Annotated in this window: 46 protein-coding genes and 5 tRNA genes (2 of these 51 running past the window's edge); 24 read left to right on the top strand and 27 right to left on the bottom strand. The window is 73.8% G+C overall.

All coding sequences use genetic code 11. From position 1 onward, the window contains the following. On the bottom strand, positions 1–358 hold the 5' end (the start) of the coding sequence (locus SM573_RS01350) for a DNA-3-methyladenine glycosylase family protein (protein ID WP_474612478.1). 560 nt of this gene lie to the left of the window's left edge; only the first 358 of its 918 coding nucleotides appear in the window; the start codon lies at positions 356–358; its stop codon lies off the left edge, out of view. Positions 359–509: 151 nt separating this feature from the next. Then, positions 510–4,022, bottom strand: a complete 3,513-nt coding sequence (locus tag SM573_RS01345) for a bifunctional glycosyltransferase/CDP-glycerol:glycerophosphate glycerophosphotransferase (RefSeq protein ID WP_474615238.1) — start codon at positions 4,020–4,022, stop codon at positions 510–512. 436 nt (positions 4,023–4,458) lie between these two features. On the opposite strand from SM573_RS01345, the gene SM573_RS01340 reads away from it, so the two are divergent. Continuing rightward, the gene (locus tag SM573_RS01340; protein ID WP_474612305.1) at positions 4,459–5,409 is read left to right on the top strand and encodes a CDP-alcohol phosphatidyltransferase family protein; all 951 of its coding nucleotides are present in this window, start codon (positions 4,459–4,461) and stop codon (positions 5,407–5,409) included. Between the two features lie 28 nt (positions 5,410–5,437). Here SM573_RS01340 and SM573_RS01335 read toward each other — a convergent pair whose 3' ends face one another. The 10 genes from SM573_RS01335 to SM573_RS01290 form a co-directional block, all read right to left on the bottom strand. Then, positions 5,438–6,403 (bottom strand): endonuclease/exonuclease/phosphatase family protein, encoded by a 966-nt coding sequence (locus SM573_RS01335; RefSeq protein ID WP_474612304.1) that lies wholly within the window; start codon positions 6,401–6,403, stop codon positions 5,438–5,440. Positions 6,404–6,680: 277 nt separating this feature from the next. Next, on the bottom strand, positions 6,681–7,286 hold the full coding sequence (locus tag SM573_RS01330) for a hypothetical protein (RefSeq protein WP_474612477.1): 606 nt from the start codon (positions 7,284–7,286) through the stop codon (positions 6,681–6,683). A 244-nt stretch (positions 7,287–7,530) separates the two neighbouring features. Beyond that, the gene (locus tag SM573_RS01325) at positions 7,531–8,313 is read right to left on the bottom strand and encodes an anti-sigma factor family protein (protein ID WP_474612303.1); all 783 of its coding nucleotides are present in this window, start codon (positions 8,311–8,313) and stop codon (positions 7,531–7,533) included. Beyond that, positions 8,310–8,996, bottom strand: coding sequence for a sigma-70 family RNA polymerase sigma factor (locus SM573_RS01320; RefSeq protein ID WP_474612302.1), 687 nt, complete (start codon positions 8,994–8,996; stop codon positions 8,310–8,312). The genes SM573_RS01325 and SM573_RS01320 overlap by 4 nt, the downstream gene beginning before the upstream one ends. 224 nt (positions 8,997–9,220) lie before the next feature. Next, positions 9,221–10,078, bottom strand: coding sequence for a spermidine synthase (locus SM573_RS01315; RefSeq protein ID WP_474615237.1), 858 nt, complete (start codon positions 10,076–10,078; stop codon positions 9,221–9,223). 78 nt (positions 10,079–10,156) lie between these two features. Further along, positions 10,157–11,134 (bottom strand): hypothetical protein, encoded by a 978-nt coding sequence (locus SM573_RS01310; RefSeq protein ID WP_474612300.1) that lies wholly within the window; start codon positions 11,132–11,134, stop codon positions 10,157–10,159. Then, complete coding sequence (locus SM573_RS01305; RefSeq protein WP_474615236.1) at positions 11,131–13,605, bottom strand: AAA family ATPase; 2,475 nt, start codon at positions 13,603–13,605, stop codon at positions 11,131–11,133. Before SM573_RS01305 ends, SM573_RS01310 begins: the two co-directional genes overlap by 4 nt. Then, complete coding sequence (locus tag SM573_RS01300) at positions 13,605–14,753, bottom strand: exonuclease SbcCD subunit D (protein WP_474612298.1); 1,149 nt, start codon at positions 14,751–14,753, stop codon at positions 13,605–13,607. The genes SM573_RS01305 and SM573_RS01300 overlap by 1 nt, the downstream gene beginning before the upstream one ends. A 139-nt stretch (positions 14,754–14,892) precedes the next feature. After that, on the bottom strand, positions 14,893–16,644 hold the full coding sequence (locus SM573_RS01295) for an ATP-binding protein (protein WP_474615235.1): 1,752 nt from the start codon (positions 16,642–16,644) through the stop codon (positions 14,893–14,895). A gap of 191 nt (positions 16,645–16,835) precedes the next feature. Further along, the gene (locus tag SM573_RS01290) at positions 16,836–17,582 is read right to left on the bottom strand and encodes a pyrimidine reductase family protein (protein WP_474615234.1); all 747 of its coding nucleotides are present in this window, start codon (positions 17,580–17,582) and stop codon (positions 16,836–16,838) included. A 149-nt stretch (positions 17,583–17,731) separates the two neighbouring features. On the opposite strand from SM573_RS01290, the gene SM573_RS01285 reads away from it, so the two are divergent. The 6 genes from SM573_RS01285 to SM573_RS01260 all read left to right on the top strand — a co-directional run bounded on the left by SM573_RS01285 (position 17,732) and on the right by SM573_RS01260 (position 24,446). Further along, entirely contained in the window at positions 17,732–18,277 is a 546-nt protein-coding gene (locus tag SM573_RS01285) for a plasmid pRiA4b ORF-3 family protein (protein ID WP_474612295.1), read from the top strand. 289 nt (positions 18,278–18,566) lie between these two features. Continuing rightward, positions 18,567–19,877, top strand: a complete 1,311-nt coding sequence (locus SM573_RS01280; RefSeq protein ID WP_474612294.1) for an extracellular solute-binding protein — start codon at positions 18,567–18,569, stop codon at positions 19,875–19,877. A 123-nt stretch (positions 19,878–20,000) separates the two neighbouring features. Beyond that, positions 20,001–20,984 (top strand): carbohydrate ABC transporter permease, encoded by a 984-nt coding sequence (locus SM573_RS01275; protein ID WP_474612293.1) that lies wholly within the window; start codon positions 20,001–20,003, stop codon positions 20,982–20,984. Positions 20,985–21,103: 119 nt separating this feature from the next. Beyond that, complete coding sequence (locus SM573_RS01270) at positions 21,104–21,889, top strand: carbohydrate ABC transporter permease (RefSeq protein WP_474612476.1); 786 nt, start codon at positions 21,104–21,106, stop codon at positions 21,887–21,889. Further along, positions 21,886–23,319 carry a GH1 family beta-glucosidase gene (locus SM573_RS01265; RefSeq protein ID WP_474612292.1) on the top strand — a complete coding sequence of 478 codons (1,434 nt, stop codon included), beginning with the start codon at positions 21,886–21,888 and terminating at the stop codon, positions 23,317–23,319. Before SM573_RS01270 ends, SM573_RS01265 begins: the two co-directional genes overlap by 4 nt. 80 nt (positions 23,320–23,399) lie before the next feature. Further along, positions 23,400–24,446, top strand: coding sequence for a LacI family DNA-binding transcriptional regulator (locus SM573_RS01260; protein ID WP_474612291.1), 1,047 nt, complete (start codon positions 23,400–23,402; stop codon positions 24,444–24,446). A gap of 90 nt (positions 24,447–24,536) precedes the next feature. Here the strand turns inward: SM573_RS01260 and SM573_RS01255 are convergent, their stop codons facing one another. Both SM573_RS01255 and SM573_RS01250 read right to left on the bottom strand, forming a co-directional pair. Then, on the bottom strand, positions 24,537–25,763 hold the full coding sequence (locus SM573_RS01255) for an acyl-CoA dehydrogenase family protein (protein WP_474612290.1): 1,227 nt from the start codon (positions 25,761–25,763) through the stop codon (positions 24,537–24,539). After that, entirely contained in the window at positions 25,763–26,914 is a 1,152-nt protein-coding gene (locus SM573_RS01250; protein WP_474615233.1) for a phosphotransferase family protein, read from the bottom strand. The genes SM573_RS01255 and SM573_RS01250 overlap by 1 nt, the downstream gene beginning before the upstream one ends. 151 nt (positions 26,915–27,065) lie before the next feature. Here SM573_RS01250 and SM573_RS01245 point away from each other — a divergent pair, with 151 nt between their 5' ends. Both SM573_RS01245 and SM573_RS01240 read left to right on the top strand, forming a co-directional pair. Beyond that, positions 27,066–27,761 (top strand): ACT domain-containing protein, encoded by a 696-nt coding sequence (locus tag SM573_RS01245; protein ID WP_474615232.1) that lies wholly within the window; start codon positions 27,066–27,068, stop codon positions 27,759–27,761. A gap of 182 nt (positions 27,762–27,943) precedes the next feature. Further along, positions 27,944–28,996 (top strand): GNAT family N-acetyltransferase, encoded by a 1,053-nt coding sequence (locus SM573_RS01240; RefSeq protein ID WP_474615231.1) that lies wholly within the window; start codon positions 27,944–27,946, stop codon positions 28,994–28,996. A 2-nt stretch (positions 28,997–28,998) separates the two neighbouring features. Here the strand turns inward: SM573_RS01240 and SM573_RS01235 are convergent, their stop codons facing one another. Together SM573_RS01235 and SM573_RS01230 are read right to left on the bottom strand one after the other, a co-directional pair. Then, positions 28,999–30,564, bottom strand: a complete 1,566-nt coding sequence (locus tag SM573_RS01235; RefSeq protein WP_474615230.1) for an aldehyde dehydrogenase family protein — start codon at positions 30,562–30,564, stop codon at positions 28,999–29,001. A 287-nt stretch (positions 30,565–30,851) separates the two neighbouring features. Next, entirely contained in the window at positions 30,852–31,388 is a 537-nt protein-coding gene (locus SM573_RS01230) for a GNAT family N-acetyltransferase (RefSeq protein WP_474612285.1), read from the bottom strand. A gap of 197 nt (positions 31,389–31,585) precedes the next feature. Between SM573_RS01230 and bioD the strand changes: the two genes are divergently transcribed. The 3 genes from bioD to SM573_RS01215 are packed head-to-tail and all read left to right on the top strand — an operon-like array spanning position 31,586 to position 34,605. Then, complete coding sequence (bioD, locus tag SM573_RS01225) at positions 31,586–32,314, top strand: dethiobiotin synthase (protein WP_474612284.1); 729 nt, start codon at positions 31,586–31,588, stop codon at positions 32,312–32,314. Between the two features lie 54 nt (positions 32,315–32,368). Next, positions 32,369–33,934, top strand: a complete 1,566-nt coding sequence (locus tag SM573_RS01220) for a sensor histidine kinase (RefSeq protein ID WP_474615229.1) — start codon at positions 32,369–32,371, stop codon at positions 33,932–33,934. After that, entirely contained in the window at positions 33,931–34,605 is a 675-nt protein-coding gene (locus SM573_RS01215; RefSeq protein WP_474615228.1) for a response regulator, read from the top strand. The genes SM573_RS01220 and SM573_RS01215 overlap by 4 nt, the downstream gene beginning before the upstream one ends. A gap of 48 nt (positions 34,606–34,653) precedes the next feature. Here the strand turns inward: SM573_RS01215 and SM573_RS01210 are convergent, their stop codons facing one another. From SM573_RS01210 to SM573_RS01190, 5 genes are all read right to left on the bottom strand, one after another. Further along, complete coding sequence (locus SM573_RS01210; protein WP_474615227.1) at positions 34,654–35,457, bottom strand: ABC transporter permease; 804 nt, start codon at positions 35,455–35,457, stop codon at positions 34,654–34,656. After that, a complete protein-coding gene (locus SM573_RS01205) occupies positions 35,454–36,383 on the bottom strand; it encodes an ABC transporter ATP-binding protein (protein WP_474615226.1) in 930 nt (309 codons plus the stop codon). Before SM573_RS01205 ends, SM573_RS01210 begins: the two co-directional genes overlap by 4 nt. Positions 36,384–36,895: 512 nt before the next feature. Continuing rightward, positions 36,896–37,564: a class I SAM-dependent methyltransferase gene (locus tag SM573_RS01200; protein WP_474612279.1), complete on the bottom strand. Its 669-nt coding sequence runs from the start codon at positions 37,562–37,564 to the stop codon at positions 36,896–36,898. 129 nt (positions 37,565–37,693) lie between these two features. Then, the gene (locus SM573_RS01195; protein ID WP_474615225.1) at positions 37,694–40,624 is read right to left on the bottom strand and encodes a M36 family metallopeptidase; all 2,931 of its coding nucleotides are present in this window, start codon (positions 40,622–40,624) and stop codon (positions 37,694–37,696) included. 247 nt (positions 40,625–40,871) lie between these two features. After that, positions 40,872–41,474: a TetR/AcrR family transcriptional regulator gene (locus tag SM573_RS01190; RefSeq protein ID WP_474615224.1), complete on the bottom strand. Its 603-nt coding sequence runs from the start codon at positions 41,472–41,474 to the stop codon at positions 40,872–40,874. A gap of 367 nt (positions 41,475–41,841) precedes the next feature. Here SM573_RS01190 and SM573_RS01185 point away from each other — a divergent pair. From SM573_RS01185 to SM573_RS01155, 7 genes are all read left to right on the top strand, one after another. Next, positions 41,842–41,914, top strand: a tRNA-Gly gene (locus SM573_RS01185). A 34-nt stretch (positions 41,915–41,948) separates the two neighbouring features. Continuing rightward, positions 41,949–42,019, top strand: a tRNA-Cys gene (locus SM573_RS01180). A 20-nt stretch (positions 42,020–42,039) separates the two neighbouring features. Further along, positions 42,040–42,114, top strand: a tRNA-Val gene (locus SM573_RS01175). Between the two features lie 104 nt (positions 42,115–42,218). Then, complete coding sequence (locus SM573_RS01170) at positions 42,219–43,160, top strand: hypothetical protein (RefSeq protein WP_474615223.1); 942 nt, start codon at positions 42,219–42,221, stop codon at positions 43,158–43,160. Between the two features lie 499 nt (positions 43,161–43,659). After that, positions 43,660–44,295, top strand: coding sequence for a YceI family protein (locus SM573_RS01165; RefSeq protein WP_474615222.1), 636 nt, complete (start codon positions 43,660–43,662; stop codon positions 44,293–44,295). Positions 44,296–44,534: 239 nt separating this feature from the next. Then, a complete protein-coding gene (locus SM573_RS01160; RefSeq protein ID WP_474615221.1) occupies positions 44,535–46,793 on the top strand; it encodes an esterase-like activity of phytase family protein in 2,259 nt (752 codons plus the stop codon). A gap of 142 nt (positions 46,794–46,935) precedes the next feature. Next, positions 46,936–48,252 (top strand): TIGR04013 family B12-binding domain/radical SAM domain-containing protein, encoded by a 1,317-nt coding sequence (locus SM573_RS01155; RefSeq protein ID WP_474615220.1) that lies wholly within the window; start codon positions 46,936–46,938, stop codon positions 48,250–48,252. A gap of 13 nt (positions 48,253–48,265) precedes the next feature. Here SM573_RS01155 and SM573_RS01150 read toward each other — a convergent pair whose 3' ends face one another. Then, positions 48,266–49,237, bottom strand: a complete 972-nt coding sequence (locus SM573_RS01150) for an ArsR/SmtB family transcription factor (protein WP_474615219.1) — start codon at positions 49,235–49,237, stop codon at positions 48,266–48,268. Positions 49,238–49,309: 72 nt separating this feature from the next. Between SM573_RS01150 and SM573_RS01145 the strand changes: the two genes are divergently transcribed. Continuing rightward, positions 49,310–50,125 carry an isocitrate lyase/PEP mutase family protein gene (locus SM573_RS01145; protein WP_474615218.1) on the top strand — a complete coding sequence of 272 codons (816 nt, stop codon included), beginning with the start codon at positions 49,310–49,312 and terminating at the stop codon, positions 50,123–50,125. A 123-nt stretch (positions 50,126–50,248) separates the two neighbouring features. On the opposite strand, the gene SM573_RS01140 is transcribed toward SM573_RS01145, so the two are convergent. Then, positions 50,249–50,518, bottom strand: a complete 270-nt coding sequence (locus SM573_RS01140) for a DUF6458 family protein (RefSeq protein ID WP_474612270.1) — start codon at positions 50,516–50,518, stop codon at positions 50,249–50,251. A 149-nt stretch (positions 50,519–50,667) separates the two neighbouring features. On the opposite strand from SM573_RS01140, the gene SM573_RS01135 reads away from it, so the two are divergent. Together SM573_RS01135 and SM573_RS01130 are read left to right on the top strand one after the other, a co-directional pair. Further along, positions 50,668–50,740: transfer RNA gene (locus SM573_RS01135), tRNA-Gly, on the top strand. A 54-nt stretch (positions 50,741–50,794) separates the two neighbouring features. Continuing rightward, a tRNA-Val gene (locus SM573_RS01130) sits at positions 50,795–50,869 on the top strand. Between the two features lie 133 nt (positions 50,870–51,002). On the opposite strand, the gene SM573_RS01125 is transcribed toward SM573_RS01130, so the two are convergent. Both SM573_RS01125 and SM573_RS01120 read right to left on the bottom strand, forming a co-directional pair. Then, the gene (locus SM573_RS01125) at positions 51,003–52,331 is read right to left on the bottom strand and encodes a hypothetical protein (protein WP_474615217.1); all 1,329 of its coding nucleotides are present in this window, start codon (positions 52,329–52,331) and stop codon (positions 51,003–51,005) included. A gap of 14 nt (positions 52,332–52,345) precedes the next feature. Continuing rightward, positions 52,346–53,914: a hypothetical protein gene (locus tag SM573_RS01120; protein WP_474612268.1), complete on the bottom strand. Its 1,569-nt coding sequence runs from the start codon at positions 53,912–53,914 to the stop codon at positions 52,346–52,348. 245 nt (positions 53,915–54,159) lie between these two features. Between SM573_RS01120 and SM573_RS01115 the strand changes: the two genes are divergently transcribed. After that, positions 54,160–55,164: an NAD-dependent epimerase/dehydratase family protein gene (locus tag SM573_RS01115; protein ID WP_474615216.1), complete on the top strand. Its 1,005-nt coding sequence runs from the start codon at positions 54,160–54,162 to the stop codon at positions 55,162–55,164. 70 nt (positions 55,165–55,234) lie between these two features. Here SM573_RS01115 and SM573_RS01110 read toward each other — a convergent pair whose 3' ends face one another. Continuing rightward, on the bottom strand, positions 55,235–56,203 hold the full coding sequence (locus SM573_RS01110) for an Acg family FMN-binding oxidoreductase (protein WP_474615215.1): 969 nt from the start codon (positions 56,201–56,203) through the stop codon (positions 55,235–55,237). Between the two features lie 322 nt (positions 56,204–56,525). Between SM573_RS01110 and SM573_RS01105 the strand changes: the two genes are divergently transcribed. Further along, positions 56,526–57,164, top strand: a complete 639-nt coding sequence (locus SM573_RS01105; RefSeq protein WP_474615214.1) for a response regulator — start codon at positions 56,526–56,528, stop codon at positions 57,162–57,164. A gap of 85 nt (positions 57,165–57,249) precedes the next feature. Here the strand turns inward: SM573_RS01105 and SM573_RS01100 are convergent, their stop codons facing one another. Next, positions 57,250–57,671, bottom strand: the final stretch of a protein-coding gene (locus SM573_RS01100) for a sensor histidine kinase (RefSeq protein WP_474612475.1). 1,255 nt of this gene lie beyond the right edge of the window; only the last 422 of its 1,677 coding nucleotides appear in the window; the start codon falls outside the window, past its right edge; its stop codon occupies positions 57,250–57,252.

The raw sequence follows: 57,671 nt of genomic DNA, 5'->3' as shown, positions 1-57,671 counted from the left end.
CGGTGGCCGGCAGCCGCAGGCCGTAATGCTCGCGGGCCAGCCGGGCGACCACGGGGTGCGCGGCGGCGAGTTCCGCGAAGCCGTCGAGGTCGTCGCGGAGCCCGGCGATCGCGTCGGCCCGCTCCACCACCCAGTCGGCTCCCGGGCCGTGCCCCTCGGCCAGCAGTTCGCCGGCTTCGGGACGCAGGGCGAGGGTGGCCGGCCCCTCGGGGGTGCGGGTGGCCCACCAGAACGTGCCCGCCGCGATCCGGGCGCACGGGTCGTACGGGCTGAAGGTCAGTGCCCGGACGGACGCCGCGAGCCGGTAGCCGGCCGGCGGGCGCAGCAGCCGACGTGCCCTCGGCTCGTTGCTGGTCACGGTCACCCGCCCACCCTGGCACAGCGCGAGTCGGCCCGGAGCGCCGCCCGGGCCGGTGGCGACCGGCGACACGTCGTCGCCGGGTCGCCGCGCCCCGGCCGGGCGTCCCGCACGTGGGTCCGCCCGGCCGGCCGCCTGCGCGTCCGGCCGGTCAGCTCAACAGCCGTTCGATGACGCGGGTGCTCGCCTTGCCGTCGTCGAGGTCGCAGAAGCGTTCGACGAAGGCCGCGTACCGCTGCCGGTAGTCGTAGGCGTTCGACTCGGCGAACCGGATCGCGTGGACCACCTCGGCGGAGGTGGCGAGCAGGGGCCCGGGCGCCTCCGACTCGAAGTCGAAGTAGAAACCCCGCAGCTTGTCCCGGTAGTGCTCCAGGTCGTAGGTGAAGAACAGGATCGGCCGCCCGGTGTTGGCGTAGTCGAACATCAACGACGAGTAGTCGGTCACGAGGATGTCGGTGACGGCCAGCAGGTCCGCGACGTCGGGGTAGCGGGACACGTCCCAGACGAAGCCATCACCGGTGCCCGGGATCTCGTCGACCACGTTGGGGTGGCGCCGCACGAGCAGGACGTGGTCGTCGCCCAGCTTCCGTCGGGCGTCGGCCAGGTCGAGCAGCATGGTCATCTTGTAGCGCCCCATGCTGTGGAACTCGTCGTCACGCCAGGTGGGCGCGTAGAGGACCACCTTCTTGCCCGCCGGCAATCCCAGCCGCTGCCGTACCCGCGCGGCCACGGACTCCTGGTCTCGGTAGAGGACGTCGTTGCGGGGGTAGCCCGCTTCGAGGATCTCGCCGTCGAAACGGAAGGCCCGGCGCAGGATGGGCGTGCTGAACCGGTTGGGCGAGACGAGGAAGGACCAGTTCGGCACCTCCTTCGCCACCCGGCTCAGGTAGTCGCGGTCGGCGTGGCGCACCTCGGTAACGTCGAACCCGATGCGCTTGAGCGGGGTGCCGTGCCACAACTGCGCGACGGTCTGCCCGGGCGCGCGCTCGAACCAGTCGGGCAGGTGGGTGTTGGTGACGATGTAGCGGCAGGACGCCAACGCCTCGTACCAGTCCCGTCCGCCGTGCCGGACGGCACGGGCGGTCGGCGGCAGGCTCACCTGACCGTCGCGCACGACCCAGAGATGCTCGGCCGGGCCCAGCCCGCGCGCGACCATCTCCTCGTGGACCGCCCGCGGGCTGTCCGAGTACTGCCGGCCGCTGAAACTGTCGAACAGCACCGCGTCCCGCCTCGGGAGGACCCGGGTGGCCTGATAGTGCTCCCGGAGCCGCTTGCGGTGGAAGGCGCCCTGCTCCTCAGGGAGCAGCATCGATCCGGCGTCGAGACCGCCGCTCTCGGCCCCGGTGGCCTCGAGGGCGAAGCGGCGCCCACCGATGTCGGCGGTGACCGGCAGCCGGCGGAGCACCGACTGGGCGAAGGTCAGGTTGGTGAGGGCGGGGGACTCGTCGCCGTCGAGCTGGCACAGCACGTCCCACATGCCCGGCCGCAGCTCGACCCGACCACCGAACAGCGGCAGGGCCCTCGGCGCGAACTCCGCCCGCCAGGTGTCGCCCTGCCAGGTGACCGGGATCCGGCAGCGTTCGCCGGTGCCGCGCAGCCGGAGCATCATCTCCGGCTCGCCCCGCGATCCGTCGTGGTCGCCGGTCAGCACGAGGACCCCGTCGCCGGTCCAGGTGACGTCGGTGACGACCGGGGCGGTCGCCCGGGCGCACAGCCACACGTAGCCGGCCGCCGTCGCGCGGACGTACACGTCGCGCCCCCGGTACCGCGTCCGGGCCTGGGGCAGGTCCTCGGGCGCGATGAGATGGACGACCTGCTTGCCCCCGCTGTAGAGGGCGATCTCGACGCGCCAGCGGTCCATCATGGCGCCGGGCGGTGGCGTCCAGGCGCGGCCGGTGGCGTCCGGGAACAGGTCCCTCAGGGGTACGACGGCCCGGAACGACGTCCACCCGCCGGACTGGTCGCCGAAGGTGGCCGGCACCCAGTGCTCGGGCACCCCCGGGGCGCGGCTCAGGCGGACGCGGCCCGCCACCGGGGACGGGCCGAGGATCTCGCCGCCGATCTCCAGCGCCTCGTCACGGATGGCGCAGGAGGTGACGCGGGCCCGCACCTTCTCGACGCGCAGCGAGACGCCCTTGCCGGTGGCCATCGGCACGATCCGCACGTTGTCGTCGACGTAGTACGGGGTGAGCCACGCCGATACGGGCTCCACGTCCAGTTTGACCTGGGTCTTGCGGAGGCCGGTGCGGCCGATGACACCGGCGGCGAGGCGCCAGGTCCCGTCGACCCAGGCGCCGTCCTTCTTAAGGACCGCCGGGTCGAACGCCGACTCGAACCCGGACCAGTCGTAGCTGCAGTCGCCGTGCTTGGAGTCGACCGTGGCGTCGGGGCACCGTCGCGGTCGGGCGCGCAGCATGACCGCCCGCCGGGTCCGCTCCTCCCGGAGCCAGAGCAGCCGGCCCGAACTCCACGGCCGGGCCGAGCTGACGCCGTCGACGTACGCGTGCCCGCGCAGCAGGATCCGGCCGTCACGCCAGGTGATGTCGTGCAGCTTGCCGCGTGCGTGCGCGTCGGGCAGCTGGTAGAGCGCGCGGGGCACGCCGACCTTCGGGTCGTCGAGGAACGGCAGCACCGCGTAGCGCCGGAGCCCGCGCACCGTGACGGGCGCCGGCATGCCGCCGCGGGTGGCCAGGACCACCTCGATCAGCTCCGGCATCATCCGCTTGCGCACCAGGTGCCACTGCACCCGGTACTTCGGGGGCAGGCTCTTCAGTACTGCCGGGTCAACGCGGTCCAGGAAGTCGTTGGCGCGGTCGAGGAAGGCCTGACGGAACGCGTCGTCGGCGTCCGGCAGCGCCCGCAGCACCAGCGCCAGGTCGTCGACCAGGGCGTTCGCGTCGTACGAGCGCTTGATCCCCTGCTGGCCGTGGTCGGCGAGGAACCGGCTGACCCGGTCGACGGCGCTCAACCGGTCCGCCACGGTCGTCCAGTCGGTCGTCCGCTGGGTGATCGACGCCTCGCCGGCCTCGCGGCGGCGCCAGTAGTAGACGGGGACGTTGAGCACGTCGACCGTGGCGGCCATGGCGTGCGCGAGCACCGCCACCGGCACGTCCTCGAAGACCACGCCCTCGGGGAAGACCAGGCCGTGCTCGTCCCAGAAGCGCCGCCGGTAGACCTTGTTCCAGACCGTCCGGTCCTTGAGCAGGGCCCGGTGCTTCGAGACGTGCGTGCGCAGCTTGGTCTCGGGGAAGATCTTGGCGTGCATCGGTGACCGGGTGGCGCCCCGGGAGGTGAACTGTCGTACGTCGCCACAGACGAAGTCGGAACCGGTGCGCTCCAGGCAGGCGATCGCGAGGGTGTACGCGTACGGAGGGAGCACGTCGTCGCCGTCGACGAAGGCGAGGTACGTGCCGGTGGCGGCCCGGATCCCGGTGTTCCGGGCGCTCCCGGGCCCGGCCTCCTCCTGCCGGATGACCCGGAACCGGGGGTCGCGGGCCGCGAAATCCGCCGCGATCACGCCGGTCCGGTCGACCGAACCGTCGTCGACGACGATCACCTCGAGATTGCGGTACGTCTGCCCGGCGATCGAGTTGAGACAGTCACCGAGGAACGTGTCGACGTCGTGGGCGGGTACGACGATGCTGAGCAGCGCCTCGCCGGTCACGCTCCGGTCTCCGTGCGCCTCGGGGAACGCTGCCACATCCTGAGGTGGCACCCCGTCCCCGCCGTCCCCACGCGCCCGAAATTGCCCATTACGCCATACTCTCCACTTGACATGCTCCGGCCCTCGACGGCATCGCGGATCGCCCGCGTCGGGGCCCGAGTCAGAGACGCAAAAGCCGCCGAGCCCACGGTTGCACCCGGCGGTCGGTGCCGACGAACGGAACGCTAACACCTCGTGAACTGCCGGTACATCGGCCAGCGGGTGGGCCACCGGGGGCGCGTCGGGATGTACGCGGACCGGAGCGAAGGCGGCGACATCGGTCAATCCACGCAACCGTCATCCGGGTGATCGTGTGTTAGCGCTCAGGAGTACCTGCGGTAACCTGCTGCTGAATTTTGGCCGGCACGGGGACGGAGGCGGGGCCATGGGTGGCGGGTTGACTGTCGCAGAGGTGCAGGCCAGGACGTACAAGGCGCGCGATTCATGGTGGACGGTCTTTCTCGTCGACCCGCTCGCGTCCCGGCTGGTCTGGCTCGTTGCCCGGTTCCCGTCGGTGACTCCCAACCGGCTCACCGTCACCGCGCTCGTGCTCGGCCTCGGCGCGGCGGCCGCGTTCGCCGCGGCGACCCCCGGCTGGCTGATCGTGGGCGCGTTGATCTTCCACCTGAGCTTCGTGGTCGACTGCATGGACGGCAAGGTCGCCCGGCTCAACGGCACCGGATCGCTCTTCGGAGCCTGGCTTGACTACATCCTCGACCGGGTACGAGTGTTGATCTGCACCGTCGCGCTGATGGGCGGCCAGTACGAGCGGACCGGTGACGCCACCTTCCTGGTCGTGGGCGGCGGGATCGTCTTCCTGGACATGTTCCGCTACCTCAACGCGTTGCAGCTGTCGAAGGTCAAGACCGAGATGCGCCGCAGCCTCGCGGAGCGGATCGAGGCCGCGCCCGACCTGACGGCGATGTTCGTGGCGGAGTACGACGAGGAGACGCTGGAGAAGGTCCACCCCAGCGTCGCCGCCGTCATCCAGCGCCCCGACATGGCCCTGGAGCGCGACTTCCGCAGCCGATTCTCCGGCTTCGCCCGCCTGCGCGACCTGCTCATCCGCGCCCGCGTCCGGGTGCACCTGATGAGTGGCATCGAGTTCCAGATGGCGGTCTTCATCATCGGGCCCCTCACCGGGGCCGTGCTCCCCGTCTCGATCGTCGCGGGCGTCCTCCTGTTGGCCTTCGAGTTCGCCCTCATCTACAAGCTGTGGCTGCTGACCAAGTCGTTCGCCCGCTACGACGGCTACCTGGAGGGTGGCGAGGCCGTGGCCGACCGGCACGACGGCCTTGTGGACGCGGCGCCGGTCCCGGCACCGCGCAACGTCGACGCCGCCCGCTGACCGCGCACCCGGCCCGGGATACGCCGGGTCACCGCCCGGTGTACGCCGGGTCGAGCAGGTACCGGGCCGACAGGATCCAGTGGTCGGAGAGATCGGTCGGGGTGGTCGTGCAACCCAGGGAGACGAGCCCCGGACCGGCGAGCAGGTAGTCGATCTTCCGGCTGCCGAACGTCGCCCGCCCCGCCGTCGGGTCGCAGTCGGAGACCTCCTCGTGGAGCGGCCGGAGGATCCGTTCGCGGCTTCCTCGCACGGTCGCTTGCGGGGTGGTGTTGAGATCCCCGGCCACGATCGTGGCGTAACCGAGCTGCCGGCCGCGCCGGGCCTCCTCGGCGAGCCTCGCCGCCTGCGCCTGGCGGGTTGCGCCATCGGGATCCTGTCGCGACGTGGACAGGTGCGCGCCGCACACCTGCAGGCGTGGTGACCGGAGCCGGACGCACGCCGCCGTCCGCTGCCCCACGCTCGCGCCAAGGCCGGCAGGGGGCGACGGAAGCGGAACGGGCCAGGGCCCCGCCGCGAGGCCTGCCGTGCCGCCCGCCATCGTGCTCCGCCGCACCGCGACCGCCTGGCCGTACACCCGGTTCGCGCCGCACCGGAGTGGTTCGCCGGCACGCGCGTTGCGGAGCGACGTGTACGCCGGCCAGAAGTGCACCGTCCAGCGGGATCCGAGACCCTGTTCGAGCCGCGGCGTCATGTCCGAGCACATCTCCTGCAGGACCAACACGTCCGCCCGCCGGCTCCGCGCCACCTCGACGACACCGTGCGCGAGGCGCTCGTGGTCGTCTCCCGCCGGGCACCGCCACTCGGCCTTCGCGCAGACGTTCCAGGTGACCACCGTGAGCGGGACCGGTACGAGCCGCGGTGGCAGCACCGCGGCGGCGGTTGGCGGGCCGGCCAGCGCCTCGCGGAGCACCGCCACGGAGCCGCCCGCCCCGAGCAGGGCGCTGACCACCAGCAGCGCGAGGGGCAGGCCCCAGCGGTTGCGCCTCACCGTCACGCCGCCCCTTCCCGGCGCGGTGCCGACCCCGCCCGCCGTCCCTGCGGAACCCCCAGGGGCCGTCGACGGGGGTGTCGCGGCGGTGCCGCCCGGGGCGGCCTCGCGTGGGGGTGCTCGCCAGGAAAGGTTATTGGTCGCGGCGTCCCCCGCGGAAGCGGGCGGTCACCGGTGGGGAGACGCTCCGGGACGGCGAGCCGGCCGTACGTCCGGACGCCGGCACGTGACGATGGCCGGCCGCGCCCTCCCCGGCTGCGACCGGCCACCGTGACCGGGTGGATCAGTACGAGTAGCCGGAGTCGCCGGCGTCCGAGGCGCCCTCGCTGTCCGACGGCGGGGCGACCGGGGTCGGAGTGCCCTCGGGCAGGCAGCTCAGGTTCTTCTTGCCGTCCGGGGCGACCACGAACCAGGTGCCGCCGACCCCCTGGCCCTTCCACTGGCCCGGCTTCTTGTCGCCGATGTACCGGTACAGCGGCCAGCCGCCGAGCGTGAGCTGCCGGGTGCCGTCCTGCCGGGTGATGGTCCCGACCTTCTCCTCGGCGACGCCGTTGAGCTGCGGGTCACCGTCGGTCAGCACCGGCGGCCACACCTCGGCGCACTTGTCCACGCAGTTCGACGAGGGCGGATCGGCGGTGTCCTTGTCGAAGCGGTAGAGGACCCACCCCTCCTCGTCGGTGACGACCTTGCCCATCTTGGGCACCTTCTTGCCGATGAGGTTCTCGGTCAGCTCCACGTCGGCCGGCGGGGCGTCGGCGGCGGGGGCCTCCGCCGAGGCCTCGGGCTCGGTCGACGCGCTGGGATCGGCCGCGGCCACGGCGACCGGTTGGGCCGCGGCCGGGTCTGCCGGTTCGTAGCCCGCGGGTGCGCAGCCCGTCAGGGCGACCATCGCGCTCACGACGACGACTGTCCGCTTCTTGTGTGCCACGTGCCCTCCTCGTTTCTCGCCAGTTCGCCCATGAGTACGGGGGGTGGGCTGTCAAGGGTTGAAGCAGCAACCGTGGTCAATGTCATAGGAACGTGTTGAACCGGATCGGCCGTCATTTCGTGTGCCTACGTGCCGACGAGTTTCCGCAGCCCACGACGTGTCGGCGCCGGTCGGGAACGACCGGCGCCGACGAGGGAACGGAGTGCTAGGGCGCTACCGTGACGAGCGGCGTCGCCACGCCCTTCGAATCCACCGACTGCACCTGGATCTGCCTGATCTGGCCCCGTTCGGCGGCGGTCGACGCGGTGAGTTCGAGCCCCTCCGTCCGGCCGTTCGTACCGTATCCCGAGGCGGGCACCGACCAGGTGGAGACGACCTCGGTGGTGGCGTTGTCGCGCACCACCACGAGCCGGCAGACGCGGGGGCCGGGCAGCCGGGTCAGCCTGAAGTTGATCTGTGTTCCGTAGTCCCGGTCGACGAGGAACATCGTGGTCTCGACGCCGGTGCTGGGGTCGGTGGCGTCGACCTGGTCGCCCTCCTCCTCGTTCGGCCCGCCGATGCCGGGACCGCTCTGCGACGGGCCGGGGGCCGGTGGGTCGCCGAGCGGTGCGGTCAGGGTGGGTTCGGCGACGACGTCGGGCGGGCCGGCGTCGCTGATGACGCTGTTGAACCCGATCGCCGTCAGGCCGCCGAGCACCACCACCGCCGCCGCGGTGGCGAGCAGCTGCCGGAACCGGTTGCGCCGCCGTTCGGCGCGGACCGCGCTGAGCGTGCGGTCGAGCAGCCGGGGGTCGGTCGCCGTCTGCTCCAGGGCGGTCATCGTCTCGCCGTCGATGCCGGAGAGCAGCCCGACCACCGGCACCATCGTCTCCAGCTCCGCGGCGCACGCCCAGCAGGTGGCGAGGTGCTCCTCGAACCGCGCCGTGTCCTGCTCGTCCAGCACGCCGAGCGCGTACGCGGCGACGTCCATGTGGTCCGTCCGGCTCATCCTGTCACCCCCCGTTCCTGCAGAGCCGTGCGCAGCGCGCGCAGCGCGTAGTAGACCCGCGACTTGGCGGTGCCCAGCGGCAGCCCCAACTCCTCGGCCGCCTCGGGCACGGTCCGCCCCCGGAAGTACGTCGCGACGAGGATTTCGCGGTGCGACTGGCTCAGCGTACGCAGCGCGTCCGCCACGGTCATCGTGCGTAGCACCTGGTCGGTGCTGTCCGATTCGGCGAACGCCGTCAGGTCCCGGTCGTACGTCTCCGCCGGGCGGGCCTGTTCGCTGCGGTGCTCGTCGATGGCGATCCGCCGGGCGACCGTCACCAGCCAGGGCCGCAGGGACGGCTGCCCCTGCGTCCCCAGCCGGTGCGCGTTGCGCCAGGCCCGCAGCAGGGTTTCCTGCACGATGTCCTCGGCGCGCTGCCGGTCCCCGCCGGTGAGCCGCATGACGAACGCGAGCAACGGGCCGGCGTGCTCGGCGTAGAGCAGCCGGATCAGCTGGTCGGAGTGGCTGGCCTCGCTGGACGCCGCCTGGTGGCGTCCGGGCGCCGGGCGCGGCGTCACCGGGTCATTCTGGCGGGGCGTCGCACGGGAGTCGACCCCCCGCCGGGTCGGCCGCGACTGGGACCGCGCGGACATCCAGTCCGGCCGGACCGCGTCGCCGTGCCAACCGGCCGCCACCGCGTGCATGCAGACCTCCGGGTTGTCCACCGACCAGGAACGGCCCGCGGGGCGGGCCGCCCGGTGGTACGGAACCGCGACGCGAGCGGATCAACGAGGGGCGAGGATTTTTTCGACCGACCGTCCGGTCTGGAGTGCGCGCGGCGGAGCCGCTGGTGCGGGTGGGGTCGTCGCGCCCGCCCCGTGTCGGCGGCGCCGGGCGACCGAGTCGGCCGAGCCCGGCTGGACGCCGGTCAGCGGCCCGTGGAGAACAGGCCGGGTGGCGGCGGGGTGGACGGGGTGGCGTCGGCGTCGTGGACGACGCCCGAGCCGCCGGCGAACCGGTCCAGGTCGGCGCCCGCCACGACCCGCCCCGGGAACCAGTCCCCGGCCGCCCGCCGGGTCAGCTCCGGCACCGGCGGCTCGGTCCGCCCGGCCAGCAGCACCAGGTTGCCGTAGCGGCGACCGCGCAGGACGGCGGCGTCGCCCACCAGAGCCGCGTGCGGGAGCACCGAGCGGACCGTGGCGACCTGCCGGCGGGCGTGCCGCAGCGGCGGGCCGTCGGCGAGGTTCGCGAGGTACCAGCCGGCGGGGGTGAGCACCCGGGCCACCTCGGCGGCGAACTCGACCGACGTCAGGTGCGCCGGCGTGCGGGCACCGGCGAAGACGTCGGCCACGATCACGTCGTAGCTCGCCTCGCGGCTGCCGGCCAGCACCTCCCGCGCGTCGGCGACCCGCACCCGCAGTCGGGGGTCGGCCGGCCAGGGCAGCATCCGGCGGACCAGGTCCACCAGGGCCCCGTCGATCTCCACCACCCGCTGGGTCGAGCCGGGCCGTGTCGTGGAGACGTACCGGGGGAGGGTGAGCGCTCCGCCGCCGAGGTGCAGCACCCGCAACGGGGCCGCGGCGGGGGCCACGAGGTCGATCGCGGTGGCGAGCCGCCGGACGTACTCGAACTCCAGGTGGGTCGGGTCGTCCAGGTCGACGTGCGACTGCGGCGCGCCGTCCAGCAGCAGCGTCCACGACCCGGCCCGGTCGCGGTCGGGAACGAGCTCCGCCTGCCCGGTCTCCACCTGCTCGACCACCCGGTCGTCCGCCCGCCTGCGTCCCACCCGCCCAGTATCCCGGCCGCACCGCCCCGCCGCCCGGGCCGGTCCCGTCGCACCCGTGCGGCACCCGGGGACGGGCCGCTACCCGCGGCGGGCCACGCCGGTGCGCGCGGCGGCGGTGAGCGCCCGGTGCAGCAGCCGGGCGTCGCCGAGCAGCGCCCGCAGCCGGCGCTCCAGCCCGGCGATCGGGATCAGGTTCTGCGGCGCCCGCGGGTCCTTGTAGGGGGTGGAGGCGAACTTCGGCAGCGTGACCAGGGACAGGTCGGCCAGCTCGACGGCCTCCTCGACGACGAGCTCGGCGGAGCACTCCACCCGCACGATGCCCGCCCACGGCGCGCCGGCCGCCACCGGCAGACGCAGATACCAGGACCAGCCGCCCCACGCGGTGCCGATCCGGAACACCGGGGAGCGCTGGCCCGGCCGCAGGCCGGTCACCACCGCGGTCAGCCGGGCGTCCAGGTACTGGCTGTGCTGGGTCTTGATGTAGCCCACCGTGCGCGGCAGCTGCCGGCGGCTGCGCAGCGGACCGTCCACCACCAGGAGGTCCCCGTCGGTGCGGGCCGCGTCGCTCACCGCCACCTCGAGCGCGGTCAGCGGCCCCTGCACGGCGGCCGGCAGCTTGGTCAGCTCGCCGGCGCCCCCGACCCGGTGCACCGGGTAGCGGATCGAGCCCGCCACCACGTCCTGCGCCGATGGGCTGGCCGTGAAGAGGCCCCGGCCCACCCGGGTGCCGGCGAGCTGCGCCGCGCCCCGCTCCAGGTCGCAGCGGACCACACCGGCGGCGTACGAGGCGGCGAGGCCGGGAAAGGAGCCGCCGTCCGCCTCGGCCGTCCAGATGCTGGCGTCGATGCGGCGCACCCCGTCGACGAGCAGCACCACGTCCGGCGCGCGCACCCCGGGCCGGACGTCGATGGCCCGCCAGTCCACCGCGGGCAGCTCGGCGTCCGTCTCGACCTGCGCGCTGCTCGGCGCCGCCGGGCCGGACGGGGCGGCCTCGAACGACGCCCCGTACGACGGGTCCCACGCGTCGACGTAGAACCGCCCGCCGGGCGCCGTCACCGGCCGGTCCGTTCCACCCGGGCGGAGCGGGCGTCCTTGCGGACCTCGAACCGGACCGGGATCCGCTCGGCCAGCGCCGGCACGTGGGTGACCACGCCGACCATGCGGTCGCCGCGGGCGGCCAGGTTCTCCAGGGTGGCGGCGACCGTGTCGAGGGTGGCCGCGTCCAGCGTGCCGAAGCCCTCGTCCAGCACGATCGACTCCAGGCTGGCGGCGGTCGTGGACATCCCGGCGAGCTGCTGGGAGAGGGCGAGCGCCAGCGCCAGCGACGCCTGGAACGTCTCACCGCCGGAGAGGGTGCGTACGCCCCGGCGCAGCCCGGCGTCGTAGTGGTCGACGACGAAGAACTCGCCCTTGTCGTGGATCAGGTCGTACTGGCCGCCGGAGAGCTCCCTCAGGATCCGCGACGCCCCGTCGACCAGCAGGTCCAGCGCCTCGGCGAGCAGCCAGCGCTCGAAGTTGTTGGCGCGCAGGTGCCCGGCCAGCGCGCGGGCCACCTGGGCCTGGCGCTCGTGCCCGGCCCGCTGCTCGCGCAGGTCGGCGGCCTGCTCGCGGCGCTCCACGAGCCGACGCCGCTCGGCCTCGGCGCGTTCCACGGCCACCGCGGCGGCCCGCACCGGGTCGTCCGCGGGGTCCAAGCCGGCGTCCGTGAACAGCGCGCCGATACGCTGCTCGGCCTCGCCCGCGGCGGCCTTCGCGGCCCCGACCGAGGCGACCAGCCCGTCGCGGTCGGCCCGCCGCCGGTCGGCCTGCTCGCCGGCCCACCCGGCCAGTGCCGTCCAGGCGCCGCCGAGGTCGTCCCGGTCCGCCGACGGCGGGCCGAACCGGCCCAACCCGTCGCGGACCCGGTCGAACTCGCGCCACGCCTGGCGCAGCCGCTCCTGCGCGCCGTCCAGCGCCGCCCGTGCCCGGCGGGCCGCGTCCCGGCCGGCCCGGACGCCGCCCGCCGCCTCCTCCAGCGCCCGCCGCAGCCGGGCGTGCTCGTCGAGGGCGGCCCGTAGCGCCTCCGGCGCGGCCGCGTCGGCGAGCTGGTCGTCCAGCTCGGCCAGGCGGGACCGGAGCTGGTCCTGCTCGGCGCGGGCCCGCACCAGCAACCGGTCCAGCTCCCGCACGGCGGTGTCGCGCTCCTGCACCACCCGCTTCGCGGTCTCGCTCGCGGCGCGGGCCGCCTTCCCCGCCGCGACCGCGCGGGCCACCGCCGAGCCGGCCGGCATCGCCGGTATCCGGGAGACCGGCTGCTCACACACCGGGCAGGGCGCTCCGTCGACCAGGTGCGCCCGCAGGGCCGCCGCCTGGTCGGTGGCCTTCGCCTCCTCGTGGGCCCGGAACGCCGCCTCCAGCTCCGCCTCGGCCCGCTCGGCCGCGGCACGGGCCTCGGCGAGCGCACCGGCGGCCCGGTCGTGCTCCTCCCGCGCCGCGTCGACCGCCGCCCGGACCGCGTCCACCTCGCCGGTGAGCCGGTCCCGGTCGGCGTGGGCCTTCAACTGCAGGCGCAGCGCGCTCTCGTCGCCGGCCGCGGCCAGCTCACCCCGGAGCTTCTCCTCGCGCTCCTCGGCCAACGCCACCGCCGCGCCCGCGTCCTCGACGGCCGCCCGCGCCGCCACCACCGCCCGGGCCAGCTCGTCGGTGCCGTCCGGCGGCCGGACGCCCGCCAGCACCCGCAGCTCGGCGTCGAGCGCCTCCAGCGCCGCCGTCGCCTCCCGCGCCGTCGCCCGCGCCGCCTCCAGCTCGGGTACGGCCGCGGCCACCGCCGCCGCCAGCTCCCGCATCCGCGCCACCTCGGTGGTGGCGCGCTCGAGCGTGTCGTCGTCGACGTCGTCGAGGCCGGCGAGCAGCTGGTCCACCGCCTCCAGCTTCGCCTCCGCCTGCGCGGCCCGGGCCGTCGCGCGCTTCTGCACCTCCTCGTAGACCCCGAGGCCGAGCAGGTTGACCAGGATCTGCTGCCGGGTGGCCGGCTTGGCGTGCAGGAAGTCGGCGAACTGGCCCTGCGGCAGCACCACGCAGCTGGTGAACTGCTCGTACGGCAGCCCGACCGCCTCCAGCACCGCCTCGTCCATCTCGGCGGGGGTGCCGGCCACCACCTCGCCGAGGTCCTCCGGGCTCAGGCCCGTGTCCAGCTTCGTCACGTCGAACCCCGCCGGCATCAGCTGGAGCCCGGCGTTGGCGGTCTTGACGTTTCCCCGGCTGTCCCGCCGCACCACACGGGTGGCGACGTAGCGCGCCCCGGCGGACTCGAACACCAACCGCACCCGGGCCTCGGTCGCGGAGGGGGCGAGCGCGTTGCCCAGGCCCCGGGCGCCGCCCCACCGGGGCACGGTGCCGTAGAGGGCGAAGCAGATGGCGTCCAGCACCGTCGACTTGCCCGAGCCGGTCGGCCCCACCAGCGCGAAGAAGTCCGCGTCGGTGAAGTCGACGGTCGTCTCGTCGCGGAAGACGGTGAATCCCGCCATGTCCAGCCGGATCGGCCGCATCAGTGATCGACCTCCTCGAGAAGCTCGTCGAAGAGTTCCCGTACGCCGTCGTCGGCGTGCCCGCGGCTCGACAGGTAGTCGGCGAACAGCTCGCGGGGTGAGCGGCCCGAGCGCTGCGCGACCCGGGTGCCGCTGCCCGGCGCCGGCACCAGCTCCGGGTCGATCCGGATCTCCAGCGCCCGGGGCAGCAGCTCCTGCACCTCCTCGCGCAGGCCGGCGCGGGGCTGCTCCCGCACGTACACCCGCAGCCAGGCGTCCGGCGGGGACAGCTCCGCGAGCTGGGCGAGCGTGCCCCGGACGGTGCGCAGCGAGGCGGCCGCGGTCACCGGCACCTCGCGGACCCGGGCGGCGGTGTCGGCGGTGACCTCCACGATGCTGACCGAGGGGATGTTCTCCTCCTCGCCGAAGTCGACGGCCAGCGGGCTGCCGCAGTAGCGGACGGGGCACGGGCCGTCGACGCGCTGGGCGCGGTGCAGGTGGCCCAGCGCGACGTAGTGGGCGGTGGCCGGGAACACCGTCGCGGGCACCGCGTAACCGAGCACCGTGTGCGCGTCCCGCTCGCCGCCGCCGGTGGCCGCGCCGGTGACGGTCAGGTGCGCGGTGACCAGGTGCACCCGGCCCGGCTCGGAGAAGCTCTCGGTGAGTCGCCCGAGGACCCGGCGCAGGTGGTCGGCGTACGTCTGGTTGGCCTCGGCGGCGGTCAGCTCGTACATCTCCACGGCGCGCACCGCGTAGCGCTGGGACAGGAACGGCAACGCGGCGACGCGCCACCGCTCGCCGCCGGCCGTGGTGCCGTCGATCACGTGCTCGTCGGGGTTCTCCCGGACGCTGCCGCGCAGCGTGACGCCGGCGGCCTCCGCCCACGGGCGCAGTGCGTCCAGCGCGGCGCCGTTGTCGTGGTTGCCGCCGATGGCGACCACGTCCGCGCCGGTGCGCCGCAGCGCGGTCAGCGCCCGGGTCACGAGGCGGGTGGCCTCCGGTGTCGGCGCGGCGGTGTCGTAGAGGTCACCGGCGACGATCACCAGGTCGGGCCGCTCCTCGCGGGCGATGTCGATCACGCCGGCGAGCACCGCCTTGTGCTCCTCGGCCCGGGACCGCCCCTTGAGGACCTTGCCGACGTGCCAGTCCGAGGTGTGCAGGATCTTCACGTTACCCGCCTTCCGTTCGCGACTGCGGGGCTCGCAAGCTCGCTCCTCGCGCTCACCGTGCCCGCCTTTGCGTTCGCGACTGCGGGGCTCGCAAGCTCGCTCCTCGCGCTCACCGTGCCCGCCCTCCCTTCGCGCCCACCTAGAACGGGATGTCGTCGTCGGTGCCGCCGGCCGAGCCCACCACCGCGAACGGGTCCGCCGTCTGCGTGATCGAGCGGAGGGTCTGTGACGGCGGCCGACCCGCCTCGCTGACCCGCGTCGCCCACGCCGGGAACGGGAACTCCAGGCAGAGCGGCACCGGAATGTCGGGCTGGTTGACGAACATGGTGCCCGGCTTCGCCAGCAGGGCGCGCTGCCGCTGGGCCGGGGGCAGGAAGCCGTACTCGGGGCGGGACGCCTCGGCGGGGTCGAGGCGGCCCACCACCCGGATCGCCGAGTTGGTGACGATGCGCCGCTCCACCTCGCTCGCCGTCTGCTGCGCACCGACGAGGATCACGCCGAGCGAGCGGCCCCGCTCGGCGATGTCGAGCAGCACCTCCTTGATGGGCGACGACCCCTCCCGCGGGGCGTACTTGTTCAGCTCGTCGAGCACCACGAACAGCAGCGGCCTGGCCGTCCCGGCCTTCTCCTTGCGCTCGAACTCGCTCTTGAGCGTCACACCGACGACGAACCGCTGGGCGCGGTCGGGCAGGTTGTGCAGGTCGACGACGGTGACCTGGGCGCTCTCCGCCGTGTTGATGCTGTGCGGCCGGCGGGTCGCGAGGTCACCCCGGATGAGCCGGCCCAGGTCCTTCTTGCTGCCGATGAGGCGGCGGGCGAAGGCGTTGACCGTGCCGAGGCCGACCGCGCTGCCGGCCCACTCGCCGCGGGCCTCGTCGTCGTTGAGCTGCTCGACGATGTGGTCGACCAGGTCGGCGTAGGTGCCGAGCCGGACCCCGTCGATGCTCACCCCACCGTCGGCGGGCTGGGCGTAGCGGGCCAGGTGGGCGGTCACCGAGTGGACCACCATCGTGTACTGCTGGCGTTCGTCGTCGGCGTCGGCGAAGACGTACGGCAGGAGGCGGTCGGCGCAGAACTCGCTGAGCGTCCAGTAGAAGCTGTCGACGCCGGTGAGCCGGCTGCTCACGTCGGGCGTGCCGGAGGAGTCGCCGACCCGGGGCGGGGCGTGGACGCGCACGTCGGGGAAGGCGCCGGCGTCGAGGCCGAGGCGGGCGTAGCCGGCGCGGGTGTCGTCGTCGAGCCGGGCGTTGGGGTGGTCGAGGAAGAGCAGGTCCTCGCCCTTGACGTTGAAGATGAGCGCCTTCGCATTGACCGCGTCGCCGCCGAGCACGCCCGAGCGGAAGACCGAGTAGAGCAGGAAGGTGGCGAAGCTGGTCTTGGTGGCGACGCCCGAGATGCCGGAGATGGAGACGTGTGCCCCGCGGGTGCCGTCCAGAAAGTCGGCGTTGAGGTAGACCGGCACGCCGTCGCGACCCATCCCCATCGGGATCCGCCGCTCCATCCGGTCGAAGTGCAGCGCGCGGGCCCGCGCGTCACCCTCGGCCCGGTGCACCACGGCGCCCGGCGTCGGCGGCACGTAGAACTCCGGGTCGACCCGGGTGGTCGTCACCTCGGCGGCCTCCTGCACCTGGGCGGGCAGCGTGCCGTCGGCGATGGCGAAGACGTCCGAGTCGAACTGGGCGCCCTCGTGGCGGGCGCGCACCTGGGTGACCACCCCGGCGATCGTCACCGGCTCGCGGTCGGGCAGCTCGCGCCGGGTCACCACCACGTCGTCGAGCTGAAGGTAGCTGCCGGGGGAGACGGCCGTCCAGAACTGCAGCGGGGTGGCGTCGGCCGTGCCGAGGACCCGCCCGACCCCCTCGACCGGGCCGTCGAAACCGTCATCGGTCATCGGGCAACTCCGGTCTGTCGGTCATCGTGGTCGGCGCACACGTCGTGCATCCTGCCCGAGGAGTACGACAGGTCGCCACGCGACGCGGCGGACGCCACGCCGTTCGCGACACGCCCGCGCCCGAGCGTCACGCGCTGGGCACCCTACGTGCCGGAGGGGCCGGGCGGCCTCCCCGGCTCCCGGTGCGCGCCTCAGTCGCGCGCGTACCGCAGGAGCAGCGTCCCGTCCGCGGCGGCGAGGGCGTGCCGGAGCGGGAGCCGCCGCGGTGCGCTGGGCTCGCCCGCGGTGATCCGACCCGCCCCCGCCCCGGCCAGCAGCGGAGCGACCGTGAGACACAGCTCGTCGACCAGGTCGGCCGCGGTGAGCGTGCCGAACAGCTGTGGACCGCCCTCGCAGAGCAGCTGGTCGAGGCCCCGCCGGCGCAGCTCGGCGAGGCCCGCCGCCGGGTCCACCCGGCCGACGCCGCAGCGCACCAGCTCGGCCACGTCGGCCAGCCCGGGCGGGGGTACGGCGTCGGTGTGGGTGAGCACCAGCGGGCGCACCGGCGCGTCGGCGAACGCGGCCTGCGCCGGGTCGAGGGCGAGCGAGTGGGAGACCACCACCAGGGTCGGGTACTCGGGCAGGCCCCGCTCCCGCCGCCAGGCCCGGCGCCGCTCGTCGAGCCGCAGCGCGCGGTAGCCCTCCTGGCGCAGCGTGCCCGCGGCGACCACCAGCGCGTCGCAGAGCATCCGCAGCAGGCCGAAGACCCGCTTGTCCGGCTCCCCCGAGAGCCCGGCGGAGTAGCCGTCCACGGTCACCGCGCCGTCGAGACTCGACACGAAGTTCACCCGCAGGTGTGGTCGGTCGACCCGGCCGTAGAGGGCGGTCAGCGCGGAGTCGTCGAGGGGCTCCGAGGCGGGCGCGGGCCAGATTCGTTGGATCGGAACTCCGACGGTCATTCGCTGGCCGGACCGGTGACCGGAGGGGTGGGTCGGGGGGTACGGTGCTGGCAGTCGCACCACTTCCGCCCCGGACAGTCGTCGTGCCGTCTCTCGCGGCACGCTCGGCAGATCATGCTCGCAGCCTATGCCGACGAGGAGGGGACAGCATGCCGCGCCAGATCTTCCAGCTGAGGATTTCCCTGACCGGGGTGCGCCCGCCGGTCTGGCGCCGGGTGCTCGTGCCGGCCGGTTACACGCTCGACCGGCTGCACCGGGTGGTCCAGCACGCGATGGGTTGGCGGGACTGCCACCTGCACTCGTTCGACATCGACGGCCTCCAGTACGGCGAGCCCGACCCCGACGGCGAGCTGGCGCTGCACGACGAGCTGGACGTGCGGTTGGACGCGGTGCTCGGCAAGGGCAGCCGGTTCCAGTACACCTACGACTTCGGCGACTGGTGGGAGCACGACCTCGTGGTCGAGGACGCGGTGACCGCCGATCCGGACGAGCGCTACCCGGCCTGCCTGGACGGGGAGCGGGCGTGCCCGCCGGAGGGGGTCGGCGGGGTCGCCGGCTACCAGGTGCTGCTCGCCGCGCTGGCCGACCCGCGTCATCCGGAGCACTGGTCCATGCGGGAGTGGGCGGGGGTCGCCTTCGACCCGGAGGCGTTCGACGCCGGCCGCGCCGGCACCCTGCTGCGCCGCTTCTGCTGACCCGCTGAGCCTCCCCGGCCCCGACGGGGCCCGTGTGGCACGCACTCGACCGCACGCCCGACGCGACGGGTGCCGGTAACAAAATGGGAACGCTCCCAGCGCTCTATTGACACTCCCGACACGCGCCCGCAATCTCATGGGAGCGCTCCCGATGCGTGGGCGTCAGCACTGCCCGGTACGCGACTCGGGGGCGGGCAGCCACCGCATGAAGCGTCCAGTGACCGGAGCGCCCGCATCGTCCGGCACACCGGAACCACCACATGAATCACCCACCTGAGAGGGGTCAGGGATGAGCGTCATCAGGCGCCGGCTCCGCACTGTCGCGGTCGCCGCGATCGCCGTGGGCGTGGCCCTCGGCAGCACGGCGTGCAGCAAGAGCAACGACGACGAGGCAGGCGGTGAGAACGGGCAGGTCAAGCTCGTCCTCCAGACCTTCTCCAACTTCGGTTACGACCAGGCCATCAAGGACTTCGAGGCGGCCAACCCGAACATCAAGGTCGAGCACCAGAAGATGGGTGAGCTGCGGGACTTCCAGCCGAAGCTGGTGCAGTGGCTCGCGGCGGGCAGCGGTGCCGGTGACGTGGTCGGCCTGGAAGAGGGTGTGCTGCTGCAGTACGTGCAGAACCCCGACAAGTTCGCCAACCTGCTCGACCTGGGCGCCGGCGAGTTGAAGGCCAACTTCCCGGAGTGGAAGTGGAACAACGCCATGACCCCGGACGGCACGAAGCTCATCGGCCTCGGCACCGACGTCGGTGGCCTGGCCATGTGCTACCGGAAGGACCTGTTCCAGCAGGCGGGTCTGCCCACCGACCGCGAGGCGGTCTCCCAGAAGATCAGCACCTGGGAGGACTACATCGCGCTGGGCCGGCAGTTCAAGGCCAGTGGCAAGACCAAGGCGGCGTGGCTGGACAGCGCGACCAGCCTCATGCAGCCGTACGTCATGCAGAACTCCGAGGTCTTCTTCTTCGACAAGGAGAACAGGTTCATCGGCGACACCAACCCGGTCATCCGCAAGGCGTGGGACATGGGCCTGCAGATGGCCGCCGACGGCCTGACCGCCAAGGCGCAGCGCTGGAGCGCCGACTGGGACGCCGCGTTCAAGAACAACGCGTTCGCCACCATCCCCTGCCCGGCCTGGATGACCGAGGGGATCATCGCCCAGCGTTCCGGCCCGGCCAACTCCGGTAAGTGGGACATCGCCAAGATCCCGGGCGGCGGCGGCAACTGGGGCGGCTCCTACCTCGCCGTCCCGGCCCAGACCAAGCACCCGAAGGAGGCGTACCTGCTGGCCAAGTACCTGACCGGCAAGGAGGGCCACCTGGCGGCGTTCAACGAGGCCGGCGCGATGCCCTCCAGCATCCCCGCCATCGAGGACCCGGCCTTCAAGGACAAGACGAGCGAGTACTTCAGCGGCGCCCCGATCGGCCAGATCTTCGGCGACAGCGTCAAGACCATGAAGCCCGTCTTCCTCGGGGCGAAGCACCAGCAGGTCTGGGAGACCATCGTCGAGCCGCAGATGCAGGCGGCCGAGCGCGGCCAGACCAGCTCGGACGCCGCGTGGACCAAGGCGATGAACGAGGCCAAGAAGGCCGTCGGCTGAGCTGCGGCTGACCCGCCCGGCTCACGGCACGCCGTGCCGTGAGCCGGGCGGCGGCGCTCGGTCCCGGCAGGGTGTGGGCGTCGCCGCGAGGCCGCCGCCCCCGTTTCCCCGGAAGGACCTGCCATGAGCTCCACTGTCGGCGCGGCACCGCCACGGCGGACCGCCACGCCAGTCCGCCACCGACCAGAGCCCCGCCGCTCCTCGTACCGGCTCGGCCGCTGGGACCTCAAGTACTCGCCGTACCTCTACGTCGCGCCGTTCTTCGTCCTCTTCGGGATCTTCGGCCTCTTCCCGCTGCTCTACACGGTCTACGTCTCGCTCTTCGACTACGAGCTGCTCAGCGGCACCCGCGAGTACGCGGGGCTGGAGAACTACCGCGTCCTGCTGGGGGACGCGCAGTTCTGGAACGCCGCCTACAACACGGTGGGCATCTTCGTGCTGAGCACGGTGCCGCAGCTCATCGTGGCGCTCCTGCTCGCCAACCTGATGAACCGGCAGATGCGCGGCCGCACCCTGCTCCGGATGGGCATCGTCGTGCCGAACATCACCTCGGTCGCGGCGGTCGGCATCATCTTCGCGCTGATCTTCGCCGACCGGTACGGCCTGGTGAACTGGCTGCTCGGCACCGTCGGCGTGGATCCCATCGCCTGGCGGGACAACCGCTACGCCTCCTGGCTGGCCATCGCCTTCATGGTCGACTGGCGGTGGACCGGCTACAACGCCCTGATCTACCTCGGTGCCATGCAGGCCATCCCGAAGGACCTCTACGAGTCGGCCTCGCTGGACGGCGCGTCGGCGTGGCGGCAGTTCTGGCAGATCACCGTGCCGCTGATCCGCCCGACCATCGTCTTCACGGTCATCATCTCCACCATCGGTGGTTTCCAGATCTTCACGGAACCACTGATGTACGGCCACGGGATGATCCGGGGCGGCGCCGAGCACGAGTTCCAGACCTTGGCCATGTACATCTACGAGCAGACCTTCACCGGCAACGCCGAGTACGGCTACGGCGCGGCGATGTCCTGGCTGCTCTTCCTGATGATCATCATCTTCGCGTTGATCAATTTCGCGCTGGTCCGGCGCTCGGTGAAGGGGGAGCAGAAGTGACGACCACCCCGGCCCTCCCGCGCTCCGTCGCGCCGCCACCGCAGACCCGGCCGCGCCGTCGGCGGGGCCGCGCACCCGGTGCCCGGCTCTGGCAGGCCAGCCCGCTCACGTACTTCGCGTTGATCATCGGCTGCGTGCTGTCGATCTTCCCGATCGTCTGGTCGTTCATCATCGCCTCGCGCGACAACAGCGCCGTCTACGAGATGCCGCCCACCCCGGGCGGAATGCTCTTCGACAACATCGAGCGGATGCTCGCCAACGAGGACGCGGCGTTCCTCTACGGGCTGGTCAACTCGGCCGTGGTGTCGAGCATCGTCACCATCTCGGTGATCTTCTTCTCCAGCCTCGCCGGCTTCGCCTTCGCCAAGCTCAAGTTCCGTGGGCGCAACGGCCTGCTCCTGGTGATCGTCCTGACCATGATGGTGCCGACCCAGCTCGGGATCATCCCGCTCTACCTGATGATGGTCGAGCTGGAGTGGACCGGCACCCTCCAGGCCGTCATCGTGCCGTTCCTGGTCCAGGGCTTCGGGGTGTTCATGATGCGCCAGTACGCGATGTCCGCCGTGAGCGACGAGCTGATCGAGGCGGCCCGCCTGGACGGCTGTTCGACCTGGCGGATCTACTGGAACGTGGTGCTGCCCGCACTGCGTCCGGCCGCGGCGATCCTCGGGCTGCTGACCTTCATGCAGACCTGGAACGAGTTCCTCTGGCCGTTCGTCGTGCTGACCCCCGACACCCCGACGGTGCAGTACTCCCTCAAGATCCTCTCGTCCGGTCTCTACCAGACCGACTACACCGCCCTCTTCGCCGGCACGGCGCTCGCCACCCTGCCGTTGCTGATCGTGTTCGTCGTCTTCGGCCGCCAGATCATCGGCGGCATCATGGAAGGTGCCGTCAAGTCGTGAGCAATCCCGCACGTCCGCCCGCCGTCGGCGTCCTCGAGCAGGGTCCGGGGCTGACCTTCCCGCCCGGCTTCCTCTGGGGAGCGGCGACCGCGGCGTACCAGATCGAGGGCGCGGCCGTCGAGGGCGGCCGCACCCCGTCGATCTGGGACACCTTCAGCCACACCGAGGGCCGCGTGCTGCACGGCCACACCGGCGACGTGGCCTGCGACCACTACCACCGGCTCGGCGAGGACGTCGCGCTGATGGCCGAGATGGGGCTGAAGTCGTACCGCTTCTCCGTCTCCTGGCCCCGCGTGCAGCCCGGCGGCACGGGCCCGGCCAACCCGGAGGGCCTGGACTTCTACCGCCGCCTCGTCGACGAGCTGTTGGCCCATGGCATCGAGCCCTGGCTCACCCTCTACCACTGGGACCTGCCGCAGCCGCTGGAGGACGCGGGCGGCTGGCCGGCCCGGGACACCGCCGGGCGGTTCGCCGACTACGCGACGCTGGTGGCCGACGCGCTCGGTGACCGGGTGAGGTACTGGACGACGCTCAACGAGCCCTGGTGCTCGGCCTTCCTCGGGTACGGCTCCGGGGCGCACGCGCCCGGCCGCTCCGACGGCGCCGACGCCGTCCGGGCCGGGCACCACCTGATGCTCGGCCACGGGCTCGCCGTGCAGGCGCTGCGCGCCGCCCGCCCGCAGGCCCGCCTCGGCGTGACCGTCAACCTCTACCCGGTCACGCCGGCCACCGACTCGGCCGGTGACCGCGACGCCGCCCGGCGCATCGACGGGCTGGCCAACCGGTTCTTCCTCGACCCGCTCCTGCGCGGGCGCTACCCGGCCGACGTGGTGGCCGACCTGCGCGAGGTGACCGACTTCGGTCACGTCCGCGACGGCGACCTCGCGACCATCTCCAGCCCACTGGACCTGGTGGGGATCAACTACTACAGCCGGCACGTGGTGGCCGCTCCGGTGGAGGGCGTCGAACCCGAACGGTACTGGCGGGCGCCGACCTGCTGGCCGGGCAGCGAGGACGTCCGGTTCGTGACCCGGGGCGTCCCGGTCACCGACATGAACTGGGAGATCGACGCGCCGGGCCTGGTCGAGACGCTGCGCCGGGTGCACGAGGAGTACACGGACCTGCCGCTCTACGTCACCGAGAACGGCTCGGCCTTCGTCGACGAGGTGGTGGACGGCCGGGTCGACGACGCCGACCGGCTGGCGTACTTCGACGCCCACCTGCGTGCTGCGCACGAGGCGATCAGCGCCGGCGTGCCGCTGGCCGGCTACTTCGCCTGGTCGTTGATGGATAATTTCGAGTGGGCCTGGGGTTACACGAAGCGATTCGGCATGATCTACGTCGACTACGAGAGCCAGGCCCGGATCCCGAAGTCCAGCGCCAGGTGGTACGCCGAGGTGATCCGACGCAACGGTCTGGCCGCACAATAGGCTCGGCCCAGCCATCCGGGCGGTCCGGCGCCACCGCGTCACGGTGGGTGCCGGGCCGCCCGACGTCGGAGGAGCAGACGATGACGACGCAGCGCACCCGATCGCTCGGACGCCCGACCCTGGACGCGGTGGCCGCTCGCGCGGGGGTCGGGCGGGGGACCGTCTCGCGCGTGGTCAACGGCTCCCCGCAGGTGAGCCCGGAGGCGCGGGCCGCCGTGCAGCAGGCCATCGCCGAGCTGGGGTACGTGCCCAACCGCGCCGCCCGGGCGCTGGTCACCCAGCGCACCGACTCCGTCGCGCTCGTCGTCTCCGAGTCCGGCGACCGTGTCTTCACCGAGCCGTTCTTCGCCGGGATCGTCCGCGGCGTCAGCTCCGCCCTGCTGGAGACGCCGATGCAGCTCTGGCTGGCCATGGCGCAGTCGCCGGTGGAGCGGGAGCGCGTCGAGCACCACCTCACCAACCAGCACGTCGACGGCGTCCTGCTGCTCTCCCTGCACGACGCCGACCCGCTCCCCACCCTCCTGGAGGAGCGCGGCCTGCCGACCGTGCTCGGTGGGCGTCCGGCGCGGATGCTCCAACCCGGGGCGCAGCCGGCCTGGTTCGTGGACGTGGACAACGTGGGCGGCGCCCGACACGCGGTGGAGTACCTCGCCGGCCGGGGGCGGCGACGCATCGCCACGATCGCCGGCCCGCAGGACATGGGCGCCGGCCTGGCCCGCCTGACCGGCTACACCGAGGCGGTCACCGCCGCCGTCGGCGAGGTCGACCCGGACCTCATCGCGTACGGCGACTTCAGCGAGGAGAGTGGCGCGGCGTGCATGCGCCGGCTGCTGGAGGTCAGCCCCGACCTCGACGCGGTTTTCGTCGCCTCCGACCTGATGGCCTTCGGCGCGCTGCGGACGCTGCGCGAGGCGGGCCGGCGCGTGCCGGAGGACGTGGCCGTGGTCGGCTTCGACGACGCGCCGATCGCCCGGCAGGCGGACCCGCCGCTGACCACCGTCTTCCAGCCGGTGGAGGAGATGGGGCGGCAGATGGCCCGGCTGCTGGTGGCCCGCATCCGCGGCGAGGACATTCCCGCCCCGACCATCCTGCTGGACACCCAGCTGATCGAGCGCACCAGCGCCTGACCCCGCCCCCGTTCGCGCTCGCGGCCCGCGTCCGGGCGCGGTGGCGGATGCCGCGGCGCCGCGGGCGCGCGATCGCGGGAGAGGGGCCGCTCAGGCCGGGGTCGGGTCGGCCCAGCGGCGCAGTTCGCGGCGGGCCAGGGAGGCGCGGTGCACCTCGTCGGGGCCGTCGGCGAGGCGCAGCGTGCGGGACTGCGCCCACAGGGCCGCGAGCGGGGTGTCCTGGCTGACGCCCGCGCCGCCGTACGCCTGGATGGCCTTGTCGATCACCCACTCCGCCATCGCCGGCGTGGCGATCTTGATCGCCTGGATCTCGGTGTGCGCGCCCTTGTTGCCCACGGTGTCCATCAACCAGGCGGTCTTGAGCACCAGCAGCCGGGCCTGCTCGATACGGACACGCGACTCGGCGATCCACTCCCGCACCACGCCCTGCTCGGCGAGGGGTCGCCCGAAGGCGATCCGCTCGCTGGCCCGCCGGCAGAGCAGCTCCAGCGCCCGCTCCGCCATGCCGACGAGGCGCATGCAGTGGTGGATCCGCCCCGGGCCGAGCCGGGCCTGGGCGATGGCGAACCCACCGCCCTCCGCGCCGACCAGGTTCTCCACCGGCACGCGTACGTCGGTGAAGTCGATCTCGGCGTGCCCGCCGTGCGCCGCGTCGCTGTAGCCGAAGACCGTCATGCCCCGCCGCACCGTGACCCCCGGGGTGTCCCGCGGCACGAGCACCATGCTCTGCTGCCGGTGCCGGTCGGCGGCCGGGTCGGTCTTGCCCATCACGATGAAGATCTCGCAGCGCGGGTCCATGGCGCCGGACGACCACCACTTACGTCCGTTGATCACGTAGTGGTCGCCGTCTCGGGTGATCCGGGTGGCGATGTTGGTGGCGTCGGACGAGGCCACGTCCGGCTCGGTCATGCAGAACGCCGACCGGATCTCGCCCTCCAGCAGCGGACGCAGCCAGCGCTCCCGCTGCCGCTCCGAGCCGAACTCCGCCAGCAGCTCCATGTTGCCGGTGTCCGGGGCGGCGCAGTTGAGCGCCTCCGGGGCGAGGTGCGGGCTGCGCCCGGTCAGCTCGGCCAGCGGCGCGTACTGGAGGTTGGTCAGCCCGGCACCGTAGCGCCGGTCGGGCAGGAAGAGGTTCCACAGGCCGCGCTTGCGCGCCTCCGCCTTCAGCTCCGCCATCACCGGGGGGCGCGCCCACGGGTCCCCGGCGGCGGCCACCTGCGCGGCGTGCAGCGGCTCGGCCGGGTAGACGTGGTCGGTGAGGAACGCGGTCAGCTCGGCGCGCAGCTGCTCGGTGCGGGCGTCGTACGCGAAGTCCATCAGCGCTCCCCGGCGGCGGTCAGCCCGTACGCGATCAGCGGCGCCACCATGTCGCCGATCCGGTCGAATCCCTCGCCGAGCGTCTGCCCGAGCGTGTGGCGGTAGTGGATCCCCTCGCAGATCACCGCGAGCTTGAAGCAGCCCAGCGCGACGTGCCAGTGCAGCGGGCCCACGTCGACGCCGCTGCGCGCCGCGTACCGCTCGATCAGCTCGGCCCCGGCGGGGAAGCCGGCCCGGGGGCCGAGCCCGTCGGCGACGGGGTTGCCCTCGGCGGCGTCGCTGCCGCCCAGCACGTCCCAGTACGTGAGCAGCAGGCCCAGATCCGCGAGCGGGTCACCCAGGGTGGCCATCTCCCAGTCCAGCACCGCGCGCACCGCCACCGGGTCGACGGTGGCGAGGAGATTGTCCAGCCGGTAGTCGCCGTGCACGATCCGGCCGGCGTTGGCCTGACCCGGCACGGTCGCGGCCAGCCGGTCGCGCAGCTCGTCCACGCCGGGCAGCGGCCGGCTGCGGGACCGGTCCAGCTGCCCCGCCCAGCGCCGCACCTGCCGCTCCAGGTAACCGTCCGGCCGGCCGAAGTCGGCCAGACCCACCGCGGCGGGCTCGACCCGGTGCAACGCGGCGAGGGTGTCCATCATCGCCATCGCGAGGTCGTGGCGCGGTCGCGGGCCGAGCGGGTCGGTCTGCGCCCGGGTCCGGAAGACCTCGCCGGCCACCCGCTCCATCAGGTAGAACGGCGCGCCGATCACCTCCGGGTCGGCACAGTGGAGCACCGCGCCCGGGACCGGCACCTCGGTCGGCGCCAGCGCGGAGATCACCCGGAACTCCCGGGCCATGTCGTGGGCGGTGGCCAGCACGTGCCCGAGCGGCGGCCGGCGCAGCACCAGCTCCCGGTCGCCGGCGTCCAGCAGGTAGGTGAGGTTGGACTTCCCGCCGGCGATCAGCCGCGCGCGCAGCGGCCCGGTGGCGAGGTCGGGCCGGTGCCGGGCCAGGTAGCTGGCGAGCCGGTCGAGGTCGACGCCGGCGGGGGCTCCGGTGTCGCCGGGCGGCTCGGTGTTGCCGGCCGGCTCGGCGGGGGAGGCGGGGGCGAGGCCCGCGGAGGGGCCCGGCACGGCTCCCGGCCGGATCGCATCGACGGCCGGATCGGTCATCCGATTAGTTGAGGGCAGGTCGGTGATGTTGTCAAGGTCGTCGGATTTTGCGCCCGGGACATGCCTCTGCAACAGGGACGAAATGGGCATCGATCAGGCTGGGGACCAGCCTGCCGGCCGCCACCGCCGGCCCGCCGAGCGGAGGGACACCATGTTGCTGCGAGTTCGGGTCACCCTGCCGGACCGTCCCGGCACCCTCGGCCAGGTCGCCCGCACGCTGGGCGTGTCCGGTGCGGACATCGTCCAGGTCGTGGTGCTGGAGCGGCTCGGCGGGCGGGCCGTCGACGACTTCACCGTCGTCTGGCCGGGCGCGGCCCGGGTCGAGCGGCTGCTGGCCGGTCTCGCGGCGATCCCCGGCGTCCGGGTGGACGGGGTGTGGCGGGCGATCGGCGCGCCCACCACCACCGGCCAGGACGCCGAACTGCTGGCCCAGGTCGCGGCGAACCCGGCCGACGGGCTCGCCACGCTCGTCGACGCGGTGCCCGGCCTGCTCGCCGCCGACTGGGCGGTGGCCGCGGTGGTGCCGCTGGACTGGGCCTCCCGCGAAGGCGGCGGCACGGCGAGCGTGGCGCACGCCAGTTGGCGTGCCCCCGTGCCCCCGCCGCTGCCGGAGGTGACGCCGCTGCGCGCCCGGTCGATGACCGCGCCCGACGGCACCCACTACGCGGTCGCGCCGTTCGGTCGCGCCGGCCTGGTGCTGGTCGTGGCGCGCGAGCACACCGACCCACTCACCGCCGCCGCGTTCCACGCCACCGAGGTCGACCGGCTGGCGCAGCTCGTCCGGGCCAGCGCCGTCATCCTCGGCGACCGACTCGACCTGGTGGGTCCACCGACGGTGACCGCCTGACCGTCCCCCGCGCCTCCCCGCCCGGCCGGGGCCCCTCGCTGCTCATCCCTGGGCGAGGGGCCCCGCCCGCCGGGGAACGGCCGGGCGTGGCGCAGGTCACGGCGGGTCGCGGAGACGTCACCCCGGAGCAATCGACCCGCAACAGGCGGCGGCGAGGGTGGAACCGGGGAAGGGAGCCAACCATGACGTTGTGGCGGATCCGGGCCACCGTGGACGACCGGCCGGGTTACCTGTCGGTGCTCACGGCCAGCCTCGCCCTGCGCGGGGTCAACATCCTCGCCGTGCAGGTGCACACCACCGAACGGGGCGCGGTGGACGACTTCCTCGTCGACGCGCCGGACGCGCTCGGTGAGGCCGACCTGCTGGCCGCGGTCGAGCGCGGCCGGGGGCGGGACTGCTGGGTGGCGCGCAGCGAGGCGCGCGGCCTGGCCGACCAGCCCACCCGGGTGCTGGGGCTGGCCAACCGGCTGGTCCGCGACCCGGACGCGACCGGCGAGACGCTCGCCGCGCTGCTCGCCGCGGACACCGTGACCTGGCGGCCGGAGGGGGCGGGCGGCGACGCCGGCATCGCCGGCACCCGGATGGTCCTCGCCGACCCGGGCGGCGGCGCGTTCACGCTGCGCCGGGCCGCACCGGAGTTCACCCCCGCCGAGTACGCCCGGGCGCAGGCGCTGGTGGAGCTGGCCGCCACCGTCGTGCGCCGGGCCGCCGAGCAGGTCACCCTGGTGCTACCCGACGGCGCCGAGGTGACCGTACGACCGGCCGTCGCCGACGACCTGCCCGGCGTACTCGACCTGCACGGCGCCTGCTCCGAGCGCAGCCGCCACCGCCGCTACCTGGGTGGTGGCTCGGTGCCGTCACCGGCCCGGATGCGCCGGCTGCTGGAGCCGGCCCGCGGGCTGGCCCTCGTCGCGGCGACCACCGGCCCCGACGGGGCGGCGGAGTCGGTGGTCGCCGTGGCCCACCTGCTCGGCGAGGGCGACGAGGCAGAGGCGGCGCTGCTCGTCCGCGACGACTGGCAGCGCCGCGGGCTCGGGTCGGCGCTGCTGCGCCGCCTGGTGGCCCACGCCGACCGGGCCGGGTACGCCGCGCTCGTGCTGCACGTGCAGGCGGACAACGCGGCGATGCTGCGCACCGTACGCCGGCTGGCCCGCCCGATGGCGACCGACCGCGACGGCGCGGTGGTGACCCTCACCGTCCCGCTGTCCACCTCCACCCCGGCCCGCCGGGCCTGACGTCAGGTCAGGGGGTAGCGGCTGTAGTCGGGGAAGTTGCCGTACAGCCGCTCGTCGCCGCCCTGCGTGACCGCCTGCACGAGCAGGTCGCCGCCGACGAACGCGCCCTTCCAGGAGGCGCCCCGGCCACCGAACGGCTCCGCCCGGTCGCCCCGCGAGCGGGGCTTGTTGATGCCCACCTTGAACGCCTGGAGGTCGACCGCCAGCTTGCCGGCCAGCTCCTCGTCGTCGCAGGCGAGCGAGGCGACCAGCGCGCCGTTGGACGCGTTCATCTGGGCCAGCAGCTCGTCGGTGGTGTCCACCACGACGATCGTGTCGACGGGCCCGAACGGTTCGGCGTGCATGAGCCGGGACCGGCCGGGCGGGGCCAGCAGCACGGCCGGAGCCACGTACGCCGAGGTGTCCTGCCCGTCCAGGAACGGCGCGCCGTCGAGCTTGCCCCGGTGCAGCGGCACCGCGCCCCCGCGGACCGCCTCGTCCACCTTGCGGCGCAGCTCGTCGGCCTTCGCGGCGCTGATCAGCGGCCCGAAGTCCAGCTCCGGCAGCGGGTCACCGGCCGACCAGTCGTCGGCCACGGCGAGTGGGTGTCCGAACCGGACCGAGCGCACCACCGGCAGGTACATGTCGAGGAACTCGTCGACCAGGTCGCGCTGCACGACGAACCGGGGGTACGCGGTGCAGCGCTGCTTGCCGTACTCGAAGCCCTTCTTCAGGTGGCCGGCGAGCAGGTCCCACTGGGAGAAGTTCCAGATGCCCCAGGCGTTCAACCCCTCCTGCTCGATGAAGTGCCGCTTGTCGGAGTCGAGCAGCGCCGCCGCCACCTTGCCGCCGTTGGAGCGCCCGCCGACGAAGGCCACTGCCCCGATCTCCGGCGCCCGGACGAGCACCTCGGACAGCTCCTCGCCGCCACCGGACACCAGCGTGGCGGGCAGCCCGGCACGGCGCATCAGCGCGTGCGCCACCGTGAGGCAGACGGCGCCTCCCTGGGACGGGGTCTTCGCGATGACCGCGTTCCCGGCCAGCAGCTGCACCAGCTCGGCGTGTACCAGCACGCTCATCGGGTAGTTCCAGGACGCGATGTTGCTGACCGGGCCGGGCAGCGGCTCCCGTCCGTCGGCGAGCATCCGGTCGATCTCGTCGACGTACCAGTGCACCCCGTCCAGCGCCCGGTCGACGTCGGCGCAGGCCAGCCGCCACGGCTTGCCGATCTCCCAGACCAGCAGCAGGGCGAGCAGGTCCCGGTGGGCGGTCAGGGCGTCCAGCGCCCCGAGCACCCGGGCCTTGCGCTCGGCGAGCGGGGTCCCGGCCCAGGCGCGGTGCGCCGCGGAGGCGTACGCCACGGCGGCGCGGGCGGCCTCGGCGTCGATCCGCGCCAGGTTGATCAGGACGGTGTTGTCCACCGGGGTGCGTACCGGCGTCGGCACGCCCACCGCACGCCAGTCACCCTCCACCAGGTTGTGCAGCGTGGTCACGCCGTCGACCGTGGCGCCGAACGCCTCCGGGGTGGCGGTCACCGCGCGGGCGAGGGTGTCCGACCAGGCGGTGCCCTCGGCGAGTCGTAGAGCCATCGCGTTCTCCTCAGGGTTGTCCGGGGAGCGGCGGCGTCGATGGCACCGCTGGTGTCGCGTACTGTCGCGCGTCACGTGACGGGCCAGCAACCGTACGCTCGTATGGCAGGACGCGCCGTCCCGCTCCCGGTGCGGCTGTCGACCGGCGCGCGACGGCGCTGACCTCGACGAAGGAACGAAGAACCATTGAAGATTATCGATGATGTGACGTGTCTCCGGGCGTCGTCGGCCGGTCACCGGTGAGTACGGCCCGTCGGCCGTCACGGATCACGACGGACGGGCGGAGGTCAGTCGACCAGTTCGTCGGCGAGCAGCTCCATGAGCAGCCCGTCGTGCCAGCGCCCGTCCTCGCCGCGCTCGTAGCGGCGCAGCACGCCCACCGGCCGGAAGCCGACCTTCGCGTAGCTGCGGATCGCCGGCGTGTTCGCGGCGGCCGGGTCGATGGTGAACCGGTGGTGGCCGTACGCCTCGACGAGATGCCGGAGCAGCGTGCGGATCGCGTCGGGGCCGAGCCCCTGCCCGTGCACCGTCGGGTCGAGGTAGACGTCGAGGCTGGCGTGCCGGTAGTCCGGGTCCTCCTCGGCGTACCACTGGATCGCGCCGACCACACGGCCGTCGTACCCGATGGTGTGGACGGTCGTCGTCTCGTCGGCGAGGTCGGCGCGGACCGCGGCGGCCAGGTCGTCGCCGCCGCGCCACCAGCGGCGCACCTCCGGGGCGGCCCGGATCGCGGCGAGCGCCGGCACGTCCGACTCGGTGACCGGCCGCAGCGTCACCGAACGGCCCTTCAGCTCGGCTGGCGGATCCAGCTCCGTCCCTGGCATGGCTCGTACCCTACAAGCCCCGCGCGCCCGGAGTAAGCAGCCGTGTCCGGGGCGTGACCGTCGACGTCCGCGGTCCGAGTGGATCCGCCGGACGCGATCCGGCGGGTGGTAACTTCGCCCGGCGGAGGCGGTCGGCGGCGACCGACCTGAGGCGGCGTGGGGGTGACGGTGGCGCATGTGATCGTGGAGTGTGCGCCATGACCGAGCCGTGGCACGGGCCGGTCGTGGTGACCGGCACCGACACACAGGTGGGCAAGACGGTGGTGACCGCGGCGATCACCGCGGCGGCGCAGGCCGCGGGCCTGCGGGTGGCCGTCGTGAAGCCGGCCCAGACCGGTGCGGCCACCGGCGGGCCCGCCGACGTGGACGCCGTGCAGCGGCTGGCCGCCCCGCTCACGGGCCGGACCCTCGCCAGCTACCCCGACCCGCTCGCCCCGCTCACCGCGGCCCGGGTGGCCGAGCTGGAGCCGCTGGAGCTGTACACCGCCGTCGACGCCATCCGCGAGGAGGCGGACAAGCACGACCTCGTGCTGGTGGAGGGGGCCGGCGGCCTGCTCGTACCGATGGGGCTGCGGCCGTCGGGCGAGCCCTGGACGGCGGCCGACCTGGCCGTCTCCCTGGGCGCGCCGGCCGTGGTGGTGGCCCGGGCCGGGCTGGGCACGCTCAACCACACCGCGCTGACCCTGGAGGCGCTGGACCGGCGCGCGGTGCCGGCCGGCGTGGTCATCGGGGCCTGGCCGGGCACCCCGGAGCTGGTGCACTGGACGAACCTCAGCGACCTGGTGCCGAAGCTGCTCGGGGCGTTGCCGGCCGGGGCCGGCGCGATGGATCCCGGGGTGTTCCGGCGGTCGGCGCCCGGCTGGCTCACCCCGGCCCTGCACGGGGTGCTGGACGACTGGCGCGCCTGGGCCGAGGAGATCGGCTGAACACCTGACTTTCGTCGGTGCCCGGGCAGGTCGGCGGTGGGTAGCCTGGCCGCCGTGACCAGGTGGGGGTGGGTGCGTACGGCCCGGCGGGCGCTGGCCGAGCGGCCGTCGCCGCCGCGGGACGTGCTCCTCTGGGCGGTGCTCGCGGCGCCCGTCGGGTACGCGGGGATCACCCCGCCGTACCCGCGGCACGCGCTGCCGCTGCTGGCCGGCGCTCTGCTGCTGCTCGCCGCGGCGGTGGCGGTGAGCCGGCGGTGGCCGCTGGCCGCCCTGCTGCTGGTGGTGCTCGGCTCGGCGCGGGACGGGAACTTCGTCTTCGCCATCCCGGTCTTCAGCTACCTCGTCGGCCGGCGCAGCGCCGGGGCCGCCCCGGCCGCCCTGGTGTTCACCCTGATCGCGGCGGGCGGCAGCCTGCTCAACCTGGGGCTGCTCGGCACCGGGGAGGCCACCTGGTTCCTGCTCGCCTCGGTGCTGCTCTTCGCCGGGGTGTTCCCCTGGCTGGTGGGGCGCTACCGGCGGCAGCAGCTCGCGCTGGCCGAGGCCGGCCGCCGGCACGCCGAGGCGCTGGCCCGGGAGGAGCGGGGCGCCGTCGAGCGGATCCGCCTGCGGGAGCGGGCTCACATCGCGCAGGAGATGCACGACTCGCTGGGCCACGACCTGAGCCTGATCGCGTTGCGCGCCGCCGCGCTGGAGGTCGCCGCCGACCTGGACCCGCGGCACCGGTCCGCCGCCGGGGAGCTGCGGGCCAGCGTCGCGGCCGCCACCGAACGGCTGCACGAGATCATCGGGCTGCTCCGCGAGGAGCGGGCGGCCTCCACCCGCCCGGCGGACGAGACCGTCGCCGACCTGGTGGACCGCGCCCGCGAGGCGGGGATGGCGGTACGGCTGGACCACGCCCCGGACACGCACGCGTTGCCGGCGCTGGTCGGCCACGCCGTGCACCGGGTGGTCCGGGAGGCACTGACCAACGCGGCGCGGTACGCCCCGGGCGCCCCCGTCACGGTGCGGCTCCAGGTCGTCGGCGAGCGGGTCGAGGTGTCGGTGGTCAACGCCGCGCCGCCGGCCGGCCCCCTGCCCGGTCCGCCCTCGCACGGCAGCGGTCTGCTGGCGCTCGCCGAGCGGGTACGCCTCGCCGGTGGCACCTTCGGCGCCGGTCCGACCGACGACGGGGGCTTCGCCGTGCGGGCCCGGCTGCCGGTGACCGCGTCGCCCGCGGAGGGGCCCGGCCGGGTGGACGACGTGCAGGGCCTGTCGCCGCACGACGTCGGTCCGCCGGCCGACGCGGAGCAGCGGCTGCGCGACGCCCGCCGACGGGTGCGACGCAGCCTGCTGGTGGCCCTCGGCGCCCCGGCGGGGCTCGCCCTGGTGCTCGCGCTCGTCTACTACCCGGTGGCGACCGCCGGGACGGTGCTCGACCAGGCCACCTTCGACGGCCTGCGGGTGGGCGCGCCGCGCGCCGACCTGGCGGGGTTGCCCCGCCGCCAGCTCGACCGGCCCGCGGGCGCCGACCGGGCGGGCTGTGAGTACTACACCGACGGGAACTTCCCCCTGGCACAGCCCACCTGGCGGCTCTGCTTCGTCGAGGGCCGGCTCGTGAGCAAGGAGCGGATCGACCAGTGAGCAGCCAATCCGTCGAGACGCCGGTCCGGGTCGTGCTCGCCGACGACGAGGCGATGATCCGTGCCGGTGTGCGGGCCATCCTGGCCAGCGACCCGGCCGTCGAGGTGGTCGCCGAGGCGGGCGACGGCCGCGAGGCGGTGGAGTTGGTCCGGGCCCACCGGCCGCAGGTGGCCCTGCTGGACATCCGGATGCCCCGGCTGGACGGGCTGAGCGCGGCCGCCGAGATCCGCCGCCTGGTGCCGCAGACGGCGACCGTCATGCTCACCACGTTCGGCGAGGACGACTACATCGCCCGGGCGCTCGGGGACGGGGCGAGCGGCTTCCTGCTCAAGGCCGGTGACCCGCGTGAGCTGCTGGCCGGGGTGCACGCGGTCGCGGACGGCGGCGCGTACCTGTCGCCGCGGGTGGCCCGCCGGGTGATCGAGCTGGGTGGCGGGCGGCTGTCCCGGCGGCCGGCGGCCCGGGATCGCATCGCCACGCTCACCGACCGGGAACGCGAGGTGCTGGCGCTCGTCGGGGCGGGGCTGCCGAACGCCGAGATCGCCCGCCGGCTGTTCCTCGTCGAGGGAACCGTCAAGACCTATCTGACCAGCGTTTTCACCCGTCTGGAGGTACGCAACCGGGTGCAGGCGGCGATCCTCGCGTACGAGGCGGGGCTGGTCGAGGAGTGAACGCGATCCCGGGGCTCGTCCGAGCCCCGGGATCGCGCGGTATCCGGCTCAGGCGTCCCGCCGCCGCAGCGCGGCCCGGCCGAGGGCGAGCGCGGCGACCGCCCAGCCGGCGAGCAGCAGCAGCCCCACGAGGGCGGGGTAGGGATCGCTGTCCCCGTTCATGAAGTGGGCGCCGGCCACACCGGGGAAGCCGTCCGCGATCCGGTTGAGCACGGTGATGTCGGGTTCCTGGAGCGACAGCGGCACGATCATCAGGGTGGCGACGAGCACGACGAGGGTGAGGACCGCGCTGCGCAGCGCCGCTGCCAGCCCGAGGGCCAGCACGGCGACCAGGGCCAGGTAGCCGGCGATCGCGACGACGTCCCGGGCCGTCTCCGCGGCCGGCACGCTGCCCCACTCGCCGAGCACCGGCCGGGCCACCACCGCCCCGACCCCGGCGAGCAGCAGGCCGAGCGGGAAGGCCACCGCCGCGGTCACCACGGCCTTGGCCAGCAGGACGCGACCTCGCGACGGCGTGCACTGGAGGGTGGCACGGATCGTGCCGCTCGTGAACTCGCTGGTGATCATGAGGATGCCGAGCGCCAGCACGGCGTACTGGGTGAGTTCCATGGCGCTGACGGCGATGCTGCCGACGGTGACGATCCCGGCGTCGTCGGCCGGGTCGTCGTTGGTGTTGGCGTTGGCGGCGTAGATCGCCAGCTGCCCGGCGCCGGCCGCGGTGACCAGCACGGCGGCCACGAGGGTCCACCAGGTGCTGCGCACCGACCAGAGCTTGGTCCACTCGGCGGCGACGGCGCCGCCGAGTCCCACCGACCGCTCGGCGGGGCGGGCGTGGGCGAGGGTGGCGGTCATCGGGCCTCTCCTGCGGGCTGGACGGCGTACTCGACGCTGTCGGCGGTCAACTCCATGAACGCGCGCTCCAACGACGCGCCGTGCGGGCTGAGTTCGTGCAGCCGCACCCCGAGCTCGTACGCCAGGTCGCCGACGCGGTCGACGGTGGCGCCGGTGACGGTCAGCTCGTCGGGGCCGGCGGGCTCGACGGTGGCCCCGGTCGCGGTGAGTCGCTGGGCGAGGGTCGCGAGGCCCGCCGGGTGCGGGCTGCGTACGCGGACCGCGACGGCGCTGCCCGCGATCACCTCGTCGACCGGCGCGTCCGCGAGCAGGCGCCCGCGGCCGATGACCACCAACTGGTCGGCGGTGAGCTGCATCTCCGTCATGAGGTGGCTGGAGACGAAGACGGTACGTCCCTGGCCGGCGAGCGAGCGCATGAGCTGCCGGACCCAGCGCACCCCGTCCGGGTCGAGACCGTTGACCGGCTCGTCGAAGATCAGCACCGGCGGGTCGCCGAGCAGCGCGGCGGCGATGCCGAGGCGTTGGCCCATGCCGAGGGAGAGGGCGCGCCCGGGCTTGGCCGCGGCACGGTCGTCCAACCCGACGGTGGCCAGCACCTCCTCGACCCGGCGCGCCGGGATGCCGTTGCTGCGGGCCATCGCCGTCAGGTGCGCCCGGCCGGACCGGGCGGGGTGGATCGCCTTCGCGTCGAGCAGCGCGCCGACCTCGTACAGCGGGTGCCGCAGCTCCCGGTACGCCCGCCCACCGATCAGCGCCTCCCCGGCGCTGGGCCGGTCGAGGCCGAGGATCATCCGCATGGTGGTGGACTTGCCGGCGCCGTTCGGGCCGAGGAAACCGGTGACGCGGCCGGGCGCGATGTCGACGGTCAGGGCGTCGACGGCCGTCGTCCCTCCGAACCGTTTCGTCAACCCACGTAGTGTGATCATGCGCCGACGCTAGGCGCGCAGCCTGCCCCCCGACCGCGCCCGAACGGCACGACCCGGCCCTGACCTTCGTCAGGTCATCCGCCCGCGCGTGGTGTTCCTCCCCGCCGGTACCGGCGGCGCGACCGGAAGTTGCCCGGCCCGGCCTCGGTCGCGACATGATGCCGCGTTGTCCGAGCCACTCCACCTGCACCCGCTGTCGAGCTGCCCCAGATATGGACCGCACCCACGATCCCCGGTGTGCGGGTGCGGCGGGCGTGTCGGCGTCCCTCAGCGTGTGGGCGGGCTCGGGCGTGTCGGCGTTCCTCAGCGTGTGGGCGGACTCCGGCCTGTCGGTGTCCCTCAGCGTGTGGGCGCGAGTGACCTCGTCCCGTCCCATTTCTGGGGCAGCTCGACAGCGCCGACGCAACAACCTGCCGGGCCACCGCGGCGAGGGCGACCCGCCGGACCGCGAGCGAGCCGCGCGCGACCGCGGCACCGAGCGCACCCGCGGCGCGGCGGCAGCACGGGCTGCCCTAGGCGTCGGCCTTCGGGCGTCCGGGCCGCAGCTGCCAGACCGTCGTGCGCTTCACCCGCACACTCTCCAGGGCCGGGGGCACCGGCACGTCGTACGCGGCGAGTTCGTCGAAGCGGTCGCGGGGGAGGAACGCCCGGCCCGGGTCGCCGACCAGCACGCGCGCGCCGGCCCGGGCGGCCGTGAGCAGGAACCGCAGCATCCGCCGGGCCATCGCCTCGCTGTAGAACACGTCCCCGGCGAGCACCACCTCGGCGGCCCCGGCGTCGCCGTCGAGGATGTCGCCGAGTTCGGCGTCCACGCGTACGCCGTTGGCCTCGGCGTTGAGTGCCACCGCGGCGACCGCCAGCTCGTCCACCTCGACGGCGCGGACGGCGGTGGCGCCGGCCCGCGCGGCGGCGATGGCGACCAGACCGGAACCGGAGGCGAGATCGAGCACGCGGCGCCCGGCGACCAGCTCGGGGTGGTCGGTCACATACCGGGCGAGCGCCTGCCCGCCGGCCCACGCGAACGCCCAGAACGGCGGCGGCCGGTCGCTGCGGAACTCACCCTCGGTCAACTCCCAGAGCCCGATCGGCTCGTCCGCCTGGTGCAGCCGCACCTCCGGGACGAACGGCACGGGAGCGAGCCGTGCGTGCAGCCGGACGAAGGCGGTGGAGAGCTCGGACACCCGCCGATTCTCCCTTGGCCCCGCCGCGCGGCCCGCGCGGGGCCGCAACCGCTCGCGGGCGAGTGGGATGGCGCGCGGGAGGGCCCGGGGGCCGGGGCCGGCGCCGAGTGGCGCCGGCCCCGGCAGCGGTCACTTCGAGAACGCCTGGAACTCGGCGATGCGGACCTGGTCGCGCGCCGGGCTGGCGGTCGCGCAGTCGGTCGTGGTCGCCGGGTCGGCGTCCTGCTCACCGGCGTACGCCGGGCCGCCCGTGCACTGGCTCGCCAGGACCTCAAGCCTGAGGTGGGTGGCGAGCGTGGTGTGCACCCGGAACTCCCGCAGGTTGATGTCCCGGGTGTACGCCCGGTACGCCCCGCCTGGGAAGGCGTCGCTCCTGCTCGTGTAGACGCGCGTGAAGTTGGCCGGGTCCGTGCAGTCGGCCTTCTTCGCGTTGCACGCCGACACCGCGAACGAGCGCAGGGCGCTCAGCGCGTTCTGGCTGCCGGCGTCGGCGTCCCCGCTGATCGCCGGACGCAGCATCGCGGAGACGTTCACCCGCTTCACCAGGTGCGGCCGGTCGCCGGGCAGCGCCACGGTGACCTGCTTGCCGGCCACCCCGTCGAGGGACGCCCAGTTCGTCGCCTCGGTGTCGTCGGCGATCCGGTCGAGGTTGACGCCGTCGCCGCTCACGACGGCGCCGGACGCCGTGGAGGCGAGGTTGCGCTCGAGCTTCAGGTCGAGGTGACCCTTGTGCCCGGCCTTGGCGGTCACCCGCATCCGCTGGTGCCCGAAGCCGGGCGCCACCGCGATCAGGTCGTACGTGCCGGCGACCAGCTCCACCGTGTCCGACAGCGGGGTCGCCGGGTCGGTGTCCGCCACCGGCGTCGCCCGTGCCTCGTACGCCCCGACGTAGAGCCGGATCGGCGCGTCGGCGCTCTCCCCACGCGGGCGCAGGGTGAACGTCGCGTTCCCGCCGTTCGGGGAGGCGAAGCTCGGGGTCGGGTCGGTGTCCGAGGCGCCGTTCGTGACGGCGTCCCGGCCCATCCCGGAGCGCGCGAACTCGGTCCAGATGAGCTTCTGGTTCGCCCCGCCGAAGCGGAGCAGGTCGGCGGTGAGCATGTTGTCGCGCATGTCGAGCATGCTCACCTGGCTCGCGGCCTGGAGCAGGAACGAGTCGAAGACCAGCTGCGACCAGCGCCGGTTGCCCGGGCACCGGTCCACGGGCACCTTGCCCTCGGCGCAGGCGAGCTGCAGCCGCGGCGTGCCGAGCCCGTACCGCTTGACCATCGCCTGGCGGACCCGGAAGTTGGTCGCGCTCCAGATCTCACCGTCGGCGTGCACCGCCGGACCGCCCGTGTTGTAGCCGACGTCCGAGTAGTTCAGCGGGCTGCGGCTGAAGTCGTGGTTGCGGATGCCGCTGACCAGGTTGCCCGTGACGTACCCGCCGGTGATGAACGGCGTCTCGCCCGGGGCCCGCAGGTTGTGCTGGAAGAGGTACTCGGCGGCGAGCAGGTCGCTCCACGACTCGCCCATCGACCCGCCCTGGTGGCCACCGATCCCACTGTCGGGGCCGGCGATCATCCGGTTGCTGATCGCGTGGGTGTACTCGTGGCCGATCACCGTCATGTCGTAGTCCCCGTCGACGCACGGCGGGTACGGGCCGCCGGCCTGCGGCTGCCACAGGTACATGTTGGTGGTCGGCGGCAGGCCGTCGCGCGGCGTGCCCTGGTTGGCGTTGTTGCGGTTGCCGCTCAGCGCGCCCTGCTGGGCCCGACCCTGCTCCGCGTCACCGCCCAGGCCGTCCGGGGTCAGGTTGACCGCCTGGAGGTTCCACGACGACTCGGTGAAGCCCAGGTGGTAGGCCCAGTCGTGCATCCGGTTGTGCATCGCGAAGAGGTTGGCGATCGCCGCGTCCGCGTCGTTGCGCTGGGCCGACGTGAACACCTCCGGGTTGCACTTCGCCTGGTGCCACTGGTCGGTGAACGGGTACTCGTACCGCCGCTCGGGGCTGGTCGTGGCCGGCACCATCGGGTTGCCGGCGCCCCAGGAGACCACGGTGTTCGCCGAGTTGCCGCGCGAGGTGAACGTCGGCGTGCCGGTGGTGGCGTCGACATCCCACGCGTTGCCGGTGGCCGGGTCGTGGAACGACGCCTTGCAGCCCGGCGACGGGTCACCGCACCAGCGGACCCGCGGATCCTGCCCGGGGCCGAGGTCGCGCGGTGGGGTGGCGGGGAAGACCGCCCAGGTCGGGTTGTCCGAATCGAAGTCGACGAGGTCCTCGCGGACCAGCACCTTCCCGGTGATGCCGTCGATGTAGGTGGTGAACGCCGCCGGGTGGTCGGTGTCCGAGCCGATGAGCGTCACCTCGTAGGCGCTGCGCGGCCCCTCCAGCGGGGTGGGCACGGCGACCGGGCGCACCTCGTGGCTGGCCACCGCGGCGGCGTCCAGCCCGGCGTCGGCGAGCGCAGCCGCGTACGCCTGCTCGGCGGTCAGGGTGGCCGGGGCCGGCGCGGTGGCCTCCCGGGACAGCGAGGAGCTGACCGAGAGGATCTTGCCTTGGCTGACCGCCAGGGTGACCAGGCCGTCGTGGCCGGCCGGCAGGTCGCCGAAGCGCTGCCGGAGGGTGACCACGGCGCCGCTGCCGATCGGCCGGACCAGCACACGCTCCATGCCGGCGACCGCCGCGGCGTCCAACCCGAAGAGGTCCAGGTTCTCGGTGAGGTAGGTGCGCGCCGCGGCCTCCGGGTCGGCGGGCAGCCCGGTGGCGAGCGGGGCGGCGCCCGGGCCGAGCGCGTGCGGGGTGCCCAGCTTGTTCCACCGCACGCCCGGGTCGGCCTTGCGGGCGAGCCCGCGCTGCCGGGCGTCGGGCGCCGCGCTGCCGAGGCGGTTGTCGACGTCGGCGTGCTCGTGCTGCCCCTCGGCGAAGGGACCGGAGCGGCGCTCCGCGGCGGCCCCACCGGACGGTGCGGCGGTGCTGGTGCCGGTGGGCAGCAGCGCGGCGACCACCGCGGTCGCCGCCAGGACGGGGATGAGCCGGCGTCGCCGCCGGCTCATCGGGGGTGACCACTTCGGGTGCGGCACGGAACCTCCTCGTGGGAGCGGGCTGGGCGACACGGCGTCGACCCGCGCAGCGTGTGACGCATGCGAATCTGTGAATACCAGGAGTAGTGCCCGCCAGCAAGGCCCGAGATCGCGTGTCGGTCCTTTCAGCCCACGACGGTGCGGTGCCCGCCGTGCCCGCGCGGCCGGCGCGGAGAAGGCGACCGCCGGCGGACGACGGTCCCGGCGGTCGGGTGGCGAGGAGGCGGATGAGCCCGGTCGACCGGGCTCAGTCCAGCTCGGCCGGGTCCAGCCCCAGCTCGCGGGCGGTGACGAGGCGCACCCATTCGGTGAACTGCCGCCGGGAGATCACCCGGTCGTGCACGGCCAGCTGCACCGCCAGGCCGTCCATGACCGCGCTGATCCGCCAGGCGGCCCCGGCCGGGTCCGCGCACTCGAAGGTGCCGTCGCGCACGCCGTCGGCGATGACCGCCGCGAGGTCCTCCCGCCAGCGCAGGTCGAGGCGGCGGGAGACCCGCTCCAGTTCGGGCGTACGCAGCGACTCCGACCAGCCGTCGATCCACATCGACCACGAGGTGGGGCGCCCGGCCGGCGTGTAGAGCTTCAGCAGCCGGCGCAGCTTGGTCAGGGGCGGGGCGGGGGAGCGGACCACCGCGTCCAGCCGGGCCAGATCCTGCTCGACCGCGTATTCGAAGGCCTGGGCGAGCAGCCGTTCCTTGGTGGCGAAGTGGTAGAAGACCAGGGCCTGGCTCACCCCGGCGGCCTGCGCCACGTCGGCGGTCCGGGTGTTCGCCAGACCGCGTTCGGCGATCACCTCGCAGGCTGTGCGCAGCAGGGCATCCAGGCGGATCTCGGCCGCACGTCTCATCACGATCGTTACCGTAACCCATCGGTACGAACACGGGCAGTTACCGTCACGCGTTGAGGGTGGCCGGCGACATGTCGGAAGCCGGACACTTGCCGCACCGGGGGCGGCTCGTTGGGCAGGGGCGGGTGGGCCGGATCGGGGGATCGCTCGTCCACGGTTCCTCCACGGTGCCGGCGACGGTGCCGGACGGCTTCGGTCCAGTCTCCTAGGAAGCCCGAGACGAGGTGGCCCGACGCGCGGTACGGTCACGGCTGCCGGGACCGGAACCGGTCGAACGGGACGCGGACGCGCCGAGCGGGCACCCCGAGTTGGCAACCGTTCGCCGGCTCGGCTAGAGTTCTCATCCGTCACCGGGGAACGCCGGTGACATGCGGACGTAGCGCAGTTGGTAGCGCATCACCTTGCCAAGGTGAGGGTCGCGGGTTCGAGTCCCGTCGTCCGCTCGGAGCTGCCGCCACGCATGACGGGGGCAACCTCGGTGGGGTGGCCGAGAGGCGAGGCAACGGCCTGCAAAGCCGTGTACGCGGGTTCAAATCCCGTCCCCACCTCGGCAAGGCAACACAGACTCGGGCGATTGGCGCAGTGGGAGCGCGCTTCCTTGACACGGAAGAGGTCACTGGTTCAAACCCAGTATCGCCCACCAGACAGGACGGCTCGTTACCGGTGATCCGGTAGCGAGCCGTTCTGCTACCCACGGCCAGCTCGACGGTCACCTCGGAACAGGGAAGATCCTTTAGAGTCCCTGCCATGACCGCCTTGGAGGCGCCACTCGGGGCGCCGACGCACGCTGCCGCGCACGACGTGACCGCCGCCCTTCCCCGGGCGACGACGCCGCGCCCACTGGGCCTGGTCGGCTGGCCGCGGGTGGTGCGGTCGCTGACGATGATCATGGGGGCGGCGACCGCGGTCGGGGTGGCCTTCACCAACCCGGACCGTACGGTGCCCGAGTTCCACGACCAGTGGCTGCTGTGGGCGTCCGTCGCCGGTGTGCTCGGCGCGCTCAGCGGGTCGACGATCGGCTCGGGCGTCGCCCGGTGGCACGACCTGCAACAGATCCAGCAGGTGCCGGTGCGACGGGTCGTCCCGTCGGTGGTGGCCTTCCTCGCCCTGGTGGCCGGTGCCGTCGTCACCGCGCACGCTCTCCTGGGCAGTGGCCTCACCTGGCGGTCGCTGGCGTTCGTGTCGCTGGTCGTCCTCGGCGCGTTGCCGGCCGGGGCGACGCTCGCGGGTCTGCGGATCGTGTCGATGCGGGGCCTCACCGGCACTCCCGGCGAGCAGTTGGCCTCGTTGCTGCGGCTGCGCCGGATCCTGGCCCGGGTCCTGCAGATGATGGGCTCCCTGCTGCTGATGATGGTGCTGGTCGGCGCCGCCGCCGTCGGCTGGGGCAGCGCCGAGAAGATCCCCCAGTCGACGGCGTTCGTCATCGGCACCGCCGGCTCGATCCTCATCGCGCTGATGCACGTGCCCACCGCCTCCCTGCTGCGCCGGCGCTGCCAGGTGTACGTGGACGAGTTCTCGGACATCGCGCACGTGGCGAAGGCGGACCTGATCGCCGCCGCGGAGGACCGGACGAAGCTGGAGGAGATCCTCGGCGTCAACCGCACCTCCCTCAGCGAGTTGCAGTCCGGTCTCGTGATCGTCGGTCCGCTGCTCGCCACGATGGTCGCCGCGGTGATTCCGAAGTTCTGATCCGAGCCTTCCGCCACCCCTCGGCGGCGCGGGTGACGGTGACGCGGTCGGTGCCGGCATGCCGGAAAGGTGGCCTCAGCACCATTTCTCCGGGACGTCATTTCGCCGATCGCTAGACGGAATTCAATTCGACCCGTCACTTTGCCCGTGATTTTCTTCACGTTCCCCGATCGTCGTGTTCGGCTCGGCCGTCACCAGGGTCGATGCCTGTCCGTCCCGTCGTCGCGACCGGCGCGGACCGGGATCCCTTTACTGGCAGGGAATTCACCGCCGGCGTCGTACGGCAGCGCGAATCCGGAGGCGCCGGGGCGCTCGGGTAGGGCCATTTACCGGCCTCGCTGAAATGGTGGAGAAGGCGAGTACGACACGCATTACCCTGGCGTGCGGCGCAGGTGCCGCAGCCGTGGCGGCGATTGCCGGTGAGGCACCCTTGCGCGTCCGAGAAGTCAGGGAAAGGCAAGCGACGATGACGGGTCCCGCCACTCGGATGTGGGATGGCATGGCGATCCCGGCCGCCGGCACCTATCTGCTCGACCAGGCGCACAAGCGGATCGGTTTCGTCGGCCGGCACATGATGGTGAGCCCGGTGCGGGGTGAGTTCACCGAGGCGAGTGCGCAGATCACGGTCGACGAGGATCCGCTGCGCTCGTCCGTGGTGGCGACCATCGGCACGGCGAGCATCGTCACCGGGCACGACGAGCGGGACGTACACCTGAAGAGCCCCGACTTCCTGGACGTGGAGCGCTACCCCCGGCTCGAGTACCGCAGCACCGGCGTCGTACCGCAGAACGAGGCGGATCCCATCTTCTTCTGGGCGCGACTGCGCGGCAGCAACCGGCTCGGGCGCCGTGGCGGGGGCGAGGCGCCGCAGCCACCGGCCCGTACCCCCGGGCGGTTCGTGCTCAACGGCGAGTTGACGATCAAGGACGTCACCCGGCCGGTCGACCTCCAGGTGGAGTTCGGCGGCGCCCGGCGCGACCCGTACGGCCAGGACATCTTCGGGTTCACCGCGACCGCCGAGATCGAGCGCGAGGACTACGGCCTGTTGTGGAACGTCGCCCTGGAGGGCGGCGGCGTGCTGGTCGGCAGGACCGTCCGCATCGAGATCGCGGGTGAGGCGATCCGCCAGCCCTGAGCCGGAGCGCTTCGCGCCCCCGCGCCCCGAGCGCCGGCAGGATCGTGCGGCTCGGGCAGCCCGCCGTGCAGCAGCCGGACGCCTCGGCGGGGCCGTCTCAAGTGTGGCAATTGCTCGGTGCCGGGGCATCCCTCATCGGCTGTTCACGCGGCATTCCGCCGGGCTTCTCGCCGCGGCACGTGGTGACCGTTTCCATCGGCGACCGGTGTTGAGCAACGCCGACAGTTGATGGAGGCACAGTGCGTACCACTTCGATACGGGCGAGAGCCGTGGCGTCGGTGGCCGCCGCGGCGTCGCTGATCGCCGCGGCGCCGGCGTCCGCCGCCCCGACCGCCGCCGAACGCGGTGGCCCCGCCGCCGGGGCGAGCTGCGGCCCGGACGCGTCGCTGCTCGGCTTCTCCGACGACCTCGACAAGACCACGTTCCGCGGCACCGCCGTCGCCGGTCTCTCCGCCCTCGCGGTGAGCCGCCCCGGGCGTGCCCTGGCGCTGGTGGACAACATCGGCACCACGCCCGCCCGCGTCTACGAACTGGGCCTGGACACCGGCCGGCGGGGCGTCGACGTCGACGTCCGGGACGTCACCGTGCTCACCCGGCCGGACGGCACGCCGTACACGGGCGCGGACTTCGACGGCGAGGGCCTGGTCGCCGAGCGGGGCGGCAAGACCGTGCTCGCCAGCTCCGAGCGGGAACCGTCCATCCGGCGGTTCCGGCTCGCCGACGGCCGGGAGGTCGGGTCGCTGCCCGTGCCGGCCCGGTTCCAGGTCGCCCCGGCCGGCGAGGCCGCCGCCAACCAGACCTTCGAGGCGCTGACCAGCACTGCCGACCACCGGGTGCTCTACGCCGGCATGGAGGGGCCGCTCTCCGGGGACGGCATCGACGCGCAGGGCCGGGGCCTGCAGCGGATCCTGCGGTACGACGGCCGCGAGGGCGGCGCCTACCGGCCGACCGCGCAGTACGCCTACCGCACCGACGCGGGTCTCGGCCTGGCCGAGCTGGTGGCGCTCGGGGACGACCAGCTGCTCGCGGTCGAGCGCGGCTTCACGGCCGGCGTCGGCAACACCGTCCGGGTGTACCGGGTCTCCGCGACCGGCGCCCCGGACGTCTCCGCCGTGCCGTCGCTGTCGACGGTCACCGACCCGCGCTCGTGGCTCGGCAAGGAGCTGCTGGTCGACGTCGCCGACTGCCCGCCGTCCGGCGCGACCGCGAAGCAGCCGCAGCCCAACCCGCTGCTCGACAACATCGAGGGCGCCGCGCTCGGCGGGCCGCTGCCCGGCGGCCGTCGCGAGCTGTACCTCGTCTCCGACGACAACGGCGGCGCCACCCAGACCACCCGGGTGTACGCGCTGTCGGTGACGCTGCGCCCCGAGGTGACGTTGCGGAGCCGTGCGCTGCTGTCGGCGACCGCGTACCAGCCCGGTCCGGTCTCCGGCACGCAGCTCGCACCGACGCCGGTGAACGGCATCGCCCCGCCGTTTCCCGGGCAGCCGATCCCCGGCTTCTCCGCGGTGATCCCCGCGACGGCGGGCGACCGGTCCGGGCGCCGGCTGCTCGCCATGCCGGACAACGGCTTCGGCGCGAAGAACAACTCGGCCGACTTCCTGCTGCGGGCGTACGACATCGAGCCGCGGTACGGCAGCCACGGGGTGACCGTCCACGGGCACCTCAGCTTCCGCGACCCCGACCGCAAGGTGCCGTTCCCCATCGTGAACGGCGACACCCGGGAGCGGCTGCTGACCGGCGCCGACTTCGACATCGAGTCGCTGGCCCGGGACGCGCGCGGTGACCTGTGGGTCGGCGACGAGTTCGGGCCGTACCTGGTGCGCACCGACCGCACCGGCAAGGTGCTCCAGGCGCCGATCCCGCTGCCGGACGGCACGAAGTCCCCGCAGTCGCCCGACCTGGCCCCGGGCGAGACGCCGACCCTGCGCGCCAGCAACGGCTTCGAGGCGATGGCGGTCAGCGAGGACGGCTGGACGCTCTACCCGATCCTGGAGGGCGCCCGCGTCAACGACCCCGACCAGCGTCGCCGGGTCGTCTACGAGTTCGACGTCCGCCGCAACCGCTACACCGGCCGCACCTGGTCGTTCCGGGTCGACGACCCGTCCCTGCTGGTCGGCGACGCGGCGGTGCTCGACGGGCGGCGGCTGCTGCTCATCGAGCGGGACAACGGCATGGGCCGGCAGTCGCTGGTCAAGCGGCTGGTCGTCACCGACCTCGACGAGGTGGGCGAGGACGGCTACCTGAAGCGGCGCACGGCGGTGGACCTCATGCGGGTCGCCGACCCGAAGGGCGTCTCCACCCCGGCCCGGCCGGGCGAGTACGGTGTCGGCCCGCTCTTCTCGTTCCCGCTCCAGTCGGTCGAGTCGGTGCTCCCGCTCGGGGGTGACCGGGTGCTCGTGGCCAACGACAACAACTTCCCCGGCAACGACGGACGCATCCCGGGGCGCGCCGACGACACCGAGCTGATCGTCATCGACGTGCCCGGTCTGCGGTAGCCCGCGCGCACGGACGGCCCCCGGCACCCGGTGTGCCGGGGGCCGTCGCGGTGTTCGGCGCCGCCGCACCGGCCCGTCGGTCACGGCGCGGCCGGCGGGTGCTGCCCCGCCGTTCGCGGCGGTGGCTGGCACAATCGCCGCCATGCCCGCTGCCGACCTCGTCCTGGTGCTGCGCTACCGCAAGGCGGTGACGTACGGCTTCCACGTCCTGCTCGGCGCCCTCGAACAGCACGAGACCCGCACCCGGTACGAGGTCCGGTTCGGTGAGACGCCGGAGGCCACCGCGGCGCACATCCGGGCGGCCCTCGACGGGTCGGCGGCACGGGTGCTGGTGCTGTGGTCGTTCTACTCGCCCGACGCGGAGGCGCTCGCCGGGGAGCTGGCACGCATCCGGGCCCTGGTCGACGCCCCGAACGTCACGCACGTCGCCGGTGGCGTGCACGCGACCGCCGAGCCGGTGCAGACCCTGGACGCGGGCTGGGACGTGGCCGCCGTGGGGGAGGGCGAGACGACGCTGCTCCGTCTCGTGGACGCGGCCGGTGATCCGACCGGCATCCCGGGCCTCGCCTACCGGGACCCGGGCGGCGGCGTCGTGCGGACGGGCCGCCCGCAGCGCCGGCCGTTGGACGACTTCCGCGGCTTCTCGCTGCGGTGGGACCGGTTCAACGCGTTGGAGATCACCCGTGGCTGCGTGTTCTCCTGCCGGTTCTGCCAGACCCCGTTCATGTTCTCCGCCAAGTTCCGCCACCGCAGCGTGGCGAACGTCCGGTGGCACGTCGACGCCATGCGGCGGCGCGGCCTGCGCGACGTCCGTTTCATCACGCCGACCGCCCTGTCGTACGGCAGCGAGAACGACGAGCCGAACCTCGACGCGGTGGAGGAGCTGCTGGCCTCGTGCCGCGAGGGGATCGGCCCGGACGGCCGGGTCTTCTTCGGCTCGTTCCCCAGCGAGATCCGGCCCGAGCACGTCTCGCGGGAGGCGCTGCGGCTGGTCAGGCGGTACTGCGCCAACAACAACATCATCGTGGGTGCCCAGTCCGGCTCGGACCGGGTGCTCGGCGCGGCCAAGCGGGGGCACGGCGTCGAGGAGGTGAAGCGCGCGGTCCGCCTCGGTGTCGAGGAGGGCTTCCGGATCAACGTCGACATGATCTTCGGTATGCCGGGGGAGGACCAGGCGGACGTGGACGCCTCCCTGGGCCTGGCCCGTGAACTCGCCGATCTCGGCGCCCGGATCCACGCGCACACCTTCATGCCGCTGCCGGGCACCCCGTGGCGGGACGCCCCGCCCGGGGACGTCGCCCCGGAGACGATCAGCGAGGTGGACCGACTGTCGCGGCGCGGCGCGCTCTACGGGCACTGGCAGAGGCAGCGGGACCACGCGGCACGGCTGGCCGCCGCGGCCGAGGCGTACCCCCGGCCGGGCCGCAGCCGCACGATCCTGCCCGTCACCGAGCGCTGAGCGCCCCGGCGCGTCAACCGGCGGCGGTGAGCAGCGCCTCGGCCACGTCGGTGCGGGCGCTGAGCAGCATCCGGCCGCGCCGGTGGGTCACCACGAGCCCGGCTGCCCGCAGCGCGGTGAGGTGCTGGGACACCCCGCTCGCGGACATCCCGGTGCGCTGGGCGAGTTCGGTGGTGCTCAGCGGTGCGGTCAGCTCGGTCAGCAGCCGTGCCCGGCCGCGGCCGATGACGGCGGCCAGCGCGTCCGGTACGCCGGCCGGGCGCTCCCAGAGCGCCCCGAGCCCGCGGGCCGGGTAGGCGAGCTGCGGGGCGTCACCGGCGGAGACGCTGAGCACCGACGGCCAGACGAACACCGACGGGATGAGCACGAGCCCCGGGCCGTCCGGGACGTCCGCGGCCAGGCAGTGCCGCTGCGCGACGAGCAGGGTGTCGTCCTCCCAGCGGACCTGTTCGTGCAGGTCGTTGAGGAGCCCGGCGGCCCCGTCCTCGGCCAGCCGGCGGGCGCGGGCGGCGACGTCGGCGTCGAGCAGCAGCCGGATCCGAGGCCAGTCCGACGCGAGGGCGATCCGCCAGTACGCCTCGATCTCGTCGGTCAGCCGGCGCAGTCCCGCGTCCGGGTCGTCGTAGAGGGCGGTGAGGGCGGGGCCGCGCGCGGCGGGATACAGGTCCAGGTGCGCGCGGACGGTGTCGGCGCCGGTGGCGCGCAGGGCGGCCAGTTCGGCGGCGAGGTCCGGGTTGAGGCCGGCGGGCGGCGGGGTGAGGAAGTCGGGCAGGTAACCGGGGGGCGGCGGCACGAGGTGCCAGAGCAGCCCGTCCTCGAATCCGGCCTCGGTCAGCCGCGGCCGGACCCGGCGGGCCCACGGCAGGTGGACGGCGTGGTCGCCCGGGTCACGCAGCACCCGGATGCTGGCGGCGACCTCCCAGAGGCAGGAGACGGCGAACCGGATGCGGGCGACGGCACCCGCCGACAGGCCGATGGCGACCACGCACACCTCCGGTGGATTCAGCTGGGACTGAAACAGTACGCCGCAGGTCGGGGCGGGGCCGACACTTGCCCCGTGAGCGAACACCACACCCGAGCTGAACTGTTCCGATCCCTGCACGTCCCGGGGTCGCCGCTGGTCCTCGTGAACGCCTGGGACGCCGCCAGCGCGCGGATCGTGGCCGCCGCGGGCGCCCGCGCCGTGGCCACCACCAGCGCCGGCGTCGCGTGGAGCCTCGGCGTCCCGGACGGGGACGCCCTGGGCCGCGACGCGGCCGTCGATCTCGTCCGTCGCATCGCCGCCGCGGTGTCGCTGCCGGTCACCGCGGACATCGAGTCCGGGTTCGGGGCGACGCCGGCCGAGGTCGGCGAGACGGTGCGGGCGGTCATCGCCGCGGGGGCCGTCGGCGTGAACGTCGAGGACGCCCGGCACGACGAGGGGTCGCCGCTGCGCGACGTCGCCGACCAGTGCGCCCGGATCGCCGCGGTCCGCGCCGCCGCCGAGGCGGCCGGGGTCCCGCTGTACGTCAACGCCCGGATCGACACCTTCCTCCGGGGCGCCGGCGGTCACGACGAGACGGTGGCGCGGGCCCGGGAGTACCTGGCGGCCGGCGCGGACGGCATCTTCGTGCCCGGGGTCGTCGACCCCGCGACCGTCGGGGCGCTGGTGGAGGCCGTGCCGGCGCCGCTGAACGTCCTGGCGGGGCCGGGCGCCCCGACGGTGTCCGAGTTGGCGGCGGTCGGGGTGGCCCGGGTGAGCCTCGGCTCGTCGGTGGCCGAGGCGGCGTACGCGGTGGCCCGTCGGGCGGCCGACGAGGCGTTGGGCAGCGGCACCTACGGGGCGCTGACGGACGCCATCGACTACGGCGCCTTGAACGCGCTGATGCGCTGACCGGACACGGCGGCGCGGGCCGGCCGGCTCCGGTCGGAGTGGCCGGCCCGCGCTCCGGCTCCGCCGTTCAGCTCTGTGGGCGGAGCCGGAGCGGCGACGAGGCGGTGGGGGTGGTCGCCGGTGTCACAGCGGCGGGGCGACGTCCCGCCGCTCCTCGACCCGGCGGTACTGCACGGGCTCCTCGACCCGGCGGTACTCCACCGGCTCGTCGGCGGAGACCACGCCGGTGCGGCGGCGGCCCCAGATGAGTGTCGTCATGATGAGGCCGAGCACGCCGGCCGCCATCAGGATCCAGCCGACGACATCGAGGTCGATTCCGCCGAGGTTCGCGTCGAGCGCGAAGGTGAGGATCGCGCCCACCGCGATCAGGAAGATGCTCGTTCCGATACCCACGACAGCCTCCTTCTCCGGGGATGTGGTGCGCTGTCGAGGAGCTTCTGTACCCCGCGGCTGAGCAGCGCAACCCTGAGGGCCCGGCCCCCGCGTCGGGCGATCTTGGGATCGGGTAGAGTCTGCTCGTCGCCGGCGCTCGCCGGCGGCACGCGGACGTAGCGCAGTTGGTAGCGCATCACCTTGCCAAGGTGAGGGTCGCGGGTTCGAGTCCCGTCGTCCGCTCGCGGATCCGCCTGAGGGTCGCCCGGTTCTCGCCGGGCCGCGGGCGGTCACCACGGGCGATTGGCGCAGTGGGAGCGCGCTTCCTTGACACGGAAGAGGTCACTGGTTCAAACCCAGTATCGCCCACCAGACCTGCCGGCAGGACGAGCCCGCGCCGGCACGGTAGCTCCCCGCCGACGACCTCTTCCCTGTTCGCCTGGGCTCCGGCCGACGCCGTGACCCCCCCGGAGGGGAGGGCCACGGCGCGGTGGGCGGCGCGACGTCAGGGGATGATCCGCACCGGCCCGCAGCCGAAGAAGGTGAAGGTGCCGGCCGGGCTGGTGAACCGGCCGATCAGGCAACCCTCGGTGTCGTCGGCGGCGAAACCGCCCTCACTGCCGCGGAAGTGGAGCACGGCGTCGAGGTCCGCGTCGCGGGTGCGCTCGTCCAGCTCGTAGCTGCGCTCGTCGTGCCGCCGGTCGTGCGTCTCGGCGGCGCCGCCGCCACCGAGGACCACCGCCCGGTCCCCGAACCGGGCCGTCGTCGCGATCACGCTCCCGGCGTCGAAGGCGAGCGGGTTGCCGTACTCACCGGCCGCCGTCGTGAGCACGGCGACGGGCGCGTTGTTACCGCCGGCCCGCAGGTTGATGGTGTTCGGGTCGCCGCCGGGCTTGATGTTGACGGTGACGGGCACCGCACAGTCGATGGTGTGCGTCGTGGACCTGGTGTTGTTCGCCGCCACGAGGTCGACGTCGGCCGCGTGCACCGTCGCCACCGTCGAGGTGAAGGTGACGGTGTGCGCGCCCGGCGCGTCGCACCGCACGGTCCACTGGTCGGTCTCCGAGACGTCCGCGCCGACCGCCACGCCGGGCAGTGTGGCCGTCTGCGAAGCGGGGGTCACGGTGACGCCCGCACCGGCCGCCGCGGTGGTCGTGAGCCCCGCGTCCGCCGGCCCGTCGGGGCCGTTGTTGGTCACCACGGTGGTGACGCCGATGGTCGCCTCCTGCCCGACCAGGCCGATCGGCGGGGCAGCGGACACGGTGACCGCCTCGACCGCGAGGTCCGCCCGGAGGCACTCCTCGTCGTCCGGGTGAGCCACGCAGAACTCGTGGATCGCCTCGGTGAGGTCGGCCCGTACGATCTCGTCCTCGGCGGCGATGTCCGTGACCACGACGGTCGTCGCGTCCCGGTCGAAGGGGGCGATCCAGCGGCCCGACGCCTGCGGGTCGAGCCGGCGGGTCTCCCCGCCGGCCGCGTCCTCGCCCAGCTCCCACATCGGGTGCCAGTCGTTGAACGTCCCGATCAGGTCGCCCGACTCGCCGAGCACGTCCACCTTGGCCAGGGGCGGCGCACCCAGGTGCGAGGGGGCCCGCTCGTCGACCACCTCGATGTCGCTGACTGTCGCGTTGGCGCGGCCGTTGAACGACACCCGTACCACGATCGACTTGGCCTCGTCCGCCGCCGCGTCGGCGGCGAAGTCCGGGATCGGTTCGACCCTCGGGTCGTTGCCCGGCTCGGAGAAGGCCGGGGCGCCGGCCCACAGCGCCGCGCCGACGGCGACCGGCAGCAGCCACCACGCCAGGCGGCGGCGGGAATCCGTTGTCCTGCGCATCGTCCTCATCCCCCTCAGCACTTCGCGCCGCGGCACTCGGCGAAGTACCACTCGATGCGTCTGACGTCCGCCGCCTGGGCGGTCGTGTTGTCCACCATCAGGTCGTTCGACGCCGGGTCGGAGACCGACCAGTCGAAGTCGTCCCAGTTGTCGATCTCCTCCTCGAACTCGCGGCAGTCCGCGGAGGTCCGGCCGAGGTCGGCGGCGTCGTCGGCGCAGTCCTCGGGTTCCTCGTAGACGTTGGGGTAGACGTCCTGCTGGTAGTAGCCGCCGTCGCAGCAGTACTCGTCGGCGAGGCCGAACGGGCGGTGCCCGGACTCGTGGCGGATGGTGCTGAAGCTGGTGTTCTCGCCGGAGAAGACGTTGGAGCCACCCATCGCGCAGTCGCGGAACGAGTCGACGTGCACGATCATCACGCTGTCGGCCCAGCTCGAGTCCGGTACCTCGTGGTCGCAGCCGTCCTCCGCCGCCTCGGCCTGACCCGTGCCGACCTGGAGCCAGAAGTTCATGGCGTCCTGGTGCACGAGGAAGCGGTCGTAGCTGTAGAAGGAGTTGTAGATGATCTGTTGCACGTCGGCCTGGAACTGCGGGTCCGCGGCGCCGCTGTAGTCGTCGGCGTCGCCGACGAACACCCAGTCGACGCGGCTGTAGGTGCTGCCGGTGTAGAGCACGGGGACCTCGTCGCCGGCGCCGGCGGTCGCCGCCACCGACCTCCATCCGGTGAAGATGGGGACGCTGTCGTCGATGCCCCGACAGCCGTAGCTGAAGCTGCCCCCGCCGGTGATGGTGTGGCTGTGGGTCAGGGTGAGCGAATTGCCGGCGGTCACCTCGGGGGCCGCGCGGTCGTTGACCCAGATCTCCAGCGTGTCGGCCCGCGTCGGGTTGAGCGAGCCGTCGAGGAACTCGGCGGTGATGGTGACGGTGTCACCGACCTTCGGGAAGAGCGGCGAGTGCATGCACCGGATGCGGATGCCCGGCGCGGCCGGGGGTTCGGTCACCTCGACCCGCAGGCGGACGGAGGCCGACTCGTCCGGCGTGCCGGTGCTGGTGAAGACGCCGCAGCCGCCGCTCAGGTCGCCGGTCACCGTGCAGGCGTTGAGGTCGATCGTGAAGCTGAGCGACTGGTCGGTGTCGTCGTCGTTGTCCGACGGGTCGTCGGGGTCGTCGCCGTCGGGGTCGAGGTCGGCGATGTCGTCGTCGAAGCGCAGGAAGCCGTCCTCGTCCCGGATCTCCAGGTAGACGGGGACGGTGCCGCTGGAGAGGGGGACCTGCTTGGAGAACTCCCAGTTCGGCTCGATCGTGTACTTGTCCTCGAACGGGTCGGTCGCCGGGGTGTCCTCGTTGTTGAACGACTCACCGGCGATCTCCACGTAGCTGTAGAAGTCGGGGTCCTCGCCGAAGTCGTGGCCCTCGACTCGCTCCACGGTCACCCGGACGGTCATGTTGAGATCTGCGGCCGCCGCCGGACTGCTCAGCACCAGGACGGGCAGCATCGCGCTGACGAGCACCGGGACGACCGGTATGCCCGTCAGGCGTCGCCGCCAGCCCCCGCGGGGCTCGGCGGCGTACACGGGTGTGCTCATGCGAACCTCATTCGCGTGGGCAGCCCGACGGGGCAGGATCGGGCTGGTGGTGGGAATTGCCTGATCGGGACGCCCAGGCTGGTCGCAGCGTATGCGGCGCGTGATCGACCGACGCCGTACAGTCAGCTACGCGATAGTGGGTCCGGCCACGGGGTGGAGCGGCCGGTGGCCGTTCTGCCCTGGGCAGATCCGCTCAGCGTGAACAGCGGGTGGGCGGGGCCCAGCGGGACGGCACAGTGGAGCGCATGAGACTGCTGGTGCTGGGCGGTACGGGATTCGTCGGCGGAGCGACGGTGGCCGAGGCGGTACGCCGCGGCTGGTCGGTGACGGTGTTCAACCGGGGGTTGCACGGCGCGACGCCGCACGGCGTACACCGGCTGCGGGGCGACCGGACGGCCCCCGGCGGCCTCGACGCGCTCGCGGGCGGCGAGTGGGACCTGGTGGTGGACACCTGGGACGGCGCACCGCGCGCGGCCCTCGACGCGGCCCGCGCCCTGGCCGGCGCGGTCGGCCAGTACGTCTACGTCTCCAGCGGTTCGGTCTACGCCGAGCCGGTCGAGCCGGGCTCGGCCGAGGACGCGCCCGTCGTCGAGGCCGCGCCGGACGCGGACGACGGTGAGTACCCACGCAACAAGGCGGGCGCCGAACGGGCGGTCCGAGAGGTTCTCGGTGACCGGGCGCTGCTCGCCCGCGCCGGGCTGATCCTCGGCCCCGGTGAGGACATCGGCCGGTTGCCGTGGTGGCTCACCCGGATCGCCCGTGGCGGGGACGTGCTCGCCCCGGGCCCGGTCGACCTTCCCCTCCAGTACGTCGACGTGCGTGACCTCGCCGCCTGGCTGCTCGACGCGGGCGCGCGCGGGCTCGGGGGTGCGTACAACGTGGTGAGCCGGCCCGGCCACGCCACGATGGGCGAGCTGCTGGAGGCGTGCCTCGTCGCGACCGGGGCCGAGGCACGGCTGCGCTGGCTCCCGCCGGAGCCGATCCTCGCGGCGGGCGTGGTGCCCTGGAACGACCTGCCCGTCTGGGTGCCGCTCGGGCACGAGTACCGCTGGTTGCAGGAGCGCGACGTCGCGCGCGCGTACGCCGCGGGGCTGACCTGCCGCCCGATGGCCGAAACGGTGGCCGACACCTGGCGGTGGCTGCGCGAGGTGGACGGGGTGCCGCCGCGCGCCGGCCGCCCGGCGCGGGCACGGGTGGGCCTGGATCCGGCCCGGGAGGCGGCCCTCCTGGCGACCGCGCCGACGGCGTGACGGCCGGCCGCCCGGCCCGCGGGCGGACACGCGGGGGCGGGTCACGGCCGGAGGCAGTCGGGCGGTCGGGTCAGCAACCGGGCAGGTCGAGCACCTCGTCGACCGGTCGGCGGGGCGTCGGCCAGCCGGGTTGGCCGTACCCGATCCGCAGCACCATCTGCGGGGCGCCGAAGCGGCCCAGCGACAGTCGCAGCCGCTCCCGGGCCGACGGCACCTCGATCGGCTGGGAGAGCAGCGACACGCTCAACCCGGCGTCCACGGCGGTCAGCAGCACCCGTTGCAGCGCCTGCCCCGCGACGACCTGGTCGATCGAGGTGTTGCCGGCCGCGCCGAGCACGGCCACCAGCGGTTCCGGCTCGAAGTCGCGTCCCGGTGCCCGGTCGCGTCCGCCGAAGTCCCGGGTGGGGAGCACGTCCTGGGGCTCCTGACGGGGGCCACCGGAGGTGGCCGGCACACCGTCGGGCGCGGGGACCGTCCGTATCCACTCGTCGCGTTCCGCGCGGTAGCTCGGGTCGCGTTCGAGCAGCCGGTGGGCGCCGCGCGCGATCTCACCGAACGCGGCCACGGCGCCCACCCCGATGAGCAGGTCCAGCCAGCACCGCTCGGCCCGGGCCGCCTCGACGAGGCGCCAGCGGGCGTCGGCGGGGACCGGGTCCGGCCAGAACGGGGCCCGGTTGCTGAACCGACGGGGAACGGCGGCGTGGAGGGCCTGCTCGGCGGGAGTGGGTCGGCGCGGACGCTCCGGTCGCAGCCGGGCCAGCAGGTCCGGCTCGGCCGGGTCGGGGCGCAGCCGTACGGAGGCGGGCACGCCGGCCACGGCCAGGGCGAGCCGCAGGTTGAACAGCGCCGCCCCGCAGGCGATCCGTACGCCCCAGCCGCTCGGGTCGGTGGCCGGCAGCCGGCGCGCCGGATCGGCCAGCACCTCGATCGCGCCGTCGCGCAGCCGGAACCGCCACGGCTGGGTGTTGTGCAGGGACGGTGCGCGGATGGCGTCGGTGGCGGCGGCGCGCAGCCGCGCGCCGCTGTAGCCGGTCTCCATGGCGGTGCTCCTTCCCCACTGGTCGAGCTGGTTCGGCCCGGGCCGGGGACGTGGGGCGGGGCCCCTGGGGTACGGCTCCAGCGTGCCCGGCCGCACCGGCCCTGATCAGGGCCGGACGTCCCGACCCGCCGGGACCGACGGGCCCACCGGCCGACGGGTCACATCGGCCGACGGGCCACATCGCTCCGACGGGGCTGGCCCTCCGACGGGGTGCCCGGCCGGCCGCCGCCGACCGGTTCGTCGGGGCCGACGATCTCCGCCGGGGCGACGTCGGGACCTTCGGCCCGTGTGGGATGCGGCCGGCGGCGGGTAGAAACGAGGAATGATCCGGGTTTTCCTGCTCGACGACCACGAGGTCGTGCGTCGTGGCCTTGCCGACCTGCTGACCAGCAGCGGCGACATCGAGGTGGTCGGCGAGTCCGGCTCCGCGACGGAGGCGACCCGGCGTATCCCGGCGCTGAGACCGGACGTGGCGATCCTCGACGCGCGGCTGCCCGACGGCAACGGCATCGACGTGTGCCGGGACGTCCGCGCGGTGGACTCCGGCATCAAGGGCCTGATCCTCACCTCCTACGAGGACGACGAGGCGTTGTTCGCCGCGATCATGGCCGGCGCGGCCGGCTACGTGCTGAAGCAGATCCGCGGCACCGACCTGGTCGACGCGGTGCGCCGGGTCGCGGCCGGCCAGTCGCTGCTCGACCCGGCGATCACCACGCGCGTGCTGGAGCGCATCCGCAGCGGCGTGGAGCAGCCGCGGGAGCTCGCGTCCCTCACCGACCAGGAGCGGCGGATCCTGGAGTACGTGGCCGAGGGGCTCACCAACCGCGAGATCGCGGGCAGGATGTTCCTCGCCGAGAAGACGGTGAAGAACTACGTCTCCAGCGTGCTCGCGAAGCTCGGTCTGGAGCGCCGTACGCAGGCCGCCGTCCTGGCCACCCGCCTGCTCGGCCAGCGCCACTGACCGACACGCCGCCACACCAGCCCGGGCTGGCCCGCACCCGGGCCGCCGCGGGCCGCCGTGCCCGGTGCCCGGTGCCCGGTGCCCGTCAGTCTCCCAGCGGGACGGACCAGCGCAACTCGGTGCCGCGCGGGTGCGCCGGGCGCAGGTCGAACTCGCCGCCGTGCTGTTCGGCGCGTTCGCGCAGGTTGACGAGGCCGCCCCGGGCCGCCGCCGGATCGCAGCCCACCCCGTCGTCGGTCACGGTGACCGACACCCAGCCGTCCTCGACCCGGACGGCGACGGCCACGTGGTGCGCCCGCGCGTGGCGTACGGCGTTGGAGAGGGCCTCGCGCAGCACGGCCGTGAGGTCGGGGCGCAGCGCGTCGGGGACGGCGCTGTCGACGGGCCCGGTCAGCGCGAGGCCGGGCCGGAAGCCGAGTGACTCGGCCGCCGCCTCGACGGCCTCGCGGATCTCGGTGCGCAGCGCGGCGGTCATGGGGGTGCGCAGCTCGAAGATGGTGCGGCGGA

It is taken from the genome of Micromonospora xinjiangensis, from assembly GCF_056150165.1.
Note: the sequence above shows the minus strand (reverse complement) of the source record. Positions and strands in the feature narration are given on the sequence as shown.

Excerpts from the sequence above, each read along its gene's own strand:
- SM573_RS01250 (WP_474615233.1), bottom strand. The coding sequence starts at position 26,914 with ATGACCGATCCGGCCGTCGATGCGATCCGGCCGGGAGCCGTGCCGGGC.
- SM573_RS01155 (WP_474615220.1), top strand. The coding sequence starts at position 46,936 with ATGCCCGCTGCCGACCTCGTCCTGGTGCTGCGCTACCGCAAGGCGGTG.
- SM573_RS01305 (WP_474615236.1), bottom strand. The coding sequence starts at position 13,605 with ATGCGGCCGATCCGGCTGGACATGGCGGGATTCACCGTCTTCCGCGAC.
- SM573_RS01320 (WP_474612302.1), bottom strand. The coding sequence starts at position 8,996 with ATGCACGCGGTGGCGGCCGGTTGGCACGGCGACGCGGTCCGGCCGGAC.
- SM573_RS01125 (WP_474615217.1), bottom strand. The coding sequence starts at position 52,331 with ATGCGCAGGACAACGGATTCCCGCCGCCGCCTGGCGTGGTGGCTGCTG.
- SM573_RS01120 (WP_474612268.1), bottom strand. The coding sequence starts at position 53,914 with ATGAGCACACCCGTGTACGCCGCCGAGCCCCGCGGGGGCTGGCGGCGA.
- SM573_RS01205 (WP_474615226.1), bottom strand. The coding sequence starts at position 36,383 with ATGATCACACTACGTGGGTTGACGAAACGGTTCGGAGGGACGACGGCC.
- SM573_RS01275 (WP_474612293.1), top strand. The coding sequence starts at position 20,001 with ATGAGCTCCACTGTCGGCGCGGCACCGCCACGGCGGACCGCCACGCCA.
- SM573_RS01210 (WP_474615227.1), bottom strand. The coding sequence starts at position 35,457 with ATGACCGCCACCCTCGCCCACGCCCGCCCCGCCGAGCGGTCGGTGGGA.
- SM573_RS01245 (WP_474615232.1), top strand. The coding sequence starts at position 27,066 with ATGTTGCTGCGAGTTCGGGTCACCCTGCCGGACCGTCCCGGCACCCTC.
- SM573_RS01115 (WP_474615216.1), top strand. The coding sequence starts at position 54,160 with ATGAGACTGCTGGTGCTGGGCGGTACGGGATTCGTCGGCGGAGCGACG.
- SM573_RS01290 (WP_474615234.1), bottom strand. The coding sequence starts at position 17,582 with ATGACCGTCGGAGTTCCGATCCAACGAATCTGGCCCGCGCCCGCCTCG.
- SM573_RS01230 (WP_474612285.1), bottom strand. The coding sequence starts at position 31,388 with ATGCCAGGGACGGAGCTGGATCCGCCAGCCGAGCTGAAGGGCCGTTCG.
- SM573_RS01325 (WP_474612303.1), bottom strand. The coding sequence starts at position 8,313 with ATGAGCCGGACGGACCACATGGACGTCGCCGCGTACGCGCTCGGCGTG.
- SM573_RS01255 (WP_474612290.1), bottom strand. The coding sequence starts at position 25,763 with ATGGACTTCGCGTACGACGCCCGCACCGAGCAGCTGCGCGCCGAGCTG.
- SM573_RS01105 (WP_474615214.1), top strand. The coding sequence starts at position 56,526 with ATGATCCGGGTTTTCCTGCTCGACGACCACGAGGTCGTGCGTCGTGGC.
- SM573_RS01235 (WP_474615230.1), bottom strand. The coding sequence starts at position 30,564 with ATGGCTCTACGACTCGCCGAGGGCACCGCCTGGTCGGACACCCTCGCC.
- SM573_RS01170 (WP_474615223.1), top strand. The coding sequence starts at position 42,219 with ATGACCGCCTTGGAGGCGCCACTCGGGGCGCCGACGCACGCTGCCGCG.
- SM573_RS01240 (WP_474615231.1), top strand. The coding sequence starts at position 27,944 with ATGACGTTGTGGCGGATCCGGGCCACCGTGGACGACCGGCCGGGTTAC.
- bioD (WP_474612284.1), top strand. The coding sequence starts at position 31,586 with ATGACCGAGCCGTGGCACGGGCCGGTCGTGGTGACCGGCACCGACACA.
- SM573_RS01110 (WP_474615215.1), bottom strand. The coding sequence starts at position 56,203 with ATGGAGACCGGCTACAGCGGCGCGCGGCTGCGCGCCGCCGCCACCGAC.
- SM573_RS01280 (WP_474612294.1), top strand. The coding sequence starts at position 18,567 with ATGAGCGTCATCAGGCGCCGGCTCCGCACTGTCGCGGTCGCCGCGATC.
- SM573_RS01295 (WP_474615235.1), bottom strand. The coding sequence starts at position 16,644 with ATGACCGATGACGGTTTCGACGGCCCGGTCGAGGGGGTCGGGCGGGTC.
- SM573_RS01285 (WP_474612295.1), top strand. The coding sequence starts at position 17,732 with ATGCCGCGCCAGATCTTCCAGCTGAGGATTTCCCTGACCGGGGTGCGC.
- SM573_RS01165 (WP_474615222.1), top strand. The coding sequence starts at position 43,660 with ATGGCGATCCCGGCCGCCGGCACCTATCTGCTCGACCAGGCGCACAAG.
- SM573_RS01260 (WP_474612291.1), top strand. The coding sequence starts at position 23,400 with ATGACGACGCAGCGCACCCGATCGCTCGGACGCCCGACCCTGGACGCG.
- SM573_RS01330 (WP_474612477.1), bottom strand. The coding sequence starts at position 7,286 with ATGGTCGCCCTGACGGGCTGCGCACCCGCGGGCTACGAACCGGCAGAC.